Below are 57,671 nucleotides of genomic sequence, written 5' to 3'. Positions count from 1 at the left end.
ATGCTAACGGTGTAATTACCCGGCTGGATATTCAGTGCATCAATTAACACATCAATTGTTTTGGTTATTTGAAAATTACCATTACTCGTCACCCCAATCATATATGAACCCTGATAAGAGCGTATGGTTTCAATGATTCTCACTGCACCGGGATCGGTTTCATTCACAATCCTCATCTCTTGTGTTCCGCTGCCGCCGCCTTCCGGAGATAAATAGGTTTTCAGGGTCCCACCACCGACGCTCACATCCTGTGTACGCCCTTCAACAATATGCCCTTCCATACAATTTGATTGATAATCGGGAAGGACACCGGGCGGAAGACTATTTGGTGCCCAGTTAAAATTATTCAGCGAGTTATCATAATATTTAGCACCTTGGTCCATACTAATATTTAATGTTACCCGATATTTTCCCTGGCCGGCTGTGTTACCCATCCATTCTTGTCTTTCTATATTCACATACACCCCAAAATCATCAGAGGTTCCCTTCCACCAGGTGCCTGTCGCATCAACCAGATTGCATTCGCCCGCTGTCGCTTGAACCGCACTGCCCATTCCAATAATGAGGAGCATTAAACGCCATAACTTCATACATTTATAGGGGCTGGAGGACGATTTTCTACCTGCGATGATCACGCTTTTATCTCCTGAAATACAAACTCCGTGAATGCGCGATTCTGGCAAACAACAGACTGTTAAGTGAATAGATGAAAATAACTAAATGATATTTACAATAGCTACAGCTGAACCCGTATAGGAACCAGGGAGGAGATCAGAACCGGCCTGTAAATTAGATTGCAAATAAAAAGTGGAGGCACCATTTATTAATACCGCACCCGCCAATGTCCTGGACCAGGTTGTTTGATCTAACGACACAGACAGTTGACTGGTTAAACCTGGACCAGGTCCCATGTTGACCTCTGTATAGGAACCCTGAGTGTTATTGTTACCTTGAAGGATAATGTCTACAGTGGTTTCACCATCACAGGTAATAGCGAATGACTCTTTTTTGATATTCCCTTGTGCATTACTGTATAAAACATTTCCGTGAGAGAGTGTAATATCCGTTGCAGACAAGGAGCAAATAACGTCTGGATTACCCGGTTCACCGGTGTCGTCAATACGAATATCCAGCGGCAGGTAAAACGTTTGAGTATAATCAGGCTCTCCTGCCGGATTGATCTCCCACCAATTATTGGTACCTGACATAAACCATGAACTTGCCCCAGCAGTTTGCAATGGAATACCAACCGTGTAATTTCCCGGTGATATATTTAGAGCATCCACTATGACATCGATAGATTTTGTTATTTGAAAATCACCATTATTCGATACTCCGACCATGTAAATACCCGGCGGAGTCATTATTTCTGCGATTGGCCTAAGGGCTCCTGGATCGTTTTCATCCACGATCCTCATTTCTTGTGTTCCGCTATACTCCCCCACAGCAGCCAGATACGTTTTCAATGTCCCGCCACCAATGCTCACATCCTGGCTTCGCGCATCAAGAACAAATCCTTCCATACAATTTGACTGATCCATCGCGAGAATACCGTCTGGTAGAAGATTCGAATTCCAGATGGAGTTATTAAATGAGGAGTAATAATTTTTACCCCCTTGGTTCATCAAAATATTCAAAGTGATACGGTATCTTCCTTGACCCACTGTATTGCCAATCCATTCCTGCCGTTCGACGTTTACATTAACACCGTGGGTGGACGTTCCTTTCCACCACATCCCTCCCGCCCCCCTCAAATCGCACTCCACTGCGAAGACCTGAACCGAGCCACTCATCCCAATAATCAAAACCAGTAAACGCCAAAACATTAATCGGTTATTTATGAACTTTCGCACCCTGCTGCTTACATTTTTCACGGGCTTTTCTCCTACAGATAACTGATGCTCATCGTCGCCGTGGCACTGAAGGCACCCGCTTCCAGACTGCCTCCTTGCTTGTACGGCACCGCGGTCAGAGTGAATTGGCTGCTGGCGGTGCCATTGCCCGTCCAGCCTTGGGTGAGTGGATAACCATAGCCGTTACTGCCACCACCCAGTGTTAAAGGGAAACTGCTGTTCACTCCGTTCCCCTGGTACAATGCCACGCCGAGGATGTCGGCATTGCCTCCGGTCGCATCCGTTTTCAGCACATTAGTAGGCGCGCCAGTTAGCTGCGAACCGGTTACCCTGACATACGCGGCTCCGCTGTAATAGGTACAGCTGACGGGCACGGTGATGGATTTGGCGTAGGCCTGGCCATCCACCTTTTGGGCGTCCATATCGCCAAAATCCACGGTAATCAGACTGTCGCCGTTAACCACGCAAGGCGGGATGTAGATTTCGCTGGTGATGGTGATATTAATGTTTGCTCTTGCCGTCGTTGCGCTGAATAGTATTCCTGTCAACAGCAGCGCAGATGCGATTTGCCTGGTTTTCATCACCATCACCTCACTCATAATTCAGCACAAAATTGGCCTGCGCACTGTAATCGCCAGCGACGACACTCTGGTCAGCCAGAGCGTCCGGTGTGGCTTGTACCACCGCTTTAAAGTTCAGCACGATGGTGCTGCTGTCTAACTGAGTACCCGCCCCCTGGTTATGCGGCTCACCGAGCTTCAGTGGTGAAGTCCCGTCAACGTCCAGTATTCCCACCGCCAGTTTTCCGACATTCGGCCCGGTTCCCATGCGTAACCAGTAATCTGACTGGCTTCCCATGTTGGTTTCCCGGACGCCATCAAACGTCAGTTTGACCACGCTATAAAGCGTGGTAGTGGTGCAGTTATTCAGCTGAATGGAAAAATTCTCATCCGGGCTGCGTCCTGGTGGATATTGAAAATCCTTGAGCGGCCGGTCGCCAAATAGCACGGTTTGCCCCTGGCTTTCTGGTGCTAGTTCACACGGGGATTCCCACAATACCCCTTTGAATTCCATAGGCGTTTCAGCCAGGATTGGCGTCGAAAATATAAAACCCAGCCCGAACAGCACCGACAACTTATTGATATTGATCATTCATACTCCAGACTCAGGCGCAGCAGCGCACCCTGCAACAGCATGTGCTGGCTCAATTTATAGGTCAGTTGGTTATCTCCGGATCGCAATGCCACCGCTTCTTCTGGCAGTTGAAGTTCTGGATACATCGGCTCTTCGCCATCAACCGAATCCTTCAACAATGCACTGCGGATAACATGGATGGGTGCCGCATTGTCTTCACTGGTCACGCCACCTTCACCACAACCTGTCAGTGTCAAATTCACCGGGACGACCCCGCCGACAACCGGAGTCCATGAGGTTTCCTGGGTTTTCAGAGTACAGGGAGAGGTGACTAGTGTTCCGCTGACAGCCAGAAAACCCACCTGACCATTACGCTCATTCACTTGCTGATGATTAGATTCATCAGGGATGAAAATTATTTTTTGGGACTGAACTTCGGCTGCCCGCGCCGCACTGCTTATCGACACCGCAGATATCAGTGTCAGCCCCATAATTATCAGCGTGTTTGGCTTCATTCCCCGCTCTCCTGGTTGATAATTACTTATCCGTTTCCACCGCAGTACAGCGGTTGCTGCTGCACTGGAACGTCAAGGACGGGCGGCCACCGTAATCGTTGATATAAGTCAGAACCGGCGCGTTGTAGTTACCCGCTTTCACACTTTGCGATGACTTAGGTGCCAGCATGACCGCTTCGAACTTTCCGACCTGTGTTTGTTTGGCCCCTTCACCAATGCCAATCACCGTGATGAAATATGGCGTCGGGTTTTCTATGCGGTAGCCACCGCTTTCTTTGGTGAGCACCAGTTTGTCCTGCCACACCGCATTAGGTTTAGTTTTGATTGATACCGGGCGGTAGAACAACTTCACACGTGTCTGTAGGGCGATTTGTAGCGAGTTAGCTTTTTCACTACGTGGCGGAATTTCCCGCAAATTGAAGTAAAACAGCGATTCACGATCCTGTGGCAGCTTAGCGATATCCGGAGTGGTGGATAAACGCAGCAGGCTTTTTACCCCAGGCTCAAGGCGCTGGACTGGTGGCGTAACGACTATCGGCCCGGTGGTAATTTTGGTTTGTTTGGCATCTTCTAACCACGCCTGCGCCAGGTATGGTAATTGTTTGTTGTCATTAGCAATATTCAATGTCATCGACTTATCGCCGCCATTAAAAATGACCCGCGTTCGGTCCAGCGAGATGGCAGCGTGAGCGCCAGACAAGGTACTCAAACATAAACCCACTACCGCTGTTGTTTTCATCATCGTGTTCACAATCTGATCTTCCTTACTGTGTTAATTCGGGTTACCGCCACCGCGGGTAAAGCGGTGTGTTATTGATAGATTTGTCAGGCCTTTTCGTTCTGACATGGCAATAAAAGTTGCTGTTCAGGTGGCACAGTTTCTGGCAATGCGATACTGCACTGCTGCTGACCGTCCCAACCGACTTGCAGTGTTTCGCCTAACGCCACACCGCTGAGCCAAACCAGACCTTCGTCACTGACCATTCCAACTTCGGTCCCTTTGGTATTGGTGACGCTTGCGCCAAATGGCGGCACCGTGCCGTCTTTTCTTTTCACCACCGCAAACAGTTTCGCCCCCTTCAACACCCCGAATTCCCGGTACCCAATAGCCCCTTCAGTCAGCACGGATTCCACCACGGAGCGTGTTGCTTCCATGTCTTCCGGGAGTTTGTTCAAATCAATGCTGGTGGTATTGCGGTAATAGCTACTCATCCCAGTGACGACCCCGGTTCCCCAACGGTTGGTGGTTACCCTTCCGCCATTGACTGGCACACCGGCAACCCCTTCGGTGTCAACCAACAGACGCGTTCCGCCGTTCGTCCCACCCGCATGCAGAGCGGCACCTTTCGCGGTAAGCGTCGCCCCGCCTGAAAGGTTCAGACCGAGCGAGGTGTAATCGTTGCTCACCCACGCAAGGTTGGTTGAAAGGTTGGCCCGCGTTCCCGTATGGCTGTAGTAGCCATTGAACTGTCCGTCCGTCGATTCGCCGCCCCCGGTGTTCACACCCGCATTAATGCTGTAGTTATCCAGGCCCTTATTGAGCGAGTTGCTGTACCCGGCAGTCTGGCTCACGCGCCCTTCCGTGGTGTTGAGGTTATAACTGGCTGTTCCGCCGCCGCCCGTCGGGATCGAGATGCGGAAATAGAGTGAGTCATTGTCCTCATCGTAATAACGCGATCGGGAGGCCGACAGGCTCATCGATATGCCACGAAAATCGCCGATGTCCATGTAGTGGTTGATACTTAGCGTGTAATAGTTGGACTGTTTAGTGTCATCCCAATAAGTCTGGTGGCTAAGTTGTAACCCCACAGAGGTTCGGCCATTTTCCCCGAGGCTTTTGTTCAGCGTGGCGGTATAGAGTTGCTTTTCACGGCCAGTGAAGTCATCACGATATCGGGCATCCAGATATTGCTGCATGCTCATGTAATCGTTTTCGGAGAAACGGTAACCGGCAAAGTTAATGTCTGCGTTAGCCTCATCAAAGCGTTTGGAATAACTCATCCGCCAGGATTTCCCTTTCATGGTGCCGTGCTCGTCATCAAAATTGGCAATCGACTGCGTAAGGTCGGTTGATAATGTGCCTAAGGCGTTCATATCACGACCCAAACCGATAGCTAAGGCGTTATAATCATTACCACTTATGATGCCGCCACCATATAAAGACCAACTGTTGTTGATACCCCATGAGGCTTCGCCACTGACAAAGAACGGCCCTTCCAAATCATGCCCGTTGGTGCGTGACTTCCCGCTAATCAGTTTGTATCGCACTTGTCCTGGACGGGTCAGATACGGAACGTAGGCGGTATCCACCTGGAAGGTTTTCTTCTGGCCGTTTTGTTCGATGACTTCGACATCCAGTCGCCCACGAATCGAGCTATCCAGATCCTGAATCGTAAATGGCCCGGCAGGCACCGTGGCGTCATATAAAATGCGCCCCTGCTGCGATATGACTACGCGCGCATTGGTTTCTGCCACCCCTGAAACCTGCGGAGCATAGCCACGTAATTTAGGTGGCAACATGCGATCATCACTTTCCAGACTCACGCCGGTGTAGTTCCAGGCGCTGAAAATATCGGAGCTTATGTAATTTTCGCCTAACGTCAGGTTCGCTTGTAGCTTCGGGATGGCGCGATACAGGTACACGCGATTCCAGTCAAACTGATTGTCATCGCTCTCACCATCAACCTGGGTAATGTTTCCCTGGTAGTCCGCGCGAAGACGCCAGGGGCCAAAGTTGGCTCCTGTTGTACCGTTGAAGCTAAAATTTCGCGACTCTTCCCGTTCCTGTGGTTGCGTGACCGTGGCGTTAAGGTTGTAATCCAGCATCAAGCCTGGAATACCATTGTCCCAACGTGAAGGTGGCAACCAGGTTGCATCGGAATATTCAAGCCAGGCTTGTGGCATATTGATGAGTAGCGTTCCATCGGACAGATCTGCCTGTATTTCAACCCCTGGTAGCTGGCTAAAATCCGCGCATTCGGTTTCGCCAAAGGGTATCCAGAGCAACTTACCTTGTGAGGTCTCCGTTAATCCCATTTGTGCCACTATCTCGCGCGTCAGGCAGGCCTGAGGCAAACTTTTCTTATCCCCTTCCTCGACGGTTTTTTTCAGCTCAGCAAACGTCACCGGAAGAGTGGACGAACTCATTGATTGTCCGTTGATGACCACCTGTAATTGGTACTGGCCGGGCATGACATAGCCTGCCTGAGAGAAGCGGCTAACATTGATATTCTGACGGTCGGAGGCATCCAGGACGTCCGTGTTAAATTCGACAGCCTCGGCATCGCGAATGGTTAACATCAACAGCACCGGCGCAATCGGGCAACAGGATAAATAGGCTGTGAGTTTTCGATTAGTTAACATGTTGTCATCGCAAATAATCTATTGATGAGCCAAAACCCCGTGAACCTCTTCCTCCTTATTGAGATAAGGAAAATGTATCGGCGAAACGAACTCGGCCACAGAAAGTCATTACTCGTAATCCACCTTCAGACGTACCACTGCGTAGTAATCACCACCGCGCAGGGGCTCGCCATTGCGTATCAACCGCAGAGCGTACTGAAGCCGCTGTTCACTGCCTTTTAATAATTGAGGCGGCATCGCCTTACCGGCAAACGCCCGGTTTCCCTGGCTATCGAGGATTTGTAATTCCACACCTCGAGCTTGCCCCAACACGCCAAATCTATCCGGGGAATGTCCACGCAAGCCGTCAAAGGTGACACGCACTTGGGAGTCCGGCAGTACGGCATCCGGTTTTACATCGTCCTCACTGGTCAGCTCACAATTCTCTAGCCCGAGGTAAAAAATTTTCTCAGGTCCGGGAATACTCGCCTGCATGTCTTTCATGCGCGTGGTTCCCATCTCAATGACTTGCCAAACATCTTCCATACCAAGCGTGCAAGCTGGAGCGATAATCTGACCGCCAAAATTAGCGCTTCCATGCCACCAGACACCTTCTGGCCCCTGGTATTCTGGCGCGTTCTGACTGGATGACTGGGTCGAAGTTGATGTTGCCAATGCCCCTTCCGACAGCACTATCAGCAGTGTCAGCCCGCAGAGATATTCCCTGAGCATTCCGCCTCCTTCGCGTGGCTAACAAAAACGGGACAACCCCGAAGGGCTGCCCCGAAAAATTTTACTGATAAGCGAGGGTAAAGTTGGTCACCGCGGTGAAGTCACCTTCAGCAACGGCGCCACCAGTCGCCATTTTTACCCAGCTGGCGTAACGGAGGGTGTTATTGCCATCACCGATAATCTGTGGGTTACCCGGCTGGCCAAATACCACATCGCCACTCGCTGGGGAGTTAATGATGATTGCAGTGCCGGTATTACCGGTTGTGCCCAATTCTGTTGGTGCGGCAGGAATTGCTGCACCGTTGAATGTGACGGTTACGGTTTTGTCGACCAGGCTTGTTGGGTCACAATTTGTCAACAGGATGTCAATATCACGCAGTTCCGAGATGCCGCCGGACGCAAGATGCGTTTTGGAAATCTGACCAAAGTCTATGGTCTGGTCTGCTGATTCAGGCGCAATGCTACAAGCTGCATTGATTACGGACCCGGTGAAGTTCACAACACCTTCGCCACCATTGGCAGCCTGAGCACTGAAAGCCACCAGGGACAAAGCTACTGCACTCGTTAATGTTGTGAAGGTTGTTTTAAAGCTCATTTCTCAATTCCTTGATTAATAATGAATAACATTCGTTATCGCTCACCCGAACACCGACTCGTTAAAAACGGAACGAGTGAAGTCAACTTGCCGGTGTTCATAGCAAGGCAGAGCGATGTGGATTCTTTTGTTATTTTTTGCCTTCCAGGCGGGGTAATTCTTACCTTCAGGCCGAGTTGGGATTGACAATTAGTTCCAATTTGACAAGTCCAGCCCAAGAGTCCAGAAATGTACGAAAAAGCAGTCAAATAAACTGATTTTAATTTTATTTGTGATTTTTAATTCTTCATGTGGTGACAAATAAGACACGGAAAATTGAGGGTGAGAAATGCCTGGAGTAATATCATGAAGAGGTCTTGTGACTTATCGTTATAGTCAAAAAATTTCCAATACATTGTTATTTAAAAATAAATAAAAACCTCCATTGTTATTTTAATGTAAATGCTAGATTCTAGTTTCGTTATTGAGCGGACTTGTCAAATTGGAACTAATTGTCTACTTTTCAGTTTTCAATCAACAGGTAAATGCACAAGAAACCACCCTCAACCCACCGTATATTATTCACACAGAGAATATCGCGGAAATTAATCACGCCTGAATGAAACCAATAAAACCACATTATTTTATTTGCCCAGCCCAATCACTCAGATAATTTTCTAAGCTTATAATCATGATTAAAATAATTAGCTATAAATTGCACTTTTTAATTGCATGGTTTTTTCTTCAGCCGCACTAATCACTATCATTAATTAATATAAAAATGGGCCTTTGTTAGAATAGTCACTAAGTATAAATTAAAGTCAGGAGATGTACTTTTCGAAAAAAGAGGTTATTACTGGTTATTTCACACAGGCAAGAATGCGCCAGAAAGCATGGGGCACCGCTCCATTGATAGGCTACTGGCACATGGGTGATATTTATCAGGAAAGAACTAATAGCTTGTTTCTGCGCATATTTTTCTCTTTCCAAATCCCCTCAAAACGCGCCGCATTGCTGGCGGTATAACGTACCGTGTGGCGGATGTTACGATGCCCCAGATAGTCCTGTATTAAGCGTGTATCAATCCCGTTGTCTGCCATGGCGAACCCACAGGCATGGCGCAACATGTGAGGATGTGAACATAACGGCAGTCCTGCTCTTTTCCCCAGCGCATTGATAATGTTGTAACCCTGTTGACGTGAAAGAGGTTTACCATTTCGTGAAATAAACAGTGAATCATCATCCAGCGAGGCCCAGTTCTGGCGGGTGTTAAGCCATAACTCAAGCAGGCTCACCTCACAAGGAATCATAGGATGAATGGTTGAAAAACCATTCTTCAGACGGTGAATATTGAGCGTCCGTGTCGGTAAATCAATATCTGACAGCCGCAGTTTTAACAGTTCGCTGATGCGGAATCCGTGAAGATAACACATGGCTACCATGCAGCGATTACGTTCGGGATTCAAACCTTGTTTGGCCGAATCAAGCAGGCGTTGAACTTCATCGGTAGTAAGATAGTTGCGTTGGGACATAGCATGACCTTATTGTTGACAACCGAATGCTTTATAAAAAACGCGACATATTGACTCGCTTTTATGGTGAGGGATTAGCACAAACGATGGAGCCAATCCTATTATGTCGATACTTCGCTCATTGATTTTAAAATAAAAAAATCCGCAGCTTATTTTGGTAAACTCCAAAAGCTGTGATTATTTTAACAAGCCATTTTATTATAGTTGAAATCTTACAAAACCCGTCTGGCAAAATCCTTTTAGCCCGAGAAATTATCCATAAATCTAGCTATCGATATGTATTAATGAGTTACACAGTATAACCACAGGCTATGGATTATTTCACGCAATATAATCGACAAAGTTTTCCTGTGAACCGTTTCATGACAAAAGTTGTGAGGCTGGGAAATTAAGAGGTGACGAGTAAACGCTGCGGGAAGATTAGCTATCTTCCCGCAAGGGTGAGGATTTAAAGCGGGGATGTACCATTAAAGCGAGCCGAAACCTTGCGCAACAGACGAGCAAGCATCGGCTCAAGTGTTAGCACCAGCAGCATTTTCAACGGACGACGTGCTACGGATTTTATCGCCCATCCCGCGACGCCCGCAGGGCCATAACGCAGAGCGGCCAAAAACACGAGTTTACCGATAATTTTCAGGCCTGGTTTTGCCTTATTGGCAGTCGTCTGGAATTTGGACATGTGTCCTCCTGGGGGAAATAGTCAGCCATATGCCCTCACCCCGGCCCTCTCCCACAGGAGAGGGAGAAACCGAGTTAAAGCTGGCGGAAACGGCTACGTAACGTGAAGGTATCAGAGGTTATATAGCGTTCCATGGAACGCAAACGCTGCTCGCCCGCCGCCAGTTGGGCGTCGACTTCGTCGAGCAAATCTCGGTTGGTCGGTTGCGGCTTTTCTTGCGAAGCCCCCGCAGGCATTGGGTCAAGGATAAAGGTCAATGCGATGTAGGCCACCAAAACAAAGAAGAACAGGCCAAATACCATCGCCAAAACAGTAATCAGGCGTACCAGCTTCACAGGCACATCAAGGTATTGTGCGATACCCGCGCACACCCCTTTCACCATCCCTTTTTCTGGGATGCGCCACAGTTTGCGACCGGAAATTGATTTCACCATTATTTATCTCTCCAGTTCGGATGTTCAGCATCAAGGATCTGTTCCAGCGTCTGAATGCGCTCACCCATACGTCGTGCTTCATCAGTCAGTTGCGCCAACCGCTGTTGTTCGCCCTGAGAAAGTTGCCCGCCATTTTCGGCACGGTTGTTGTAGTGCAGCCACAGCCAAATGGGAGCGACGAACAACACAAAAATCGTTAATGGGATGGCAATAAAAAGCGCGCTCATGTGTACTCCTTACAAGTCAGCCTTGACTATGGCGCCGTTTCCCGACGCCGCAGTCAGTTAATTACCCACGATCCTGGTTGTTCATTTTAGCTTTCAGCGCCGCCAGTTGTTCGCTGATTTCGTCGTCAGCTTTCAGTTCAGCAAACTGTGAGTCGAGGTTTTTCTGTTTGCCAAAGCTGTGGCTTTCCGCTTCTGATTCCATTTGGTCGATTCGGCGCTCAAAGGATTCAAAACGGGCCATTGCTTCGTCGATCTTTCCACTGTCTAACTGGCGACGAACATCACGGGAAGAAGAAGCGGCCTGATGACGCAGTGTGAGTGCCTGCTGGCGCGCGCGGGTTTCGCTGAGTTTGTTCTCAAGCTCACCGATCTCTTTTTTCATACGCGCCAGTGTTTCATCAACATGTACTACTTCATCTTCCAGGGTAGCAATCATGTCGGTCATTTTTTGCTTTTCAATTAATGCCGCACGCGCCAGATCTTCTTTATCTTTACGCAGCGCCAGTTCCGCTTTTTCCTGCCATTCAGCTTGCTGTGCCGTCGCTTGTTCTACACGACGGGAGAGCTGTTTCTTTTCGGCCAGCGCACGCGCAGAAGTGGAACGCACTTCAACCAATGTATCTTCCATTTCCTGAATCATCAGGCGTACTAGCTTCTGCGGATCTTCTGCTTTCTCAAGCAGCGAGTTGATGTTGGCATTCACGATGTCGGCAAAACGAGAAAAAATACCCATAATTCAATCCTCTTTAGTCATTATTTCAGGTGCCTGGCACCCTGCACGAAATGAATATTGCAAGTGATGTGCCAACTTTTTATTTTATTGATTTTAATAGAAATGATTAAATTTGACTCGCTACCCACAACGTATATAGTGGTTAAATTCACTAACTATTGGTTAATTTAATCATGGCAGATAGCAAAGATAACCTGATCGGCGAGGCAAACAGTTTCCTTGAAGTGCTGGAGCAAGTCTCCCGTCTGGCTCCGCTGGAAAAACCGGTGTTAGTGATTGGCGAACGCGGCACCGGCAAAGAGCTAATTGCTAACCGTCTACACTTCCTGTCGCGTCGTTGGCAAGGGCCGTTTATTTCACTTAACTGCGCCGCGCTGAATGATAACTTGCTCGACTCTGAGCTTTTTGGACATGAAGCTGGCGCTTTTACCGGCGCGCAAAAACGCCATCCGGGACGTTTTGAACGAGCCGATGGCGGCACGTTGTTTCTGGATGAACTGGCGACCGCGCCGATGATGGTGCAGGAAAAATTGCTGCGCGTAGTCGAGTATGGCGAACTGGAGCGTGTCGGCGGTAGCCAACCGTTGCAAGTCAATGTACGGCTGGTTTGTGCCACTAATGCTGATCTGCCTAAACTTGCCGAAGAGGGTAAATTCCGCGCCGATTTACTTGATCGCCTTGCCTTTGATGTGGTCAAACTGCCCCCGCTGCGCGAGCGCCAGCCCGATATCATGTTAATGGCCGAGCATTTTGCCATTCAAATGTGCCGAGAGTTACAGCTTCCCCTATTCCCGGGGTTTACTGAGCAAGCACAGCTAACGCTGCTTAATTACGGCTGGCCTGGCAATATTCGGGAATTAAAAAATGTGGTAGAGCGTTCGATGTATCGCCACGGTACCAGCGATGAGCCCGTTGATGAAGTGATCCTCGATCCGTTTGCGCGGCAGTCGGTTGCTGTGCAGTATCACGATGAAACACTACCCACATTACCGATGGATTTGCGTGGTTGGCAAAATCAGCAGGAAAAGGAGTTACTGGAAAAAAGCTTACAACAGGCGAAATATAACCAGCGCAAGGCCGCCGATTTACTGGGGCTGACTTACCATCAATTACGTGCACTGCTTAAAAAGCACGACGTTGTTCAACCTTAATAAGGAGCAGCTTTGCCATCAAAACGCTGTAAAAAACAACATCGCCCGGCCTTTTTTACCGGCATTGATTATAAAAAAAGCAAAATAGCCTGACATATTTTGGGAAGCCCTCAAGAGTACGATACACTTTGGCTATCACCCGTGAAAACTCAAAAACTTATGCGCGCAATTGTATCTTCCCTGTTACTGGCAGTGAGCTGCCTGAGTGGCGTAGCTTTTGCTGCACCGCCAGCTGAAACACCTGTCCAAAAACCAGCAGATATCCGTAACAGCGGATTTGTTTATTGTGTCAGCGGTCAGGTCAATACCTTTAATCCGCAGATGGCGAGCGGTGGTTTGACTGTCGACACCCTTGCCGCACAGTTATATGACCGATTATTGGATGTCGATCCATATACTTACCGCCTGGTGTCCGAGTTAGCAGAAAGCTGGGAAGTGCTGGATAACGGTGCCACTTACCGCTTCCATTTACGCCCAAACGTGCAGTTCCAGACCACTCCGTGGTTTAAACCTACTCGCGCACTCAATGCCGATGATGTGGTATTCAGTTTCCAGCGTGTTTTTAATCGCGACCACCCATGGCACAACGTCAATGGGGGTAACTACCCTTATTTTGACAGCCTCCAGTTCCCAGACGCGGTAAAAAGCATCCGTAAACTGGATAACAATACCGTTGAGTTCCGCCTTGAGAAACCTGATGCGTCGTTCCTGTGGCACATGGCGACTCACTACGCATCCGTCATGTCTGCGGAATACGCAGCGCAACTGACCAAAGCCGATCGAAAAGAGATGATGGATCGCGAACCTGTTGGCACCGGGCCATTCCAGGTGAGCGAATTTCGTTCCGGACAATATATTCGCCTGGCTCGTCACCCTAAGTTCTGGCGCGGTGTACCATTAATGCCGCAGGTAGTGTTGGACTTGGGTTCTGGGGGCACAGGACGTTTATCTAAACTGATCACCGGGGAATGTGATGTTCTCGCCTATCCTGCCGCCAGTCAGTTGACCATATTGCGTGATGACCCGCGTTTGCGTCTGACTTTACGTCCAGGCATGAACATTGCCTATCTGGCTTTCAATACCAATAAAGCGCCATTGAATAATCCTGAAGTGCGCCATGCGCTGGCGCTGGCGATTAATAACCAGCGTCTGATGCAATCTATTTATTACGGCACTGCTGAAACTGCTGCGTCTATTTTGCCCCGTGCATCATGGGCTTATGACAGCGATTCCAAAATCACCGAATACAATCCCGCCAAAGCTCGTCAGCAGTTAAAAGCTCTGGGGCTTAACAATCTGGAATTGCGCTTGTGGGTGCCAACCAGTTCACAGGCATGGAACCCGAGTCCGTTGAAAACCGCAGAGCTTATTCAGGCAGATATGGCTCAAATTGGCGTGAAAGTCATTATCGTGCCAGTCGAAGGCCGCTTTCAGGAAGCGCGTTTGATGGACATGAACCACGATCTCACGCTGGCAGGTTGGGCGACTGACAGTAACGACCCGGATAGCTTCTTCCGCCCAATGCTAAGTTGCGCGGCGATTCGTTCACAGACCAACTATGCTCGCTGGTGTGATCCTAAATTTGATGAAGTCCTGCAAAAAGCGTTGTCTTCTCAAGAACTGGCATCACGTATTGAGGCTTATCGTGAAGCGCAGGATATTCTCGCCCAACAATTGCCGGTATTACCGCTGGCATCATCGCTGCGCCTGCAAGCCTATCGCTACGACATTAAAGGCCTGGTGCTAAGTCCGTTTGGTAACGCATCGTTTGCGGGCGTATCCCGTGAAAATGTTGAGGTGAAAAAACCATGATCATCTATACCCTGCGCCGCCTGCTGCTGTTGCTGGTGACGCTGTTTTTTCTGACACTTATTGGCTTTAGCCTCAACTACTTTACCCCGCACGCACCATTACAAGGCGCGTCGCTGTGGAACGCGTGGGTGTTCTGGTTTGAAAGTATTCTGGACTGGGACTTTGGCGTATCGAGCATTAATGGTCAGTCGATTAACGAACAGTTGAGCCTGGTCTTCCCGGCTACGATGGAGCTCTGTTTGCTCGCTTTCGGCCTGGCTTTGCTCATCGGTATTCCGGTGGGGATGCTGGCTGGTATCATGCACAACAAATGGCAGGACAGGCTGATCAGTGCGCTGGCTCTGGTTGGCTTTTCGATTCCCGTATTCTGGTTTGCACTATTACTGACGATGTTTTTCTCACTGACGTTAGGCTGGCTGCCAGTCTCAGGGCGTTTCGATTTACTCTATGAAGTGAAGTCTGTCACCGGTTTTGCATTAGTTGACGCCTGGTTGTCGGACTCGCCATATCGTGACGAGATGATTATGAGTGCCATCCGCCATATGATTTTGCCGGTCGTGACGCTTGCAGTCGCCCCCACCACCGAGGTGGTGCGTTTAATGCGCATCAGCACCATTGACGTATTCGACCAAAATTACATTAAAGCGGCCGCCACTCGCGGATTATCGCGCCTGACAATCCTGCATCGACACGTATTACATAATGCGCTGCCACCGGTTATCCCCCGTCTCGGCTTACAATTTTCAACCATGTTAACGCTGGCGATGATCACCGAAGTGGTGTTCAGCTGGCCGGGGCTTGGGCGTTGGCTGATAAATGCCATTCGTCAACAAGACTATACGGCCATCTCTGCTGGCGTGATGGTCATCGGTTCATTGGTTATCATCGTGAATGTTATCTCCGATATTTTGGGTGCTATGGCTAACCCACTGACACATAAGGAATGGTATGCCTTACGATAGCGTCTATCGCGAGAAACGCCCGCCGAGCACACTGCGACTGACCTGGCGAAAATTTTACGGCGACACCACAGCGATGATTGGCCTGTATGGCTGTGGGGCGCTGGTGCTGTTGTGTGTATTCGGTAGCGTTTTTGCACCTTATGGCATCGACCAGCAATTCCTGGGTTATCAGTTGTTACCGCCGTCCTGGTCACGCTATGGCGACGTGTCGTTCTTCCTGGGAACTGATGACCTTGGGCGCGATGTATTAAGCCGTTTATTAAGCGGTGCCGCGCCGACGGTCGGTGGCGCGTTTGTTGTGACGTTGGCTGCCGCTGTATTCGGCATTGTTTTGGGTGTTTTTGCTGGTTCGACTCATGGGCTGCGCTCTGCGGTGATGAACCACATTCTCGATACATTGCTGTCGATTCCTACCCTATTGCTGGCAATCATTGTGGTGGCGTTTGTCGGCCCACATCTGATTCACGCCATGTTTGCAGTCTGGCTGGCGCTGCTGCCGCGCATGGTACGTTCAGTCTATAGCGCCGTACATGACGAGCTGGAAAAAGATTACGTGGTTGCCGCTCGTCTGGATGGCGCATCAACGCTTAATATTCTGTGGTTCGCGGTGATGCCTAATACCGCCGCCATTCTGATTACAGAAATCACCCGTGCGTTGTCGATGGCCATTCTGGATATTGCTGCGCTAGGTTTTCTCGATTTGGGTGCACAGCTTCCGTCGCCGGAATGGGGCGCAATGCTGGGTGATGCACTGGAGCTGATTTATGTGGCTCCGTGGACCGTCATGTTGCCCGGAGGGGCTATCATGGTAAGTGTACTTCTGGTCAACCTGCTGGGCGACGGACTACGCCGCGCAATAAATGCGGGGGTGCAATAAATGCCATTACTTGATATCCGAAATCTGACCATCGAGTTTATGACCTCCGAAGGTTGGGTCAAAGCCGTCGACCGTGTCAGTATGACCCTCAACGAAGGGGAAATTCGCGGCCTGGTGGGTGAATCAGGCTCGGGCAAGAGCCTGATTGCAAAAGCCATTTGCGGTGTCACAAAGGACAACTGGCGCGTCACGGCAGACCGTATGCGTTTTGATGATATTGATTTGTTACGGCTGAGCGGACGAGAGCGCCGACGTCTGGTTGGCCATAACGTTTCGATGATCTTCCAGGAACCCCAATCTTGCCTTGATCCCTCAGAGCGCGTGGGTCGCCAGCTGATGCAAAATATCCCGGGCTGGACCTTTAAGGGTCGCTGGTGGAAACGTTTTGGCTGGCGTAAACGTCGCGCCATCGAACTGTTGCATCGCGTCGGGATTAAAGATCACAAAGATGCGATGCGCAGTTATCCCTACGAACTGACGGACGGTGAATGCCAGAAAGTCATGATTGCCATTGCGCTGGCAAACCAGCCGCGTTTGTTGATTGCCGATGAGCCGACAAATGCCATGGAACCCACCACGCAATTGCAGATTTTCAAATTACTGACACGTTTGAATCAGTACAACAACACGACGATTTTGCTGATAAGCCACGACTTGCAGATGTTGAGCCAGTGGGCGGATAAAATTAACGTGATGTACTGTGGGCAAACCGTGGAAAGCGCAACCAGTGAAGAGCTGATTGCCACGCCGCATCACCCTTATACTCAGGCGCTTATCCGGGCGATCCCTGACTTTGGCAGCTCAATGCCGCATAAAAGCCGCCTGAATACCATGCCCGGCGCTATCCCGTTACTGGAACACTTGCCGATGGGCTGCCGACTCGGGCCACGTTGCCCTTATGCACAACGTGAGTGTATCGAAACGCCACGCCTGACCGGGGCAAAAACACATCTTTATGCCTGCCACTTCCCGCTGAATATGGAGAGTCAGTAATGGTCGAAACGCTGCTCGAAGTCCGCAATTTAAGTAAAACGTTTCGTTACCGAACTGGCCTGTTCCGTCGTCAGCACGTTGACGCGGTAAAACCATTGAGTTTCACTTTGCGTGAAAAGCAAACGCTGGCAATCATTGGCGAAAATGGCTCAGGTAAATCCACGCTGGCAAAAATGCTCGCAGGAATGATTGAGCCAACGACAGGTGAAGTGTTGATTGACGACCATTTGCTGCATTACGGCGACTATACCTACCGTAGCCAGCATATTCGTATGATTTTCCAGGATCCCAGTACTTCGCTGAATCCTCGCCAACGCATTTCGCAGATTCTTGATTTCCCACTGCGCCTGAATACTAACCTTGAGCCGGAAGCGCGCCATAAGCAGATTATCGAGACTCTCAGAATGGTCGGGTTGCTACCCGACCACGCCAGTTATTACCCCCACATGCTCGCCCCAGGGCAAAAGCAGCGTTTGGGTTTGGCCCGCGCATTAATTTTGCGTCCGAAAGTCATTATTGCCGATGAAGCGCTGGCGTCACTTGATATGTCAATGCGTTCGCAGCTCATTAACCTGATGCTGGAATTGCAGGAAAAACAGGGAATTGCCTACATCTACGTGACTCAGCACATTGGCATGATGAAACATATCAGCGACCAGGTGATGGTGTTACACCAGGGTGAAGTTGTGGAACGCGGTAGTACAGCCGATGTTCTCGCCTCCCCGCTCCACGATTTGACTAAGCGCCTGATTGCCAGCCACTTTGGCGAAGCGCTGACGGCCGATGCGTGGCGCAAAGATCGGTAAAGTTATCCCAAACCAGGCTATTAATTGAAGTGTATTTATGAGCGTATGACGCGATATTGCGGGCAACTGCAGAATTTTCTACGTTGCCCGCGGTTCAAATATTCTTTTTACCAGAATACATTAGCCTGCAGACCAACCGCCCATGTGTCGCTGGAATGGCCGTTTTCAAAGGCGTTTCCAGTATCATCCCAGTTATCGGTGCTGCTATCAAAATAACTGGCGAACAGACGTAGTTCAGGCTTGTCTCGACCGAAGGATAACGCCTGAGCGACGGTGTACTTCGAACCACTACGTTCATAGTTTGTGCCATCCACCGTTTTCTCATCATCGAAGTAACCTAGCTCAACATAGGTGCGGGTATAGTCCGACCAGTGATAGGTAACTTTGGCACTGGCGGAAACTGTTGTACCATCCCCTTTTTTGCCATCCCACCGCTCAATATCGTTGGCAGCTGCATAATTGATGGCATGACTCAGATCCCAGTCTTCAGCCAGTGGAATTACGCCATAGTTACGCATTGCCCATCCGTTACCACTTTTCACTGTGCCATTCAATGTATCAGCGGCGCCGAAGGTGACCCCTTGCAGAGCTGAACCATCCGCATAATATTGCACCACGGTATTGTTGATACCCTTCTCAAAGACCTGCTGCTGCAACATAACCATAGCGGTCTGACCGTCAGAATAATCATGGTTGTTATGCTGAATTTGCTCATCACTGGCATCAGCATTGAGGTACTTATAGCCCACAGCCAGGCTAGCGCCACGCCACAATGGCTGACTGTCATACATCAATTCCAGTTGGTTGGAATCGACTAAATCATCAATATCTACACTGTCGAGATCACCATCAGCTCCCATTGAATTATCTTCTTCAATATCACGATGCAGCGCGGCTATTGACAATTTCCCTTGCCCTACCGACATTTTTTCAATACCGCCGCCAACATTTGTCTTATTCCAGAAGAAATAATCGTTAGCATCGATGCTGTATTTATTGTACTGGCGAATACCGACCCATGTTGTTTCATCAAACCCCATGAAGTTACGGAACTGCATATTCAGATTCTCCCAGCCAAATGGGTTATCCCCATTATTACTGTTAGAGTCGCCATCATACATATTAATCATGGTCTGTATGTAAACAGATTGGCTACCTGTATTATATAACTCTTTACCAAAGCCAATTTCGGCATAGGTATCAAATTCGTTACCAAGACGACCTAGTTTATTTTTCTGGAAACTACCACCGACAGCTTCGTTCATCGAACCACTTTCTCCACCGGCAATCCCTGAGCGAAAATAGCCAAAGAAATCAATACCTGAAAGTGGATCTGTGAAAGCTACGCTTTTAGATGCAGGCTCCGCAGCCTCACTTGCAAATACAACTGAGGGGAGTACTGAAAGTCCTACGGACACAGCAAGGGGTAAGAGTTTTATCTTCATTATATTTCTTCCTGAATTAAAATAATCAATGCAAAGTTAGAGCAACTCCAGAATAACAACAGGCATGGAAAATACATCACACAAGCCACAGAACGAGTGCCTGTTATTAAAATTAGCAATATCAAATTATTTTTACACTATATCCCTCAGCAGGATAAATAAGCCACAACAAAACCATTGAGATTTATTCAAAAATAAATTTCACTAGTTATAATAGTTTTGTGAGCAGCGTAACGAAAATAGGATTTTATTAGATGCAGGTCTCATAAAACGAATGGGGGAATACTGTCTATTTAGACAGCCAGGACAAATTTATTAAATCTGCGAATGTGAAGTATTTTAACCATCGTGTATTTACAATATATAAATCCATTTGCATCACTGCATTATAATTAGCGGGTTAACTTATTTTTGCAAAATGATTGAACACGGCTCAATTGATGTACTCCTATCCACCCTACAACCGCATTGTGCAAGGCGGATAAGTGAAGATGTCAGCCTTTTAAACGTTATGTTTTTGCTTCCACATAACGTGCAAAATTATCCAGAATAGCCTGCCAACCGCTCTTTTGATGCTCGACGGGATATTGCCCATCAGGATCGAATTCCAGACGAACGTCGACACCCTTATCTGCTGGAGTAAACTCCACCTTCGCTTCACGATCGCCAAACTTATATTCTATTAATTTATGCGGCACGATGCGGGTGTAGACACCTGCAAAATCAAATCCCATGCTGCCGTCTTTGGCTTCCATCCGAAATGAGAATGGCCCGCCTTCCCGAAAATCTACCGCTGCAGTCGGCGTATGCCAGTCCGGTGATGCCGTATTCCACTGTTTGATGGCTTCCGGGTCGATATAAGCCTGCCAAACCTTCTCAACAGGTGCATCTACCTGCGTTTCGACATTTATCTTCATCATTACGCTCTCAGTTAGTGACCAGTGAACAAAAAATATCCTCTAAAGCGTAGTACGTGAATCATGGTCTGGCTGTTCCGACCTCTGGTGACGTGATAGCCAGTCAGCCTGGGCGGTAAAAATAAGGTGACACAACTGCAGTGGAGTGGGATATAATTTCACTTTCGTGTTGAAAAATTGTGACTAACTAATCGTAATTTGATGATTTTAAAGTCATAAAATTAGCAGAAACTATAAGGATTCAAAGCTATGGGTTTTCTTACCGGTAAGCGCATTCTGATCACTGGCGTCGCCAGTAAACTCTCCATTGCCTACGGTATCGCACAGGCGATGCACCGCGAAGGTGCTGAACTGGCTTTCACTTACCAGAATGAAAAACTGAAAGGCCGTGTTGAAGGCTTTGCAGCCGATCTGGGTTCAAGCCTGGTCCTGCCGTGTGACGTGGCTGAAGATGCAAGCATCGATGCAATGTTTGTCGAGCTGGCTAAAACCTGGCCGAAGTTTGACGGTTTCGTTCACTCTATCGGTTTCGCACCAGGCGACCAGTTAGATGGCGACTACGTGAATGCAGTTACCCGTGAAGGCTTCAAAATCGCTCATGACATCAGCTCTTACAGCTTTGTCGCAATGGCAAAAGTATGTCGCGAAATGCTCAATCCAGGTTCTGCTCTGCTGACTCTGTCTTACCTGGGTGCTGAGCGTGCAATCCCTAACTACAACGTTATGGGTCTGGCTAAAGCATCTCTGGAAGCAAACGTGCGCTACATGGCAAACGCGATGGGTCCAGAAGGTGTACGTGTTAACGCCATTTCTGCAGGTCCAATCCGTACTCTGGCAGCATCTGGTATTAAAGATTTCCGTAAAATGCTGTCACATTGCGAAGCGGTTACTCCGATTCGTCGTACTGTGACCATTGAAGATGTGGGTAACTCCGCAGCGTTTCTGTGTTCAGACTTGTCTGCCGGTGTTTCCGGTGAAGTTCTGCACGTTGACGGCGGTTTCAGCATCGCTGCCATGAACGAACTGGAACTGAAAGACTAATTCGGTTCATATGGGGTGGGCTGCCGCCTGCCCCATAAACTCCCTCGCCTCGCCCCCACTTTACTTCCATATACCTTTCCGATATTTATTATCACCGATCATTCTTTTGTCGCCTCACGTGGTTAAGCCAGGATAAAGCAGCAAATCAGGCCTTCAGGTGTTTCACCCGGGCTTGTAAACTCTTTGACCAAGGAACGACCATGGAACAACGCCGAATCTCTGGCAAAGGCCACTGGTATCATGAAACACAGTCCAGCCGCAGCGACGCCGCCGTATTACCGTTAGTTCCCGAGGCCGCTTACCTCGAAAACCGTTTTTTACTCGATCTAGAATTGAGTACCGAGCAACATGCATCCGAAGCAGCCTGGCTTTCTGTCGCCCTCAAGGGCGCGACATGTTTACTGCCTGAAAACAGCCCTGTCACCCGTTTACACACGCTCAGTTGTTATGACAGGTTGAGCACCGCGCTGACTGTCGCGCAAGTGTATGGCGTACAACGGCTGTGCAATCATTACGCCGCACGCCTTGCACCACAACCCGGGCCAGACTCCTCCCGCGAGAGCAATCGCCGCTTGACACAAATTACTCAGTACGCCCGCCAGTTGGCCAGCCAGCCCACCTTGATTGATGATAATTCTCGCCAGCAACTCGATGAAGTCGCTCTATCAGTAAATGACATAGTGACATTTAACCAATTGATTGGGTTTATCGGTTTTCAGGCTCGTGTGATTGCCGTCTTTCAGGCGCTTCAGGGTCTACCTGTGCGTTGGCTTCCTGGGCTTGATACCCAACAAGATGCCAGCGCGAATTTGTTCCTTGATGGCGATAAATCCTGGCAACCTGATTTACCCCCTGTCGAGCAACGTTACGCGAACACGCAACAGCTCGATGTTTTGAACCTGAGCCAGTCACAAAGCGTTTTAAACCCGATTGGCTGGCTGCTGGCGCACGATGCTGAACCGCTTTCTGTGCTGAGTCAGCTTATCAGCCTGTTACTCCCGCCCGATGGAGAAATCGGTGACGATCTCGTGCTGGTGAACCTGCTGACGGCACGCATTAATGGAAGCGTCAGTTGCTTTAGTCATGCGACTGCTCATTGGCATGCAGAAAATGGTTTACCCGAAGCGATACGCAATGGAGAACGGGCGCTACAGGCCTGGAGCCACAATCATCCTCGGGAGCGCGCGATCATACAGGCTGTTCGCGTATTAACTCGAGCACCAGGCAGCTTCAGTGCCGCCCAGCTTCAACCCTTATTTGAACAAGGTTTTAGCAACGATGATGCGTTGCGATTACTGGTGATTTCAGGGCTGTATGGCTGGTTGAATCGACTGAAAATTGGGTTGGGAAATGCCAGCTAGACATTGTATATCCCACGTTTTTACGGCAATCATCGCTTGCCGCAATGAGTGGTTTCGCGTAAAACTGTCAGCCGCTCTTTTGGCCACGAAAACTAAAATACATGTTCCAGGATAACCCGCTGCTCGCGCAGCTTAAACAGCAACTGCATTCCCAAACTCCACGCGTTGAAGGCGTGGTTAAAGGCACGGAAAAAGGCTTTGGCTTCCTCGAAGTGGATTCCCAGAAAAGTTACTTTATTCCGCCTCCGCAGATGAAAAAAGTGATGCACGGTGACCGCGTGAGCGCGGTGATTCATACCGACAAGGACCGCGAAACCGCTGAGCCAGAAGAGCTTATCGAACCGTTCCTCAGCCGGTTTGTTGGCCGTATACAACGTAAAGACGACCGCCTGTCTATCGTGCCGGATCATCCGTTACTACGTGACGCGATTCAGTGTCGTGCGGATCGTAACGTGACGCATGATTTCCAGAATGGCGACTGGGCCGTAGCTGAAATGAAGCGCCACCCGCTGAAAGGCGATCGCGCTTTTTACGCTGAATTAACGCAGTTCATTACCTTCGGCGACGATCATCTTGCCCCGTGGTGGGTGACACTGTCGCGCCACAATCTGGAACGCGAAGCACCTAACGGTGTGTCGACTGAAATGTTAGATGAAGGCCTGGTGCGTGAAGATTTAACCGCCCTTGATTTCGTCACCATTGATAGCGCCAGCACGGAAGATATGGATGATGCGCTGTACGTTGAAGAACTGGCCGACGGCAAATTGCAACTGACGGTTGCCATTGCTGACCCTACCGCCTGGATTGCTGAAGGCAGCAAGCTTGACGGCATCGCCAAAGTTCGCGCATTCACCAACTACCTGCCGGGCTTTAACATCCCGATGCTGCCACGTGAATTATCTGATGACCTGTGTTCATTACGTGCCAACGTCACGCGCCCGGTTGTCGCTTGCCGCATGGTTATCGCGCAAGACGGCAGTATCGATGAAGGCATTAATTTCTTCGTCGCCACCATCGAATCTAAAGCCAAACTGGCCTATGAAGATGTATCCGACTGGCTGGAAGAAAAAGGCGACTGGCAGCCGCCAGGTGACGCCATTGCCAAACAAATCCGTTTGCTGGAACGCGTTTGTCTGAGCCGCGCTGAATGGCGTCGTACGCATGCACTGGTGTTCAAAGATCGCCCTGATTACCGCTTTGTATTAGGTGAAAAAGGCGAAGTATTGGATATCGTCGCTGAGTCGCGTCGTATTGCGAACCGCATCGTTGAAGAAGCCATGATTGCCGCCAACGTCTGTGCAGCCATTGTATTGCGTGAAAAGCTCGGTTTTGGCGTTTATAACGTCCATACCGGTTTTGACCCAGCTAACATTGATCAGCTCGCAAACATGTTGCAAGGCCACGGTCTGGAAGTTGACGCCCAGGAAGTGCTGACGTTGAACGGCTTCTGTAAACTGCGCCGTGAGCTTGATGCACAACCAACCAGTTTCCTTGATAGCCGTATTCGTCGTTACCAGTCATTTGCTGAAATCAGCACTGAACCTGGTCCGCATTACGGTCTTGGCCTCGAAGCTTACGCCACCTGGACTTCACCGATTCGTAAATACGGCGATATGATCAACCATCGTCTGTTAAAGGCGATCATCAAGGGTGAAACCGCAACGCGTCCGCAAGATGAGATCACGGTACAGATGGCGGAGCGCCGTCGCCTGAACCGTATGGCAGAACGCGATGTCGGCGACTGGTTATATGCGCGCTTCCTGCAAGATAAAGCGGGAACCGACACACGCTTTGCAGCTGAAATCATTGATGTCAGCCGTGGCGGGATGCGTGTACGCCTGATTGAAAACGGCGCGGTAGCCTTCATCCCTGCGCCATTCATTCACTCTGTTCGTGATGAAATGGTGTGCAGCCAGGAGCTTGGTACAGTGCAAATTAAAGGTGAAGTCGCCTTTAAAGTGACTGACGTTATCGATGTAACTATCGCCGAAGTGCGTATGGAAACGCGTAGCGTGATTGCCCGTCCAGCAATTTAAACGCAAGTTTAAAAATCTTCCTAAAAAGCTGAACCTTGTGTTCAGCTTTTTTATTGGAACTTTTCCACCGACAACTGGATTTCGGGAAATAGTAACAATGGGGAAATGATTAGAGTTGTAACACTTTTTTTACTTGCGTTGTCTCCCGAAAAACTGCCAATCTAGCGCCGAAGATTCAGATTTCTCACATCTTCTGCAAAAACAATGTCTTTTACAGACAGTTGTCGCTTTGAGATCGGTTTTATATTGCTAATATAAATATCAGACTGACACGATATGTCGGCCCGGTTCAGGAGAGAGCATGAAAGACGATTTGGAGCAGAATCTGCTCTACCGTTATTTAGGGACAACCAGCCCATATTGGCGTTTGCCAACCGACAGCAATGCGCTGCAATTAGCAGCCAGCGAAGATTCAGATGTGAGTCAGGTCATCGCTTTGGATCCCGAACAGGCAGAGCAAATCCGCCAAATGACGGTGATTACCTCAAGCGTAACCATGTCAATTTCTTTGTTTGGCAGCGAAGTTTCTGTCCATCTGGTAGGACGAAAAGTATCAAAAAAGGAGTGGGCCGGTACGGCCTCAGCATGGAATGATACCCCTTCTGTTGCGCGTGATTTAGTGCAAGGCCTCTCTTTTGCAGAACAGGTGGTTTCTGAGGCAAACTCGGTGATCGTCATTCTCGACCGATTAGGGAATATTCAGCGCTTCAATCGCCTGAGTGAAGAATATACCGGTCTTAAAGAACAAGATGTCATTGGCCAAAACGTCTTTAAATTATTCATGAGCCGTAGTGAAGCCGCCGCATCCAAACGCAATATTAGCGGTTTCTTTCTCAACGGAAACTCTTACGAAGTCGAACGCTGGATAAAAACCCGCAAAGGACAGCGGCTATTTTTGTTTCGCAATAAATTCGTCCACAGTGGCAGTGGCAAGAACGAAATCTATCTGATTTGTTCTGGTACCGACATTACCGAAGAACGCCGCGCACAAGAACGCCTGCGAGTGCTGGCAAATACCGATACGATTACCGGCCTCCCCAATCGCAATGCAATTAATGACCTCATCACTGCCGCTATCGATAATCGCGGTGAAACTCAGGCTGGCATCGTTTATCTGGACCTCGATAACTTTAAAAAAGTGAACGATGCTTATGGCCATATGTTTGGCGATCAGCTTTTGCAGGCGGTGTCGTTAGCGATTTTGAGTTGTCTTGATGATGGGCAAATTCTGGCGCGCCTTGGGGGGGATGAGTTTATTGTTCTGGCTACTGACACTTCGCAAGCCACTCTGGAAGCGATGTCGTCGCGAATTTTAACCCGCCTGAAGCAACCTTTCCGTATCGGGTTAATTGAAGTTTACACCGGTTGTTCGTTAGGTATTTCACTGGCTCCCCAGCATGGTGAAGACCGGGAAAGCGTTATTCGCAACGCAGATACCGCGATGTATACCGCAAAAGAGAGTGGGCGCGGCAAGTTCTGTGTCTTCTCACCGGAAATGAATCAGCGGGTCTTTGAATACTTGTGGCTCGATACCAACTTACGTAAAGCGCTGGAAAACGATCAGCTGGTTATTCACTACCAGCCGAAAATGACCTGGCGCGGCGAAGTCAGAAGCCTGGAGGCGTTGGTTCGCTGGCAATCGCCAGAGCGTGGTTTGATTCCACCACTGGACTTCATTTCCTATGCAGAAGAGTCCGGTTTGATTGTTCCGCTTGGCCGCTGGGTAATGTTGAGCGTGGTTCAACAGGTGGCGAAATGGCGCGATAAAGGTATCAACTTACGCGTCGCGGTGAACGTGTCTGCACGTCAGTTAGCAGACCAAACAATCTTTAGCGATTTGAAGCAAGCACTCAAAGATCTCAACTTTGAGTACTGCCCTATCGATGTCGAACTCACAGAAAGCTGCTTGATTGAAAACGAAGAGTTAGCCCTTTCGGTGATTCAGCAGTTCAGTCGTCTTGGTGCCCAGGTGCATTTGGATGACTTTGGAACGGGTTATTCCTCGCTTTCTCAACTCGCTCGTTTCCCGATTGATGCCATTAAACTCGACCAAAGTTTCGTGCGCGATATTCATAAGCAATCAGTTTCCCAGTCGCTAGTGCGTGCCATCGTTGCAGTGGCGCAGGCTTTGAATTTGCAGGTGATTGCTGAAGGGGTGGAAAACCAAAAAGAAGATGCCTTTCTGACTAAGAATGGTGTCAACGAACGGCAAGGTTATCTGTTTGCGAAACCCATGCCCGCAGCCGTATTCGAACGTTGGTTAAAACGTTATCAAGCCAGAACTGCACGTTAACTGATTTATCAAACAGATAAGTGCCATATCATCCACCTGATATGGCACTTAATAGTGCAGCATAGTTAGTGTTGGTTAGCCCTTTGAGCAAAAACCTCTTTTGCGGCAAACAGCCCGTTAAGTGCGCATGGGAAACCGGCATACACCGCCATTTGCATCATCACTTCAACAATTTCTTGCTCTGAATTGCCAACATTTAATGCCCCTTGAATATGCACTTTGAGCTGTGGTGTCGCATTGCCAAGCGCTGTCAGTGCTGCAACCACCGCAATCTCTCTGGATTTCAAATCGAGACCTGGGCGTGAGTAAATATCACCGAAGGGGAACTCAATCAGCAGTTTTGCGAAATCTGGTGCAATGTCGCTCAAGCTGTTAATGACATTTTCACCTGCATTTCCATCAACTTCTTTTAATTTTGCAAGACCACGTAAGTAGCGTTCGTTTTCCATTTTTTAATCCTTTCAGTTATGGGATGAACGCACTCTAAATTTTCCGCAGCACAGTATCCAATACCCTTTTTGTGATACCTTTTCGGTATGAATGATGCAATCGATCTGCGACAACTTCGTTATTTTCTGGCAGTGAGTGAAGAACTCAATTTCAGCCGTGCTGCGTTACGCCTGCATATTTCGCAACCGCCTTTAAGCCGACAGATCCGCCAACTGGAAGAGCAGCTTGGCGTACAATTATTTCTACGCAGTAAAACTGGGGTGACACTTACCGAGGCGGGTGCAGCATTTTTGCCGGAAGTAAAACTGACTTTGTTGCAGGCTGAAAAAGCGATTGCGGTTGCCCGTGCGTCGAAAGGTCAGGATGGTGGAAGGTTTGTTATCGGCTACACCACAGTGTTCGAACGCAGCATTATCCCTAATGTAACAAATGAATTGACCCAACGTTTTCCAGACTGGCACATCCTCTCAAAGGGAAACTATTCCGTTAATCTGATTCGTGAAGTGCAAAATGGCACGATGGATGCCGCGTTCGTTGGTTTGCACTCCGATACCCAAGATCTGGCTGTCGAAAAAATCATAAATGACCCGTTAGTCGTGGCTATACCCCAGCATCATCGACTTGCAGCGAAACGTAGCTTAAGTTTCGACGACCTTCGTGGCGAACCGATATTCTGGTTCGAAAGGCGTATGAATCCTGGTTTTTATGATCATTGTCAGGCGTTTTTCCAGCGCATCAATTTCAAACTTAATGTGATCCCTGAGCCAGCAGATCATCACATCATGCTGGGGCTAATTGCCGAGGGAAACGGGATCGCGCTAGTTCCTGCATCATTGCAATGTATCAAGCGGCAAGGCGTGGTTTTTCGTAAGTTGAGGGAAGAATCTCATCACCTGACGATGGGCATCGCTGTCGTCTGGTCCAGGGAAAATCAGTCGCCTGTTCTGAAAACGTTTCTTGAACAGGTTCATTGTTCCCCTGAACCGCGCAGCAAAAAGAAGACGCCATTCTGAAGAACAGCGCCAACCAACGGCAGAGCCGTATTACAATACTCTTAAACCTTAACTCGCTTTACGCAATACCGTTGCAGTATGGCGGTTTTGCAACTGCACCAGTCTTTCCATATAAGCAATATCCTTAGCTTCGAGGCAGAATGCGGCATCCACCCAGTCTTCAGTGATATCCATTAATTCCGAGCGAGGTAACTGGAGGACACGTTGACGGGCGCGCAACATTGCCCGAACACCATTTAGCTTAGGCTGCAAGGTATCGATAAAGGTTCGCGTCGCAAGGTAACCCTGGCCCGGTTCAAATAATTCATCCACCAGGCCAAATTGCTGATGCCACTCAGCGGTATGTGACTCCCCTTTATAAATCAGCTCCTCAGCCAGTTTCATACCAGAGCGACGGGCAACCAGCGAATACGCTCCCATTCCAGGGAACAGGTTAAAGGCGATTTCCGGGAACCCCATGCGCGCATCCCGTTGTGCCAGGACAAAATGGTGCGCAAGTGCGGCTTCAAACCCGCCTCCTAATGCACTCCCTTCGACCATTGCAAGGCTAATCGCTCCACTATCAAAACCGCGGGAAGCTGCATGGACGCAGTCCACACAAGCGCGAGCATAAGCACGAAGTGCTTCACGACGGCCTTGCTGAATTGATTCAACAAAGAAGCCCAAATCGCCCCCCGTGTTATACATGCCTTGCACCAATGAGCCGGTCACCCAAAAATCAACGACAAAACCCTCCTGCTGCACCAGATACCGCAGGTTCATGATTTCTTCGATTAATTTATGGTTGAAACAAGGGCGAGGTTGGGCTCGTAACATCATCCATACAGTGCGTCGTTCTACTTCATAATAGCCAGACAATTGAGTGAATCGAGTAGTGTCCGTGAACAATTTGCAAGTTGGCTGGTTAATGACTGTCATTATCTTATCCTCATGTTATGAAAGCGCGTTACACGCAGGATCAGACTAATCCACTACTGCATTGGTATGAATGTATTGGAGTATTTAATAATTATTACTTATGTATTATTCGATAATTGATTGATGGATAAGAGTAAAAAAGCGCCTTAGCACCTTCTCTTTTGAGGGCTTTTTTTGCATTATGACGGTAACTTTTTCCCGAAAAACAGGATGCACTATGCCGACAGTGGACCCTCTGCAACTCGCAAAGCGTATTGATACCGTGCTGGATATTTTAGTGGGAGGCGATCATACGTCAGCCATTAATAACCTGGAGATTTTGAAAGCTGAATTGCTACTCATCGCAAATGGTGATGAACAAAAAGAAAGCGACTTAAAAAAGTCGCCCTGGGAGATTTGATCTGCTGCCGGCGAAAACCGGCACAGTTTTACAAGCTCAGTGAACCAAACGCCCCTTGCCAGTCCTTTTCGAATGTTGCAATCGCTGCATTCACCGCAGGCGTTGTCAGCAATTGCTCAGTGACATCAACCGGTAACGTAATCGCTTCACAACCCGCCAACAGACAAGACATAGCCTGATGCGGCGTACGGAAACTGGCAGCCAGAACTTTCGATTGTGGTGCATGAAGCGTCAGCAATTGCTGTAAGTCCTGCACCATTTGAATACCATCGCCACCCTGTGCGTCCAGGCGGTTCACATACGGTGCGACATATTCTGCACCTGCCAGCGCTGCCAGTAAGCCTTGCGCGGCACCATAAACCGCTGTCCCGAGTGTTGGGATGCCCAGTGCTTTTAATTGCTTCATTGCCGCCAGGCCTTCGACTGTGGTTGGAACTTTTACCACCAGACCCGGAACGCGCTTCACCAACAACTCGGCTTCTTTCACCATGTCATCAGCTTGTGCGGCAATGACTTGAGCAAATAATTTGCCTTCGCCACCCAGCGCATCCTGCAACGCGGGCAACACTTCCCAAAGGGAAATGCCCGCTTTAGCTACAATTGATGGGTTGGTAGTCACGCCCTGCAAAGGCAAAACACGCGCTAAGCGTTTCACTGCGGCAACGTCAGCAGTATCTAAATACAGTTCCATAAACTCTCCAGATTTGTCGAATATCTCATTGCTTACATCATAACGTCACTGTCTGTTCCTTTGCTGATCGAAATCAATAAAACTTTCATTCGAAAGTAATCTAATTTACGAACAGAAGATAAAGGCGGGCTTATGCTATTTAATATCCAACGTTACTCAACACATGATGGTCCAGGTATCCGCACCGTGGTGTTCCTGAAAGGCTGCTCCTTAGGCTGCCGCTGGTGCCAGAATCCTGAAAGCCGTGCACGCAGTCAAGACGTTCTGTTTGATGAGCGCCTATGTCTTGCAGGCTGTGAGTTATGCTCACAAGCGGCTCCCCACGCTATCAGCCGTGTTGACGACTCGTTGGTTATCGCACGTGAGAAATTGTTGGATGACGATATGGGCGCTCTGGCCGACTGCTGCCCCACTCAAGCATTAAGCGTGTGCGGTGAGACACAGAGTGTTGATGCCATCATGCAGAAAGTCTTACGTGATAAACCGTTCTACGAACGCAGCGGTGGCGGCATTACGCTTTCCGGTGGCGAACCTTTTATGCAGCCTGATATTGCTGAGCAACTGCTGCGAAAAAGCAAAGAAGCGGGGATTCATACCGCTGTTGAATCTTGCTTGCATGTACCCTGGAAATATATCGAACCGACGCTCGAACATCTCGATTTGCTGCTGGCGGATCTCAAACATGTTGACGCGAAGCGTTTCAAACAATGGACCGATGGCAGCGCCGAACGCGTGCTGGATAACTTCCGCAAGCTGGCGGCACGCAATGTCGAAATGACGATACGGGTGCCATTAATCCCTGACTTTAATGCTGATGAGCAATCTATTCGTGCCATCTGCGATTTTGCCGCCGATGAAATTGGCGTCAAAGCGATTCACTTTTTGCCTTACCACACTTTAGGTATTAACAAATACAAGCTCCTGAATCTTCCTTATACGGCCGCGCACCAACCGCTTGATGCGCCAGAACTGCTGCAATTTGCTGAGCAGTACGCAAGCCAAAAAGGGATGACCGCCTGGATAAGAGGATAAACCGATGACCCAACTGAATCTGAACACCTTAAGCCAACGCATCAAAGATCATAAAGAAGCGTTGATTCATATCGTTAAGCCGCCGGTTTGTACTGAGCGCGCACAACACTATACGGCGATTTATCAGCAACATCAGGACAAGCCATTACCCGTGCGCCGCGCCCTCGCCCTCGCCCATCACCTTGCTGAACGTACTATCTGGATTAAGCATGATGAGCTGATTGTCGGGAACCAGGCAAGCCATGTGCGCGGTGCACCATTTTTTCCTGAATATACGGTAGGTTGGATCGAAACCGAGATCGATGAACTGGGCGACCGCCCTGGCGCTGGCTTCTCGATTTCAGATGCAGATAAAGCGGTAATGCACGAAATTTGCCCCTGGTGGCGCGGCCAGACGGTACAAGATCGCTGCTACGGAATGTTCACCGACGAGCAAAAAGAGTTGCTGGCAACCGGGATTATCAAAGCCGAAGGCAATATGACCTCTGGCGATGCGCACCTGGCGGTCAACTTCCCGCTGTTGCTGGAACTAGGTATTGATGGTTTACGTGCCAAAGTCGCTGAACGCCGCTCACGCCTGCATCTCACCGACTGGGAAGATTTGCATAAAGAACAGTTCCTGAAAGCTATCGATATTACGTTTGTCGCGTTAAGCGATCATATTCAGCGTTTTGCGGTGCTTACTAAAGAATTGGCGGCCAGCGAAAAACGTGTTGCACGCCGTGACGAGTTACTGGCCATGGCCGAAAACTGCGAGCTGATTGCCCACCAAAAACCGACCTCGTTCTGGCAGGCTTTGCAATTAAGTTACTTCGTGCAGTTAGTCTTGCAGATTGAATCTAACGGTCACTCCGTTTCGTTTGGTCGCCTGGACCAGTTTCTGTATCCGTGGTATCGCCGCGATGTTGAACTTGAGCAAACTTTGGGCCGTGACCAGGCTATCGAGTTGCTGCAAAGCTGCTGGCTGAAGTTGCTCGAAGTTAACAAGATTCGTTCAGGTTCCCACTCGAAAGCATCTGCTGGTAGCCCGCTATACCAAAACGTGACCATTGGTGGCCAAACGCTAGTAAATGGTGAGGCCGTAGACGCGGTAAACCCACTCTCTTACGCCATTCTTGAATCATGCGGCCAGTTACGTTCAACACAGCCAAACTTGAGTGTGCGCTACCACGCAGGGATGAGTAATGACTTCCTCGACGCTTGCGTGCAGGTGATTCGCTGTGGTTTCGGGATGCCAGCGTTTAACAACGATGAAATCGTCATTGAAGAATTTATCAAACTGGGCGTCAGCCGCGAAGATGCTTATGATTATGCCGCTATCGGCTGTATCGAAACGGCGGTTGGTGGCAAGTGGGGTTATCGTTGCACAGGCATGAGTTTCATTAACTTCGCGCGGGTGATGTTGGCGGCGCTGGAACATGGGCGCGATGCAACCAGCGGTAAAATCTTCCTGCCACAACAACATGCGCTCTCAGCAGGCAACTTCACCCAGTTTGATCAGGTGATGAACGCCTGGGATACACAGATTCGCTATTACACTCAGAAATCCATCGAAATCGAATGTGTTGTTGATACCGTTCTGGAAGAAAATGCCCACGATATTCTTTGCTCTGCACTGGTTGATGACTGTATCGAACGCGGTAAGAGCATTAAGCAAGGCGGCGCTAAGTATGACTGGGTTTCAGGTCTGCAAGTCGGTATCGCCAACCTTGGCAACAGCCTTGCTGCGGTGAAAAAACTGGTGTTCGAACAAGGTGTCATTGGCCAGCAACAATTAGCCGAAGCGCTGGCAAATGATTTTGACGGTTTGACGGGTGAGCAACTGCGCCAACGCCTGATTAACAATGCGCCAAAATATGGTAACGATGAAGACGATGTCGATTTACTGCTGGCGCGCGCTTATCAGACGTACATTGATGAGCTAAAGCAGTATCACAATACTCGTTTTGGCCGCGGGCCTATCGGCGGGACATATTACGCAGGGACCTCTTCAATTTCTGCAAACGTGCCGTTTGGTGCTGCAACCATGGCAACACCAGATGGACGCAAAGCGACAACACCGCTGGCTGAAGGAGCAAGCCCCGCTTCAGGAACCGACCGCCTTGGGCCAACAGCCGTAATCAGTTCAGTGGGCAAATTGCCAACCAGTGAAATTCTGGGCGGTGTGCTACTGAATCAGAAACTGAATCCGGCGACACTGGATAACCCACGTGACCGTGAAAAGTTGATGATTATGCTGCGGACTTTCTTCGAAGAGCATAAAGGCTGGCATGTACAATACAACATTGTTTCCCGTGAAACCCTGTTAGATGCCAAACAACATCCTGATAAGTATCGCGATCTGGTGGTTCGTGTAGCAGGTTATTCTGCTTTCTTTACCGCCTTATCTCCGGACGCTCAGGATGATATTATAGCCCGCACAGAACACACACTTTAATAATCCAGGCGGTGCTTTATGCACCGCCCAAAATTTGGCTGACATGAATTCCAGACAACAAATTATTTTACAGATGGTGATTGATCAAGGTCGCATGAGTGTGACCGATCTCGCTAAAAAAACCGGAGTCTCAGAAGTGACCATTCGCCAGGATCTCAATCTTCTGGAGAAAAAAAACTATCTGAAGCGTATCCATGGCTATGCCGTTCCGCTGGATAGCGAAGACGTTGAAACGCGAATGATGAACAATTATTCGCTTAAACGGCATCTCGCTGATTTTGCAGCGACTTTAGTTAACGATGGCGAAACGATTTTTATCGAGAATGGCAGTTGTAATGCGCTGCTGGCACGGGCACTGGCCGAGCAGAAAAAAATCACTCTGATTACTGTCAGCAGTTACATTGCTCATCTTCTGAAAGATACTGACTGTGAAGTTGTTTTGCTTGGCGGCATCTACCAGAAAAAAAGCGAAAGTATGGTTGGGCCTCTGACACGTCAATTTATCCAGCAGGTACACTTCAGCAAAGCGTTCATCGGCATTGACGGTTTCTTGCCTGAAACTGGATTCACCAGCCGCGATATGATGCGTGCCGACGTGGTGAATACCGTGTTGGAAAAAGGCAGTGAAATCATTGTTCTGACAGACAGCACCAAGTTTGGTGCGATGCACCCCTACACGCTGGGACCGATTTCATGTATCAATCGCGTGATCACTGATGACGGTATTAGCGAAATCACCGGTCAGCAACTGCAAGACACTGGTGTTCAAGTTAATATTGTTAAACAATTTCCCATTACGTAATCACGACGTTTAACTGCCTGCATCCCCCGCAGGCAGTCCTCATATCAGAATTATCCTGCACACCCTTTAAGATTATTTACCTGTTGTAATTCACCGTATAAATTAGAATATTTAACAGCGATATAACAGAACGTGATAATCACTGGCGTTATCTTTTAGGTCTATATCGACATGCAGTTTCACGGTAACTTTCTTTAAGTAGGTTAATTGCCTCTATACTTAAAGTGACTTATTTCCGTGAATCAATAATTCAGGAGAGAGTATTATGACCTTAAATAACAAAAAAATTGCTGCCGTTGCTTTGGCCTTGACCGTTGCGATGTCTTTGAGCGCCTGTTCTAACTGGTCTACACGTGACCGTAACACTGCGATTGGTGCCGGTGCAGGTGCTGTAGGTGGCGCGGTCTTAACCGATGGTAGTGCATTGGGTACCTTAGGTGGTGCGGCGGTTGGTGGTATTATTGGCCATCAGGTGAGTAAATAATTTTTGCTGCCAGCAAAAGCGTAAACGCTTTAATAATTATAAAAGCTATAATATTCAGGTCTGACTCCCGGCAGTCATAATAAAAGGCCACGGTAATTTTACCGTGGCCTAATTATTTTAGATTTCGATAGGTGAATCAACCGCCTGCTAATTTTACCTTCATACCTTTAGCTTCAAGCAGTGACTTAATCAGGTCGCGTTTGTCACCCTGAATTTCAATCACTCCATTCTTTAGCGAACCACCGCAACCACATTTCTTTTTAAGTTCTGCCGCTAAAGTCGCTAATTGCGCATCATCCATATCAATACCGGTTACCAGGCAAACACCTTTGCCTTTTCGCCCGCTGGTCTGACGTTGGATGCGCACCACACCATCCCCTTTTGGGCGGATGGTCGCGGCTTTAGGCTCATCAATACGTCCAGATTCTGTGGAATACACTAAACGGCTGTTATCGTCTTTCATCACGCCCCCTGCTGTAAAGAGGCCCGGATATCACGCAGAGTTTGAGCAGGATCTGTCGATTGGGTGATCGGGCGTCCAATAACCATGAAATCTACACCTGCAATCTGCGCTTGCTGTGGTGTCATAATGCGGCGTTGGTCGCTTGCATCACTACCAGCCGGACGAATTCCTGGGGTGACCAGTTTGAAGTCTTGACCCAGTTCACTTTTAAAACGCACAGCTTCTTGTGCGGAACAAACCACACCATCCAAACCACAATTCTGTGTCAATCGAGCCAGACGTTCTGCGTATTCAGCAGGCGTGGCCGTAATCCCGAGATCGGCCAAATCGTTGGCTTCCATGCTGGTCAACACGGTTACTGCAATCAGCAACGGAGCATCGTTACCAAATGGCAACAAAGCTTCACGAGCAGCACTCATCATGCGCGCCCCACCACTGGCATGAACGTTTACCATCCATACGCCAAGCTCGGCTGCGGCAGCAACTGCACGAGCTGTGGTATTTGGGATATCGTGGAATTTCAAATCGAGGAACACATCAAAGCCACGTTGCTGGATGTCTCGCACCAGTTGTGGCCCAAACAGAGTAAACATCTCCTTGCCCACTTTCAGGCGGCAATCGCGCGGGTCGATACGGTCAATGAAAGCTAAAGCTTTATCGCGATTATCGTAATCAAGTGCGACGACAATAGGAGAATCAGTGGCAACACGGGAGGAGGAGGATGCAGTTGAATTCATGGCTAAACCTTCTGATGTTGGGCAGCAATGCGGCGCAAGAGATAAACGGCAAGCATTCTACCCGCGGGAGACACAAAATTACAGTTGCCATTGCACCTTGCTAGGCACAAACGACACGGTGTTGATGTGAGGATACCAGGATTAACTATTAGTATGTTGTAACTAAAGTATGGTGTTTTTTTATAACTGGGCAATAACTAACCGTTATTGCCCATCTAACCCCCGAATAGGTTTAATCGTCGACCAGGCTCGGCAAGACGGACAATGCCAGTACAGCGTGAAAGCGGTAAAACCGCATTTTTGGCAGCGATAGCGTGGTTTGGTACGCACTTGTTCGCCAACCATATCACGTAGCACCATCAGGCTCTCTTTAGCACGCCCTTCTTCCGCTTCCTGCAAGTGATAATCCATCAACCGATGGAACAGACGCATGGTCGGATGACGCTGGAGTTGGCGGTTGATATAAACCTGCGCGACTTCAGAACCTTCTTTTTGCTCAAGGATCTCAGCAAGCATCAGTTCAGCACCTGCCCCGGTATTTTCTTCAACACAACGTTTTAAGAACGCTTCCCACTCTGGTCGTTTGTCTAACTGTTGATAGCAAGTTTGCAACATTTCGAGAGTTTCGCTGACTAACTCGCTGTCTTGATCGATAACACGTTGTAGCGATTCCACGGCTTTAGCGTATTCATTACGAGCCATGAAGATACGGCCCATCATGATTGAAATGCGCGCGCAGTTTTTATCGGCTGCGGCCCCTTTTTTTAGCAATGACATGGCACGTTCCAGGTCATCACTGGCAATCAACTGCAACGCTTGTTCACAATAGAAATGGGCAATTTCGGTGCGTTGCTTATCTTTACCAAGCTTAACCAGGCGCTCTGCTACATCAATGGCTTTTTGCCAGTCACTGGTAGCCTGGTGGATAAGCAGCAACTGCTGTAGTGCACCAATGCGGAAATCAGTTTCATCAATCAGTTGCGCGAACATATCTTCGGCACGGTCATACAGACCAGCGGCCATATAGTCACGGCCCAACTGTTGTACAGCCAGCAAGCGCTGATCGTAAGTTAACGAGGCACTTTCCATTAATGATTGGTGGATTCGAATGGCGCGGTCAACTTCACCACGAGAACGGAACAAGTTACCCAGCGTGAGGTGAGCTTCAACAGTGCTGGTATCCTCTTTAAGCATATCGAGAAATAAATCGACAGCTTTATCTTGCTGGTTCGACAGCAAGAAGTTAACCCCCGCCACATAGTCACGCGACAGGCGGTTAGCTTCTTGTTGCTTATCTTGATGCGCGCTTCTGCGCCCCATATACCAACCGTAAGCGGCGGCAATAGGCAAGAGCAGAAACAACAATTCCAGCATGGCAGGTTATTCCTTCACAGCCGGTACCGCCGCTGCTATGGCGTCAGAATCCGTCGTAATTTGCTGCTCAAGGCGTTTGATCTTGCGATCGGCACGTGTCAGCGAAACACGCAAACGCAGCCAAAACAGGCCACAAATAATCCAACCCAGTAAAAAACCCGCAGCAAAAAGGGTCGCCAGTAATGTGGAGACTCGATATTCGCCTTGTGCCAGCAGATAGTTAAAAGTAACAACCTGATCGTTTTGTGCGCCCAAAGTGACTGAAATCACAAAAATCGCTAGCACCAGTAAGAAAATGAATAAATATTTCACATTACTTCCCGTCATGTGGTCTTACGCGACTATCACCATTAACATTCGAGTGGCTGGCCGGCGGCAAGAAAACTTATCACGATGAGCTTACGTTCGTAAGTCATCCGGTAAGTGAGTGCAGCCAACATCCGCGCAGCTCGAAGGTTGTTGGAGATACATTAAGCGCTAATGTTTTTCCAACTATATAAACTACCATTTCCCGGTTCTTCGTGGAATCCATTGAGCGCGTTCAATTCATAAGAAATGGGGGTTAAATCAATAATCTCAAGGCTCGGCATCCCGTTCGGCTATTTCGTCAGCTTCTTGCGGCGGCGGCGATAATGGTCCGCACAATTTCTGAGCAAGCCAGGTTGCCAGTGTTATCAGCACCCAAGAGATAAGTGTGGCAACGACTAAGTCACGGGGCCAGTGCATTCCGAGCACTAATCGACTGCCCATCACCCCCGTCGCCCAAACCAACAGTAAAGCGATGGTCCAGGTTCTTCGGCGGGGCCACAGTAGCCCTACTCCCAATAATGCCCAACTTGCCGCAAACATGGTATGCCCTGACGGGAAAGCAAAACCGGTCTCTTTTTGCCAGTGTTGGCGTAACCATTCTGGTAATTCTTGCTGCGATTTAAGCTGATTTTTTACCAACTCGCTACGCTGTTTACGTTTTAAATTGTAGAACTCATCTGTCGGAATATGTTGTGTTTTTTCAAGCCATACCACGAAAGGACGAGGTTCCTGCACTTTGTCTTTGATGACAGATTTAACGCCCTGCCCAATAAGAATAGCGGCTCCGAGAATCGCAAACAGCATCAGCGCGGCTTTTAGGCGAAACCTTAGGCACCATAAAAACCAGCCACATAGCAAAACATGGGTAATGATGCCCCAGGGTTGGGTGACGGTCTCCGTGACCCAATACATCATTTTCAACCAACTACCCTGCCCGCCAGGAACCCACTGCCAACCAGAGATCCACACGGCTAAAGGCATCACCAACAGTAATCCAGCACCCATTGTTGTTCGTTTTGCTATCGCTCGCATTGCTTATCCTTATGCTATTTGAATCTCAAGGATACCCGATAAACAGCATCGAAGGGAAAGCGGGAAGTCTTACATAGGGTAAAACCAGGAGTCTGCCCAGTCTATTAGGCGAAGTGGTCGGCGTTGTGGCAAACTAAGCAGTAGTAATTAAACAAGCCAGTCAGTTGGCAGGCACCGTAAGTGCCACTATAAGTACCTGGAGAATCACATGCAGCTTAAACGTGTGGCAGAAGCCAAACTGCCAACCCCATGGGGCGATTTCCTGATGGTGGGCTTTGAAGAATTGGCAACCGGGCAAGATCATGTTGCTCTGGTTTTTGGTGATATAACCGGAAATGATTCTGTTCTGGCGCGTGTACATTCAGAGTGTCTGACGGGCGATGCCCTATTCAGCCTGCGCTGTGACTGTGGTTTTCAGCTTGAAGCTGCATTAACCCATATCGCCGAAGAAGGCCGTGGTGTGTTGTTGTATCACCGCCAGGAAGGTCGCAATATTGGTCTGCTTAATAAAATCCGCGCTTATGCTTTACAAGATAAAGGCTACGATACCGTGGAAGCTAACCATCAGCTTGGTTTTGCCGCTGATGAACGTGACTTCACGCTATGCGCCGATATGTTTAAGTTATTAGGTGTCGATGCAGTTCGTTTGCTGACCAATAACCCGCGCAAAGTAGAAATTCTCAGCGAAGCAGGGATTAATATTGTGGAACGTGTGCCGCTCATCGTGGGCCGTAACCCTAAGAACGCACATTATCTGGATACTAAAGCCGCTAAAATGGGCCACTTGCTGTCTGAAGATTAAGTTATTTTCTCCCCCATCGCTGGGGGAGAATTCTGGCTAGTTCAGCATGTTACGAATCACATAATGCAGGATGCCGTCATTTTTGAAGTACGTCAGTTCATTACCGGTATCAATTCGGCAGCGACATTCAACCACCTCTTTTCTTCCATCCGCAAACGTCAATGATACAGGAACCGAAACGCCCGGCGTAAGGTCGTTCAGGCCACTAATATCAACAAACTCCTCGCCAGTCAGCCCTAACGTTTTGCGCGTCACACCGTCTGGAAACTCCAGAGGAAGAATGCCCATACCAATCAGGTTGGAGCGGTGAATACGCTCGAATGACTCCGCTATCACCACTCTTACACCGAGCAACCGTGGCCCTTTAGCCGCCCAGTCGCGGCTGGATCCCGAACCATATTCTTTACCGGCAAACACGGCTAACGGAATACCTTTATCGCGATAACGCATCGCCGCATCATAAATCGAAATAACTTCATCACCTGGTAGCAAGCGAGTCATGCCGCCTTCTACTCCAGGCACCATTTCGTTGCGAATACGGATGTTGGCAAAAGTCCCGCGCATCATCACTTCATGGTTACCACGGCGTGAACCGTAGGAGTTAAATTCTTTACGTTCAACCCCATGATTCTGCAAATAACGCCCCGCTGGGCTATCAGGCTTAATGCTCCCTGCCGGCGAAATATGGTCAGTGGTAACAGAGTCGCCCAGCATGGCCAACACGCGCGCACCATGAATATCTTGCAGCGGTTTAGGTGTGGCTTCCATATCATCAAAGAATGGCGACAAGCGGATGTAGGTAGAATCACTCTGCCAGCCGTAAGTATCTGAGTGAGCGACTTCAATGTTGCGCCATTCCGGCGTACCCTCGAACACTTCCGCGTATTCTTTGTGGAACATTTCTGTCGAAACTTGCGCGACTGCACGGGCAATTTCCAGACTGCTCGGCCAAATATCTTTGAGATAAACCGGGTCGCCTTTTTTATCATGCCCCAGCGGATCGGTTGTCAGGTTCACATTCATGTTCCCGGCCAGAGCATAAGCCACCACCAGCGGCGGTGAAGCCAGCCAGTTGGTTTTCACCAAAGGATGAATGCGCCCTTCGAAATTACGGTTCCCCGAAAGCACGGCCCCAACGGTAAGATCGCCCTTCTTGATTGCTTGTTCAATCGGATCGGGTAACGGACCGGAGTTACCAATGCACGTGGTACAGCCATAACCCACCAAATTAAAGCCTAAGGCGTTGAGATACGGCGTTAGCCCAGCTTTGGCCAGATAGTCAGAAACGACTTTAGAACCCGGAGCCAAAGAAGCTTTCACCCACGGTTGGCGTTTCAACCCTAAGGTCACTGCTTTTTTAGCCAGTAGCCCCGCGGCCATTAATACACTTGGGTTGGAGGTGTTAGTACAGGAGGTAATGGCTGAAATCACGACCGCACCGTCGGGTAATTGGTACTCACGCCCGTCCATGGTGTAGTCAACTGGAGCACGATCTTTATGAGAGGTGTTCACTTCCAGTTCGTTGCTGGCATTAAACGCTTTAGGAACATCGCCTAACGGCACGCGATCCTGTGGCCGTTTCGGCCCAGCCAGACTTGCTTCAACCTCGTCCATATCCAGTGCCAGTGTGCTGGTAAATACCGGTTCATCGCCAGTATTTCGCCACATCCCCTGCACCTTCGCATAGGCTTCTACCAGCGCGATTTGCTCCTCGCTGCGTCCACTCAGGCGCATGTAATCCAGTGTCACCGCATCAATCGGGAAGAAACCACACGTCGCGCCATATTCTGGCGCCATATTGGCAATGGTCGCACGATCGGCCAGTGGTAAAGTGTCGAGGCCGTCGCCATAAAATTCGACAAACTTGCCAACCACTCCGTGCTTACGCAGCATTTGTGTGACGGTCAATACCAGGTCTGTTGCGGTGATACCTTCACGCAATTTGCCATCAAGTTTAAAGCCGACGACATCCGGGATAAGCATGGAAACCGGCTGGCCTAACATGGCGGCCTCAGCTTCAATACCACCGACACCCCAACCCAAAACGCCAAGGCCGTTAATCATCGTGGTGTGGGAATCGGTGCCGACCAGCGTGTCAGGATAGGCAACCAACTCATTGCCCTGCATTTCGCTCCACACCGCTTTACCCAGATATTCGAGATTAACCTGGTGGCAAATCCCGGTTCCCGGTGGCACCACGCTAAAGCGACTGAATGCCTGCTGCCCCCAACGCAGGAAAACGTAACGCTCGTGGTTACGCTCCATTTCGAGGCGCACGTTTTCCTCGAAAGCTTCGTCATTACCGAAATGGTCAACCGTTACCGAGTGGTCGATAACCAGATCAACTGGGGACAGAGGATTGACTTTGGCGACATCGCCACCAAGACGTTTTACCGCCTCGCGCATCGCGGCCAAATCCACAACGGCGGGAACACCGGTAAAATCTTGCATTAGTACACGTGCGGGACGATAAGCTATTTCACGATCGGCATGGGCATTTTTCAGCCAACCTGCCAGGGCATGAATATCGTCCTGAGTAACGGAGTTTTCATCCTGCCAGCGCAACAGGTTTTCAAGCAGAACTTTTAACGACTTGGGTAAACGGGTGATATCCCCAAGTTCCTTTGCAGCCAGTGGCAAACTGTAATAATGATAGGTTTTATTCAGCGCCTGTAGAGTGTCCTTACTGGCCTCGCGTAGGGTTAACGACATAGCTCCTCCTTAAATTTCTTAGGATAGCGGTATCCCGGATGAAGATCAGGGACAGTATTAAAGATAACACAAAGATGTCGTAACGATTTGATAACAACCCGAATTGATAAATCAGAAGGTGTAAAGGGAAAGGAAGAGTGAATCAGCGCCCCGGCAGAGAACCAGGGCACAAGCAAGAAAGTGTTACTGAGTCAGCATCCAGACCATTTGCGCCCAAAAGGCTAACGAAACGGTAAATGCGGTGAACCATGACCAGTACTTGACGCTACAGTGAGTATTCATAAGCCGCTCTCTTTATTTTAGTAAACACTGTGACTGAATAATTAATCAGTCGATTTGAATATTGCTGTGTGTAGTGATTACTTAAAGAGTGTGCTCTTAATCACGCTTAATTATAAAGTGTGACTGACAGCAAGTTAAATAAAGGTAAATGAGAATTATATTTATTGTTTAATATGTTCGTCTGTTGAAAACAGATCGATAAAGTCTTTTTGTTGTTGCGTCAGTTGCCACGATTCTGGCACCTGAGCTTTTCCAGGTTTCGCTTCTTGTTGTGGTTTGTCATCTTTCTGACGCACCGTTTTCTGCGCTTGTGTTTGAGCAAAGGAAGTCATTGTTACCCCCAAAAATGCCATGCAGCCACTGCAACGACTAGCCAAAACAAACCTGAGACCAGAAACACCGCCATCCAGGCTTTACGTTTCAGCCCTGATTCCCTTTGCGGTTCTTCACTTCCAGAAGGCATTGCTAACCTCATACAATCGGCACCACTTATCATATAAACTCAAACAATCGGTATAATTAATCGCTGACTGGGATTAATCCTAAAGAAACTCTAGTACAAAAGCCAGAGAAATTGCTCCCCGATTGCAGGAAAAGATTTAATCTTTTGACCTCAAATAAATAATTGAAACATTAAATTTGCATGGCGGTAAATTATTATCTACGGTTGTCTCTTAATTGAGACAGATTAACCACTTACATCTTATGGTTAATAAAAATCTGGCGGGATATTAATTATCAGGCGGGTTGAAACATATTCTTAAGTGCAACTGAGAAGAGGTATCTTTCCCTATGGAAAAGATACCTTGGGATATTATTTTGCGGGTAACTTAATATCTTTGAACATCGCCTCAATATCTTCGTTTGAACGTAATGCGACCGCAGTATCGACAACATCGCGAGTCAGATGTGGTGCGAAACGCTGAATAAAATCATACATGTAACTACGTAAGAACGTGCTGCGGCGGAAACCAATTTTGGTCGTGCTGTGGCTGAATACGCCCTGTGCTTCAATACGGACCAGATCCGGGTCAGAGACAGGATCAACCGCCATACTGGCTATCACGCCCACACCTAACCCCAACCTTACATAAGTTTTAATCACGTCAGCATCTGTTGCGGTAAACACAATACGCGGCGTCAAACCTGCACGATTAAATGCGGTATCCAACTCGGAGCGCCCAGTAAAACCAAAGGTGTAAGTGACCAACGGATATTGCGCCAGCTCTTCGATAGAGACAGACTCTTTCGATGCTAACGGATGATCTGGGGTGACAACGATCGAACGGTTCCAGTGATAGCACGGCAGCATCACCAAATCATCGTAAAGGTGTAATGCTTCGGTTGCTATCGCAAAATCAGCATTCCCCTTGGAAACCGCTTCCGCAATTTGCGTTGGCGAGCCCTGGTGCATGTGAAGCGATACTCGCGGATAGCGTTCAATAAAGCCTTTGATCACATTCGGCAGCGCGTAACGCGCTTGTGTATGCGTCGTGGCGACGTACAAAGAACCTTTATCAGGCCAGGTGTGCTCACCCGCAACCGATTTAATCGCATCGACTTTCGACAGCACTTCACGGGCGATACGGATAATCTCTTGTCCCGCAGGCGTCACCTGCGTCAGGTGCTTGCCGCTACGAGCAAAGATCTGAATCCCCAGTTCATCTTCCAACATCCGAACTTGTTTACTGATCCCCGGCTGAGAAGTATAAAGCCCTTCGGCCGTCGAAGAGACGTTGAGGTTGTGGTTGACCACCTCGACGATATAACGAAGTTGCTGTAGTTTCATGGTGTTCCATCCGCAGTAAAAGCAGCCCCGATATGAACAGCGACGGGGATTCAGACGTGGTGAAATTTTCTTAAGCCACTATATCAGTTATATCTTCTATGTATAGTTTGAAAGAAAAAATAATAATAAGGTTATATACGCAGATATAAAAAAGCCGGAGCACAGGCCCCGGCTTTCAATGTTAAAGAGAGTTACTTCTTCCCTTCAACCCACTTACCATCCACAAAGAACGCAGACCAACCGGTCGCTTTGCCTTCTTTCTCGGAGGAAACATATTGCTGCTTCGTCTTACGGCTAAAACGAACAACGGCTTTATTGCCATCAGCGTCTTGCTGTGGTGCATCAGCCAGATAACGCAGTTTTTCTGGCAGACGGTCACGGAAGCGATACAGTTCTTCAACCAGTGGCGCACGTGTTTCACGAGATTTCGGGAAAGTGTTTGCCGCAAGGAAAACACCGGCCGCGCCATCACGCAGTACAAAGTACGCGTCTGATTTCTCACAAGGCAACTCTGGTAATGGAACCGGATCTTCCTTCGGTGGAGCCACATCGCCATTACGCAGGATCTTACGGGTATTTTTACAATCGTCGTTAGTACAAGCCATGTACTTACCAAAACGCCCCATTTTCAGGTGCATTTCAGAACCACATTTCTCACACTCAACAATTGGACCGTCATAACCTTTGATGCGGAACTCACCCTCTTCGATTTCGTAGCCATCACAAGTTGGGTTGTTACCACAAACATGTAACTTACGTTTCGGATCGATGAGATAGCTGTCCATTGCGGTGCCGCATTTAGCACAACGACGTTTCGCACGCAGCGCATTGGTTTCCGCATCATCCCCTTCGAGGACGTTGAGGACTTCATTTTCCGGCACCAGGTTAATGGTGGTTTTGCAACGCTCTTTGACGGGCAACGCGTAACCTGAGCAACCTAAGAACACACCAGTACTGGCGGTACGGATACCCATTTGACGACTACACGTTGGGCAATCGATACTGGTCAGAACCATTTGGTTTGGACGCATGCCGCCTTCTTCCGGATCCAGTTCAGCTTTACCCAACTGTTCACTGAAATCACTGAAGAAGTTATCCAACACCCCTTTCCACTCGGCCTGATTGTTAGCGACCTGGTCGAGGCTGCTTTCCATTTGCGCGGTGAAATCGTAATTCATCAACTCGCGGAAGTTTTCTTCCAGGCGGTCGGTAACAATTTCACCCATTTTCTCCGCATAGAAACGGCGGTTTTCCACACGCACATAACCACGATCCTGGATGGTGGAAATGATCGATGCGTAGGTAGACGGACGGCCAATGCCACGTTTTTCCAGCTCTTTAACCAACGAGGCTTCACTAAAGCGCGCCGGTGGTTTGGTAAAGTGCTGTCCAGGGATGACTTCTACAAGCGCCAGTTCATCACCCTGCTCAACAGCAGGCAATGTGCGGTCTTCGTCGCCCTTGCGCAGCGCAGGCATTACTTTCGTCCAGCCATCAAAACGCAGCGTGCGACCACGCGTTTTAAGACGGAAATCACCCGCTTGCACCGTTAGGGTGGTGGAGTCGTATTGTGCAGGAGTCATCTGACACGCTACAAACTGACGCCAGATCAACTGGTAGAGTTTTTGCGCGTCAGCTTCCATATCTTTAAGCGACTCCGCAACCACACTCACGTCAGAAGGACGAATCGCTTCGTGCGCTTCCTGCGAGTTTTCTTTGCTGGAGTACTGGTTTGCAGCGGCTGGAAGATATTTCTTACCGAAACTCTCTTCGATATAGCCACGCACCATGCCCACGGCATCCTGGCTCAAGTTGGTTGAGTCGGTACGCATGTAAGTAATGTGACCCGCTTCATACAGACGCTGAGCCATCATCATGGTTTTCTTCACACCAAAACCAAGACGGGTACTTGCGGCTTGCTGCAACGTGGATGTGATAAACGGCGCACCAGGCTTGCTGCTGGTTGGTTTATCTTCACGCTCAAGCACTGAGTAACGTGCTTTTTCCAACTCGCTAACCGCAGACATGGTCTGCTCGCGGTTAACCGGGCGGAACGGTTTGTCTTTATGGTGGCTGACCTGAACCGGCAGACTGTCACCTTTCGGCGTCGTCAGATTCGCGTCAACTTCCCAATATTCTTCTGGCACAAACGCTTTAATTTCGCGTTCGCGGTCAACAACCAGACGTACAGCAACAGACTGTACGCGGCCGGCAGACAGGCCACGGGCAATTTTCTTCCACAGCAGTGGCGATACCATATAACCCACAACACGGTCCATAAAGCGACGCGCTTGCTGTGCGTTAACACGGTCGATATTCAGTTCGCCCGGCTTTTCAAACGCCTGTTGAATGGCATTTTTAGTAATTTCATTAAACACCACGCGGCTATAACGCGTGTCATCACCACCGATAACTTCCCGCAGGTGCCATGCAATGGCTTCCCCTTCGCGGTCAAGGTCGGTTGCGAGATAGATATGGTCTGCTTTTTCAGCCAGTGATTTCAGTTCTGAAACCACTTTTTCTTTACCAGGCAGCACTTCATATTGTGCTTCCCAGTTGTGCCAGGGATCGACACCCATACGATTTACGAGCGCGCCGCGTTCATCCTTTTTGACCTTTTTGGTCCCTTTGGTGGAGGCGGAGTCAGCGCTCTTCTTGGTGGTTGATCCACTGGTCGGCAAATCACGGATATGACCTACGCTGGACTTAACCACGTAGTCATTGCCGAGATATTTGTTGATCGTTTTGGCTTTTGCCGGGGACTCAACGATGACGAGAGCTTTACCCATATTCACCTTACCTAATGTAATTCTTCCAGGAACGTCGCACGTTACTTTCACCTTCCACTGGCGACTCGCTTTTCTATATTGCGACAGCGTCAATGGATATCAACTCTTTTTTCATCACCAGCCTGATTGAGCTAAATGCGCAGGTGATTGAGATAGCGAGTCTTTCGCATCGGTGACATAGCACGACGGAAGTTTGGTTGAATGTCAAGCAATTCCGTTGCCAGATTTGCGAAAGCGTCACACTCTACCTGATAAAATGAGTTAAGCAACTTTATTAGCATGCAGCAGCGATTCCTGCCAGAACAGTAAACGGATTAAATCACCCTGGGTTTACTCAGGAATATTGCCCTTTGCAGTATAGCGGAAGTACACTACTGCCAGTTTTTAAAGGAGGAAATAATGAAACCAACCACTCAACCTATCGATAAACAATCACTACTCGTTGAAGCCAACAAAGTCATCCGCGCACATGAAGACTTCATGCACGGAATGGAAGCAACGGACGTAGAGCAAAAAAACGGGGTGCTGGTGTTCAAAGGTGAATACTTCCTTGATGAGCAAGGCTTACCTACCGGGAAAAGCACCGCGATTTTTAATATGTTTAAGCATCTTGCGCATGTGTTTGCAGATAAATATCACCTGCAAGACTAATGAAAAAAACGAGGCCAAATGGCCTCGTTTTCATTTAATGTTGTTCAGCCATAACTGGCTTACAGCAATGGTTTTTCACCACGCTGCCACCAGCGCATCAGCAGGTTATCAACGCTATTTGCCGCACTGCCGGTAAATCTGTCCATCATTTTCTTACGGCGCGTATAGTGAACATTAATCACTTCATGATTTTTCATCAGATTGATCAGTAAATCGTCGCTGGTGCTTACTGCATCAATCAAGCCTTTTTCCAGTGCTTGCGTACCGTACCAGTGCTCACCTGTCGCCACCGAATCGATATCAAGTGTCGGGCGCATGTCATGAACAAACTGCTTAAATAGCAGGTGAGTTTCATTGAGGTCTTCGCGGAATTTCTCACGCCCCTGCTCGGTGTTTTCACCAAACAACGTCAAGGTGCGCTTGTATTGCCCTGCGGTATGCAGCTCAACATCTATATCATTACGTTTTAACAGGCGATGGAAGTTAGGCACCTGCGCGACTACACCAATCGAGCCAATAATAGAAAACGGTGCTGCGACAATTTTGTCTGCCACACAGGCCATCATATAGCCACCGCTGGCAGCGACTTTATCCACTGCGACCGTCAGACGGACTTTGTTGTCACGCAGGCGCTGCAATTGCGAAGCAGCCAGGCCATAACCATGCACGACTCCGCCTGGGCTCTCCAGGCGCAGCAGAACTTCATCCTCAGGTTTGACGACCGCTAATACCGCTGTTATCTCTTCACGAAGCGAAGTCACTTCGTGGGCATCCATACTTCCTTTAAAATCCAATACATAAAGTGTTGGTTTATCAGAAATAACCTTTTCACCCCGTTTAGCACGCGCTTTAGCTTGTTTTGCTTCCAGCTTATGTTTTTTCTTCTCTGCTTTATGCCAGATTTTTTGCTGGTGATGGTCAAGCCTTGCCACCTGCATTTCTTCCTGCATTTCCTGATATTGTTCACTTAAATTGGTGAGACGTAATTCCCCACGCTGATGTCTTTTACGCCCTGCCACATTCACGATAATGGTGACAAGAATGCCAATAGCCGCAACGACAGTGACGATTTTCGCCAAAAACAGCCCATAGTTTGCAATTAGATCCACACTTTCCGCCTTCCGTTCAGAGCATTAAATACCTGTCGCCCAGTGTAACCGAGCACTGATTCCACGTCTGCAACCAACTATAAATGCTGCGAGATGCATTCCTGAACGGCTTTAGTAAAAGGAAACTTTTGCAAAATGTTAATCAAAGGTATTGTCTCCTGTTGCCTGATTGAAATAACCGCCTCTTTCAGGCATAAAGCCTGAAGGCCAAATAAACCCAGGCATTTCTGAGAATTAAGACGCGAGCTTTGCATCGCGCGAGGAGTTGAAAGTGCACTATCAACCGAAAAATGATTTACTGCAAAACCGCATCATTTTAGTCACCGGTGCCAGCGATGGCATCGGGCGTGAAGCCGCCTTAACCTATGCGCGTTATGGGGCAAGCCTCGTGTTGTTGGGGCGTAATGAAGAAAAATTACGCACCACAGCCCAGGAGATTAACACCCGCTTCGGTGGCCAGCCACACTGGTTCGTGCTGGATTTTGCCACCGCTACACCTGCAGATTGCCAGCATCTGGCGCAAAAACTTTCCGGGCTCATTCCTCGTCTGGATGGGGTATTACACAATGCAGGGATTCTCGGCGATGTTCGGCCAATGGACGAACAAGATCCGCAAACGTGGCACAACGTCATGCAGGTGAATGTCAACGTCACCTTCTTTCTGACCCAGGCCCTGCTTCCTTTATTACTGAAGTCAGATTCAGGTTCGCTGGTGTTTACCAGCTCCAGTGTTGGCCGTCAGGGTCGTGCGGGTTGGGGGGCATACGCGGTGTCAAAATTCGCCACTGAGGGCATGATGCAGGTGTTGGCTGAGGAATATAAACAGCATAACCTACGCGTAAATTGCATTAATCCAGGCGGGACGCGCACCGCCATGCGCGCCAGTGCATTTCCAACTGAAGACCCCGAAAAGCTGAAAACACCGCGGGATTTAATGCCGCTTTATTTATGGCTGATGGGTGATGATAGTCGCCGTAAAACAGGCATGAGCTTTGACGCGCAACCCAACCGTAAACCAGGAATTTCCGAATGAGTGAAGATCGTTATCAACAACGCCAGCAGCGCCAGAAAGAAAAAGTGGATGCCCGTGTTGCAGCAGCGCAAGAAGAACGCGGTATTTTGATTGTCTTTACCGGAAACGGTAAAGGTAAAACTACCGCAGCATTTGGCACCGCCACCCGCGCAGTTGGGCACGGACAAAAAGTGGGCGTCATTCAGTTTATCAAAGGTCAATGGCCGAATGGGGAGCGTAATTTACTCGAACCTGCCGGTGTCGAATTTCAGGTAATGGCGACAGGTTTTACCTGGGACACGCAAAACCGCGAAACGGATACCGCCGCCTGCCTGGAAGTGTGGCAACACGCAAAGCGTATGCTCGCCGATAGCGCACTGGATATGGTTATCCTCGACGAAATAACCTATATGGTGGCATACGATTATTTACCGCTAGAAGAGGTGCTGGCCGCGCTGACACAGCGTCCTGAGAACCAGACCGTGATTATTACTGGCCGTGGGTGTCATCGGGATATTCTTGAAGTGGCGGATACGGTGAGTGAATTGAGGCCGGTGAAACATGCTTTTGATGCGGGTGTTAAAGCACAGATAGGTATCGACTATTAGTAAAAAACCCCTCAGTTGAGGGGTTTGATATTTTAGCTGCTGCGTCCACCACGGCGGCCGCCGCCAGTGGTTTGCGTGTGGCGTTTCACCGCACGACGAATCTGGTTCGCCTTCATGCGACGACGGTCTTTTTCAACCGCCACTTTGCTTTCTGTCTCTTCCGGCAACTCTACCAGCTTACGCAGGTAGTTGGTTGGGCCCAGGTCGAGTTCAGTATAGCCGCCACGTGGCAAGCCTTTCGGCAACTGAATGTCACCGTAACGCACACGGATCAAGCGGCTAACCTGCACACCTACCGCTTCCCACAGGCGACGCACTTCACGGTTGCGGCCTTCGGTCAGGGTCACGTTGTACCATTGGTTAATGCCTTCGCCACCGGTAAACTTGATGGTTTTAAATGCGGCAGGGCCATCTTCAAGCTGCACACCACGACCCAGTTGCTTCACTTTGTCGTCGTCAATTTCGCCGAAGACACGCACTGCATACTCACGCTCTACTTCACGGCTTGGGTGCATCAGGCGGTTTGCCAGCTCACCATCCGTCGTGAAAAGCAGCAGACCGCAGGTATTCACATCCAGACGACCGACCGCAATCCAGCGCGCACCGCGCAGTTTTGGTAAACGGTCAAATACAGTTGGACGCCCTTCCGGATCGTTACGCGTACACAATTCGCCTTCCGGCTTATAGTAAGCCAGCACGCGACAAATCTGTTCTGCGGATTCTTTAATCGAGATCAGGTGACCATCAATACGGATTTTCAGGGCCTGAGTCACTTCAACACGGTCGCCCAGCTTGGCAATTTTGCCATCAACGCTAACGCGGCCTGCGGAGATAATGGTTTCAATTTCACGGCGTGAACCGTGGCCGGCGCGAGCCAGGACTTTTTGTAACTTTTCGCTCTTATCGCTCATTGAGCTTCCTCGGGTGTCGCCTTCACAGGCGTCGAATTGGGATAATGGGGCACATCAGCCCCATTTTAGGCCGGACAGTATAGCTGTAGATGCACTTATAAGAAAGGTTTTGCGTCGCCCACGCCTTCACGAATAACCACTGGTGCATCATCCGTTAAATCAACCACGGTTGTCGGTTGCTGGCCAAGATAACCACCGTGGATAACCAGATCGACAACCTTCTCCAGGCGGTCTTTGATTTCTTCCGGATCTGACTCCGTAAACTCACTGCCCGGCAGCATCAGCGATGTTGATAACATCGGTTGGTCCAGGACTTCCAGCAAGGCTAAGGCAATCGGATTAGACGGCACACGCAAACCGATGGTTTTGCGTTTTTCCTGCAACAAACGACGCGGAACTTCTTTGGTGCCTTTGAGAATAAAAGTGTAATTACCTGGCGTGTTATTTTTGATTAAGCGAAACGCCACGTTATCAACAAATGCGTAAGTTGAAAGCTCCGACAAATCACGGCACATCAAGGTAAAATTGTGCCCGTCGGGTAATTGGCGAATGCGGCAAATACGCTCCATTGCCGTTTTATCTTCAAGTTTACAGCCCAGTGCATAACCCGAGTCGGTTGGGTAAACAATCACGCCGCCCTTGCGAACAATTTCAACCGCCTGGTTGATCAGGCGCTGCTGTGGGTTATCCGGGTGAATATAGAAAAATTGACTCATAAAACCCTCTCTTTTGCGATGTGGCCGCCCCCCCAATTCTGCCAGACAGGCACCACACCTGCCGGGAGCCAAAGCTTGCGTCCTAGCTCAATCCACGCACACGGCATATGGAAATCTGAGCCCTGTGATGCCAACAAATTAAACTGCTGGGCATAACTGGCAAGCAGGGTGCGCTCATTGGGGGCTTGCTGACACTGCGCGACTTCCATGGCATCGCCACCACTTTCGGCAAACTGCGCCAGCAATCTTTTCAGCCATTTAGCCGTCAGGTCATAACGGCCTGGATGTGCCAGAACCGCCTGCCCGCCAGAATGATGAATCACATCAATAGCTTGTTCTATTGTACACCACTGTGGCGGAACGTAACCGGTTTTCCCTTTTGCGAGATATTTCTTAAACACGTCCGCCATGGTCTTGGCTTTACCGCACTCCACCAGGTAACGTGCAAAATGCCCACGCGTGACTTCCCCGCCGTTGGCATGGCGCATCGCGCCTTCTAACGCACCGGGGATATGTGCTTTTTCAAGCCGTTCGGCGATCAACGCCGCACGTTGTACACGGCGCTCACTTTGTTGCGCCAAAAATTCCGCCAGTGCCGGGTGATGTTCATCAACACCTAACCCAACGATATGGATTTCATGATTTTCCCAGAGGGTGGAAATCTCAACACCACTGATTAAACGCAATGGCAATTGCAGACGTGATACTGCTTCCCTTGCCGCGGCAATTCCGGCTACTGTGTCATGGTCGGTGATTGCCAGAATACCAACACGCATATCGACAGCACGTTGCACCAACGCCTCGGGCGTTAACAGGCCATCTGACGCGGTGGTATGGCTATGTAAGTCGTAAATCACCGCAAGTGTGGGTTCGCTCAAAATGGCTCCGGGTGTGTTAGTAAACTTAAAAAACGCCGCTCATCATAGCGATTTTATCGATAACTAAAAATCGCTATTGACTTTGAATCATCGAACTAGTTAACTAGTACGCAAGTTCACACGATAAAGGTATCTGAAAATGAAAGCGATAATCCGCATGCACAGCTGGTGGCGTACTTCCTGATAACGGGCAGTGTAATCGCTATGGCTGTAATTCAGCCCAGATACCAGGCCCGCCAACGAAGCGGGCTTTTTTTTGAACAAAATATGAGAGCAGAACATGCAAACACAAAAACCAGCGCTCGAACTCCTGATTAATGAAGCGCCCTATCGCGATAACCCTGGCGCAGTTTTCCATCAGCTGTGCGGAGCGCGTCCGGCAACGTTGTTGCTGGAATCGGCAGATATCGATAGTAAAGACGATTTGAAAAGCCTGCTGTTAGTTGACAGCGCGCTGCGCATTACTGCATTAGGTGACACTGTAACCATTCATGCGCTTTCAGATAACGGTGCCTCACTGCTACCCCTGCTTGATGCCGCGCTGCCTGCGGGTGTTGAAAACACACACTCTCCGCAGGGCCGAGTTCTGCGCTTCCCGGTTGTTAGTTCCCTGCTGGATGAAGATGCGCGTCTGTGTTCGCTGTCAGTGTTCGATGCTTTCCGTTTAATGCAGCAACTGGTTACTGTGCCGGTCAATGAGCGCGAAGCGATGTTCTTCGGCGGCCTGTTTGCCTATGACCTGGTCGCGGGTTTTGAAGATTTGCCTGAACTGGTGCAAGACAACCGTTGCCCTGACTACTGTTTTTATCTGGCGGAAACTCTGCTGGTTATTGACCATCAGAAAAAACACACCCGCATCCAGGCGAGCTTGTTTACCCCATCAGCCGCAGAAAAACAGCGTTTGCTTCAGCGCACTGCGCAGCTGATTAAACAAATGGAGCAAGAACCAGCTGCATTGCCGGTACAAAAAGTGGAAAGCATGACCTGCGAATGCAGCCAGAGCGATGAAGAATTTGGCGACGTGGTTCGTAAGATGCAGAAAGCAATTCGCATCGGTGAGATATTCCAGGTCGTGCCATCGCGCCGTTTTTCACTGCCTTGCCCGTCTCCGCTCACCGCTTATCAGACACTGAAAAAGAGCAATCCAAGCCCGTACATGTTCTTCATGCAGGATAACGACTTCACCCTGTTTGGTGCCTCACCGGAAAGCTCGCTCAAATATGATGCCACTTCGCGCCAGATTGAAATCTACCCGATTGCCGGGACTCGCCCGCGTGGTCGCCGTGCAGACGGAACGCTTGACCGCGATCTCGATAGCCGCATTGAACTGGAAATGCGTACCGACCATAAAGAGATGTCCGAGCACCTGATGCTGGTTGATTTAGCGCGTAACGACCTGGCGCGTATTTGCACACCTGGCAGCCGTTATGTTGCAGACTTAACTAAAGTCGACCGTTATTCCTTTGTGATGCACCTGGTTTCGCGCGTGGTTGGCGAACTGCATAAAGATCTTGATGTGCTGCACGCCTACCGCGCCTGCATGAATATGGGCACCCTGAGCGGCGCACCGAAAGTTCGCGCTATGCAGCTGATTGCCAAAGCCGAAGGCGTACGTCGTGGCAGTTATGGTGGTGCAGTGGGTTACTTCACCGCCCATGGTGATTTGGATACCTGCATCGTCATTCGCTCCGCCTACGTTGAAAATGGCATCGCCACCGTTCAGGCCGGGGCTGGCGTGGTTCTGGACTCTGTGCCGCAATCTGAAGCCGATGAAACCCGCAACAAAGCCCGCGCTGTATTGCGCGCCATTGCTACCGCGCATCACGCACAGGAGATTTTCTGATGGCTGACATTCTGCTGCTCGATAACATCGACTCGTTCACCTATAACCTTGCCGATCAGCTGCGTGCCAATGGTCACAATGTGGTTATTTACCGCAATCACGTTCCTGCACAGACTTTAATTGAACGTCTGGCGACCATGGACAACCCGGTGCTGATGCTTTCGCCAGGCCCTGGTGCGCCAAGCGAAGCAGGTTGTATGCCTGAACTGTTAACGCGTCTGCGTGGCAAATTACCGATTATTGGTATTTGCCTGGGCCACCAGGCGATTGTTGAAGCTTACGGCGGTTATGTCGGTCAGGCAGGTGAAATTCTGCATGGCAAAGCGTCGATTATTTCTCACGATGGCGAGGCGATGTTTGCCGGTTTGCCTAACCCGCTTCCTGTAGCCCGTTATCACTCACTAGTTGGCAGCAATATTCCGGCGGGTTTAACCATTAACGCCCATTTTGAGGGCATGGTGATGGCGGTTCGCCACGATGCAGATCGGGTGTGTGGTTTCCAGTTCCATCCGGAATCCATTCTGACCACCCATGGTGCACGTTTGCTTGAACAAACTCTCGACTGGGCGCTGCTGAAATTAAAACAAGCCAACACGCTGCAACCTATTCTCGACAAACTTTATCAGGCGCAAACCCTGAGCCGCGAAGAGAGCCACCAGCTGTTTGCCGCGATTGTGCGTGGCGAGTTGAAACCTGAACAACTGGCGGCGGCGCTGGTCAGTATGAAAGTACGTGGTGAACATCCGAATGAAATCGCTGGTGCAGCCACCGCGTTGCTGGAAGCCGCAGCACCGTTCCCAAGCCCGGACTATCCGTTTGCTGACATCGTCGGTACCGGTGGCGATGGCAGTAACAGCATCAATATTTCCACCGCCAGCGCCTTTGTTGCCGCCGCGGTTGGGCTGAAAGTAGCCAAACACGGTAACCGTAGCGTTTCCAGCAAATCTGGCTCGTCGGATTTACTGGCCGCCTTCGGTATTAACCTGGAAATGAGTGCTGAATCGTCGCGTAAAGCCCTTGACGATTTGGGCGTCTGCTTCCTGTTTGCACCGAAATACCACACCGGTTTTCGCCACGCGATGCCTGTGCGCCAGCAGCTAAAAACGCGCACCTTGTTCAATGTGCTTGGGCCGTTGATTAACCCCGCACATCCACAGATGGCGCTGATTGGTGTCTACAGTGCGGAGCTGGTGTTGCCGATTGCAGAAACGTTGCGTGTGCTGGGATACAAACGTGCGGCAGTGGTACACAGCGGCGGTATGGATGAAGTTTCTCTGCATGCCACCACTCAGGTTGCCGAACTTCACGATGGCGAGATCAAAAGCTACCAACTGGAAGCCACCGACTTTGGCCTGCCAGCTTATCATCAGGATCAGCTGGCAGGCGGTACGCCAGAAGAAAATCGTGACATTCTCACCCGCCTGTTACAAGGTAAAGGAGAGACTGCTCATGAGTCTGCAGTAGCCGCGAACGTCGCTATGTTAATGCGTCTGCATGGGCAAGAAGATCTAAAAGCGAACGCACAACGAGTGCTGGAAGTGTTGCGCAGCGGCGCGGCATATGACCGGGTTACAGCACTGGCCGGAAGAGGATAAGTCATGCAGGAAACCGTATTAAAGAAAATCGTCGATGATAAGGCGATCTGGGTTGAAGCACGCAAGCAACAACAACCCCTGGCAAGTTTCCAGAACAACATTGTGCCGGCGACACGCAACTTTTATCACGCACTGCAAGGTGCCCGAACTGCCTTTATTCTGGAGTGCAAAAAAGCGTCTCCGTCCAAAGGCGTGATCCGTGATGATTTTGACCCGGCACGCATTGCCAACGTTTATAAGCACTACGCGTCTGCTATCTCGGTATTGACAGACGAGAAATACTTCCAGGGCAGTTTTGATTTCCTGCCCATTGTCAGCAACATCGTCACGCAACCGGTGTTGTGCAAAGACTTTATTATCGACGCCTATCAGATTCTGCTGGC

The 57,671-nt window shown here is 49.3% G+C and carries 57 protein-coding genes and 1 other annotated feature (2 of these 58 only partly in view); of the genes, 23 read left to right on the top strand and 34 right to left on the bottom strand.

Translation table 11 applies throughout. From position 1 onward, the window contains the following. The 14 genes from MNO13_RS11980 to pspA form a co-directional block, all read right to left on the bottom strand. On the bottom strand, nt 1-635 hold the 5' portion of the coding sequence (locus tag MNO13_RS11980; protein ID WP_162302976.1) for an MrpH family fimbial adhesin. Its footprint begins 526 nt before the window's first position; 635 of the gene's 1,161 nt are visible here — the first part of the coding sequence; its start codon is at nt 633-635; the stop codon falls past the left edge of the window. 81 nt (nt 636-716) lie between these two features. Next, nucleotides 717-1,874 (bottom strand): MrpH family fimbial adhesin, encoded by a 1,158-nt coding sequence (locus tag MNO13_RS11975; protein WP_241940034.1) that lies wholly within the window; start codon nt 1,872-1,874, stop codon nt 717-719. Nucleotides 1,875-1,885: 11 nt separating this feature from the next. Continuing rightward, on the bottom strand, nt 1,886-2,434 hold the full coding sequence (locus MNO13_RS11970) for a fimbrial protein (protein WP_133521532.1): 549 nt from the start codon (nt 2,432-2,434) through the stop codon (nt 1,886-1,888). A 10-nt stretch (nt 2,435-2,444) separates the two neighbouring features. Beyond that, the gene (locus MNO13_RS11965) at nt 2,445-3,005 is read right to left on the bottom strand and encodes a fimbrial protein (RefSeq protein ID WP_241940033.1); all 561 of its coding nucleotides are present in this window, start codon (nt 3,003-3,005) and stop codon (nt 2,445-2,447) included. Beyond that, nucleotides 3,002-3,502, bottom strand: coding sequence for a pilus-assembly fibrillin subunit (locus tag MNO13_RS11960; RefSeq protein WP_064546434.1), 501 nt, complete (start codon nt 3,500-3,502; stop codon nt 3,002-3,004). Before MNO13_RS11960 ends, MNO13_RS11965 begins: the two co-directional genes overlap by 4 nt. 22 nt (nt 3,503-3,524) lie before the next feature. Further along, complete coding sequence (locus tag MNO13_RS11955; RefSeq protein ID WP_241940032.1) at nt 3,525-4,244, bottom strand: fimbrial biogenesis chaperone; 720 nt, start codon at nt 4,242-4,244, stop codon at nt 3,525-3,527. Between the two features lie 83 nt (nt 4,245-4,327). Next, complete coding sequence (locus MNO13_RS11950) at nt 4,328-6,802, bottom strand: fimbria/pilus outer membrane usher protein (protein WP_121813549.1); 2,475 nt, start codon at nt 6,800-6,802, stop codon at nt 4,328-4,330. A gap of 171 nt (nt 6,803-6,973) precedes the next feature. Next, nucleotides 6,974-7,576: a fimbrial protein gene (locus tag MNO13_RS11945; protein WP_157092949.1), complete on the bottom strand. Its 603-nt coding sequence runs from the start codon at nt 7,574-7,576 to the stop codon at nt 6,974-6,976. 61 nt (nt 7,577-7,637) lie between these two features. Further along, nucleotides 7,638-8,171 (bottom strand): fimbrial protein, encoded by a 534-nt coding sequence (locus MNO13_RS11940; protein WP_241940031.1) that lies wholly within the window; start codon nt 8,169-8,171, stop codon nt 7,638-7,640. A gap of 920 nt (nt 8,172-9,091) precedes the next feature. Beyond that, on the bottom strand, nt 9,092-9,682 hold the full coding sequence (locus MNO13_RS11935; RefSeq protein ID WP_064546426.1) for a tyrosine-type DNA invertase: 591 nt from the start codon (nt 9,680-9,682) through the stop codon (nt 9,092-9,094). A gap of 448 nt (nt 9,683-10,130) precedes the next feature. Next, a complete protein-coding gene (gene pspD, locus MNO13_RS11930) occupies nt 10,131-10,361 on the bottom strand; it encodes a phage shock protein PspD (RefSeq protein ID WP_237932609.1) in 231 nt (76 codons plus the stop codon). 74 nt (nt 10,362-10,435) lie between these two features. Continuing rightward, nucleotides 10,436-10,795, bottom strand: coding sequence for an envelope stress response membrane protein PspC (pspC, locus tag MNO13_RS11925; RefSeq protein ID WP_064546422.1), 360 nt, complete (start codon nt 10,793-10,795; stop codon nt 10,436-10,438). Further along, complete coding sequence (gene pspB, locus MNO13_RS11920) at nt 10,795-11,022, bottom strand: envelope stress response membrane protein PspB (RefSeq protein ID WP_064546420.1); 228 nt, start codon at nt 11,020-11,022, stop codon at nt 10,795-10,797. The genes pspC and pspB overlap by 1 nt, the downstream gene beginning before the upstream one ends. Before the next feature lie 61 nt (nt 11,023-11,083). Then, nucleotides 11,084-11,755 carry a phage shock protein PspA gene (gene pspA, locus MNO13_RS11915; protein ID WP_064546418.1) on the bottom strand — a complete coding sequence of 224 codons (672 nt, stop codon included), beginning with the start codon at nt 11,753-11,755 and terminating at the stop codon, nt 11,084-11,086. A 173-nt stretch (nt 11,756-11,928) separates the two neighbouring features. On the opposite strand from pspA, the gene pspF reads away from it, so the two are divergent. From pspF to sapF, 6 genes are all read left to right on the top strand, one after another. Next, entirely contained in the window at nt 11,929-12,906 is a 978-nt protein-coding gene (pspF, locus tag MNO13_RS11910) for a phage shock protein operon transcriptional activator (RefSeq protein ID WP_232885818.1), read from the top strand. A gap of 159 nt (nt 12,907-13,065) precedes the next feature. Beyond that, nucleotides 13,066-14,718, top strand: coding sequence for an ABC transporter substrate-binding protein SapA (gene sapA / locus MNO13_RS11905; RefSeq protein ID WP_064546414.1), 1,653 nt, complete (start codon nt 13,066-13,068; stop codon nt 14,716-14,718). Then, the gene (gene sapB, locus MNO13_RS11900; RefSeq protein ID WP_064546413.1) at nt 14,715-15,680 is read left to right on the top strand and encodes a putrescine export ABC transporter permease SapB; all 966 of its coding nucleotides are present in this window, start codon (nt 14,715-14,717) and stop codon (nt 15,678-15,680) included. Before sapA ends, sapB begins: the two co-directional genes overlap by 4 nt. Continuing rightward, complete coding sequence (gene sapC, locus MNO13_RS11895; protein WP_232885817.1) at nt 15,667-16,557, top strand: putrescine export ABC transporter permease SapC; 891 nt, start codon at nt 15,667-15,669, stop codon at nt 16,555-16,557. Before sapB ends, sapC begins: the two co-directional genes overlap by 14 nt. Next, on the top strand, nt 16,558-17,550 hold the full coding sequence (gene sapD, locus MNO13_RS11890) for a putrescine export ABC transporter ATP-binding protein SapD (RefSeq protein ID WP_064546409.1): 993 nt from the start codon (nt 16,558-16,560) through the stop codon (nt 17,548-17,550). Then, nucleotides 17,550-18,356: a putrescine export ABC transporter ATP-binding protein SapF gene (gene sapF, locus MNO13_RS11885; protein ID WP_064546407.1), complete on the top strand. Its 807-nt coding sequence runs from the start codon at nt 17,550-17,552 to the stop codon at nt 18,354-18,356. Before sapD ends, sapF begins: the two co-directional genes overlap by 1 nt. 107 nt (nt 18,357-18,463) lie before the next feature. Here the strand turns inward: sapF and MNO13_RS11880 are convergent, their stop codons facing one another. After that, the gene (locus MNO13_RS11880) at nt 18,464-19,801 is read right to left on the bottom strand and encodes a carbohydrate porin (protein ID WP_241940030.1); all 1,338 of its coding nucleotides are present in this window, start codon (nt 19,799-19,801) and stop codon (nt 18,464-18,466) included. A gap of 509 nt (nt 19,802-20,310) precedes the next feature. Then, nucleotides 20,311-20,721, bottom strand: coding sequence for an SRPBCC family protein (locus MNO13_RS11875; protein ID WP_208856726.1), 411 nt, complete (start codon nt 20,719-20,721; stop codon nt 20,311-20,313). A gap of 246 nt (nt 20,722-20,967) precedes the next feature. Here MNO13_RS11875 and fabI point away from each other — a divergent pair, with 246 nt between their 5' ends. The 4 genes from fabI (at nt 20,968) to pdeR (ending at nt 27,449) form a co-directional block, all read left to right on the top strand. Next, complete coding sequence (fabI, locus tag MNO13_RS11870) at nt 20,968-21,759, top strand: enoyl-ACP reductase FabI (protein ID WP_241940029.1); 792 nt, start codon at nt 20,968-20,970, stop codon at nt 21,757-21,759. Between the two features lie 200 nt (nt 21,760-21,959). After that, complete coding sequence (locus tag MNO13_RS11865) at nt 21,960-23,120, top strand: CMD domain-containing protein (protein WP_133521536.1); 1,161 nt, start codon at nt 21,960-21,962, stop codon at nt 23,118-23,120. A gap of 101 nt (nt 23,121-23,221) precedes the next feature. After that, nucleotides 23,222-25,156, top strand: a complete 1,935-nt coding sequence (locus MNO13_RS11860) for an exoribonuclease II (RefSeq protein ID WP_232885815.1) — start codon at nt 23,222-23,224, stop codon at nt 25,154-25,156. Nucleotides 25,157-25,457: 301 nt separating this feature from the next. Then, nucleotides 25,458-27,449, top strand: coding sequence for a cyclic di-GMP phosphodiesterase (gene pdeR / locus MNO13_RS11855; protein WP_064546397.1), 1,992 nt, complete (start codon nt 25,458-25,460; stop codon nt 27,447-27,449). 65 nt (nt 27,450-27,514) lie between these two features. Here pdeR and MNO13_RS11850 read toward each other — a convergent pair whose 3' ends face one another. Further along, complete coding sequence (locus tag MNO13_RS11850; RefSeq protein WP_241940028.1) at nt 27,515-27,898, bottom strand: carboxymuconolactone decarboxylase family protein; 384 nt, start codon at nt 27,896-27,898, stop codon at nt 27,515-27,517. A gap of 87 nt (nt 27,899-27,985) precedes the next feature. On the opposite strand from MNO13_RS11850, the gene MNO13_RS11845 reads away from it, so the two are divergent. Next, the gene (locus MNO13_RS11845; protein WP_241940027.1) at nt 27,986-28,912 is read left to right on the top strand and encodes a LysR family transcriptional regulator; all 927 of its coding nucleotides are present in this window, start codon (nt 27,986-27,988) and stop codon (nt 28,910-28,912) included. Between the two features lie 48 nt (nt 28,913-28,960). Here MNO13_RS11845 and MNO13_RS11840 read toward each other — a convergent pair whose 3' ends face one another. Then, nucleotides 28,961-29,830: a crotonase/enoyl-CoA hydratase family protein gene (locus tag MNO13_RS11840; RefSeq protein WP_064546391.1), complete on the bottom strand. Its 870-nt coding sequence runs from the start codon at nt 29,828-29,830 to the stop codon at nt 28,961-28,963. A gap of 217 nt (nt 29,831-30,047) precedes the next feature. Between MNO13_RS11840 and yciZ the strand changes: the two genes are divergently transcribed. Then, on the top strand, nt 30,048-30,230 hold the full coding sequence (gene yciZ, locus MNO13_RS11835; protein ID WP_064546389.1) for a protein YciZ/DeoL: 183 nt from the start codon (nt 30,048-30,050) through the stop codon (nt 30,228-30,230). Between the two features lie 28 nt (nt 30,231-30,258). Here the strand turns inward: yciZ and fsa are convergent, their stop codons facing one another. Then, nucleotides 30,259-30,921 carry a fructose-6-phosphate aldolase gene (gene fsa, locus MNO13_RS11830; RefSeq protein WP_064546384.1) on the bottom strand — a complete coding sequence of 221 codons (663 nt, stop codon included), beginning with the start codon at nt 30,919-30,921 and terminating at the stop codon, nt 30,259-30,261. Nucleotides 30,922-31,053: 132 nt separating this feature from the next. Here fsa and MNO13_RS11825 point away from each other — a divergent pair, with 132 nt between their 5' ends. From MNO13_RS11825 to osmB, 4 genes are all read left to right on the top strand, one after another. After that, complete coding sequence (locus tag MNO13_RS11825; RefSeq protein WP_241940026.1) at nt 31,054-31,953, top strand: glycyl-radical enzyme activating protein; 900 nt, start codon at nt 31,054-31,056, stop codon at nt 31,951-31,953. Nucleotides 31,954-31,957: 4 nt separating this feature from the next. Beyond that, nucleotides 31,958-34,390, top strand: coding sequence for a formate C-acetyltransferase/glycerol dehydratase family glycyl radical enzyme (locus MNO13_RS11820; protein ID WP_241940025.1), 2,433 nt, complete (start codon nt 31,958-31,960; stop codon nt 34,388-34,390). 43 nt (nt 34,391-34,433) lie between these two features. Next, nucleotides 34,434-35,192 (top strand): DNA-binding transcriptional regulator YciT, encoded by a 759-nt coding sequence (gene yciT / locus MNO13_RS11815; protein WP_064546378.1) that lies wholly within the window; start codon nt 34,434-34,436, stop codon nt 35,190-35,192. Nucleotides 35,193-35,457: 265 nt separating this feature from the next. Further along, complete coding sequence (gene osmB / locus MNO13_RS11810) at nt 35,458-35,676, top strand: osmotically-inducible lipoprotein OsmB (protein WP_064546376.1); 219 nt, start codon at nt 35,458-35,460, stop codon at nt 35,674-35,676. 136 nt (nt 35,677-35,812) lie between these two features. Here osmB and yciH read toward each other — a convergent pair whose 3' ends face one another. The 5 genes from yciH to pgpB all read right to left on the bottom strand — a co-directional run bounded on the left by yciH (nt 35,813) and on the right by pgpB (nt 39,591). Then, nucleotides 35,813-36,139, bottom strand: a complete 327-nt coding sequence (gene yciH / locus MNO13_RS11805) for a stress response translation initiation inhibitor YciH (RefSeq protein WP_241940024.1) — start codon at nt 36,137-36,139, stop codon at nt 35,813-35,815. Next, entirely contained in the window at nt 36,139-36,876 is a 738-nt protein-coding gene (pyrF, locus tag MNO13_RS11800) for an orotidine-5'-phosphate decarboxylase (RefSeq protein ID WP_241940023.1), read from the bottom strand. The genes yciH and pyrF overlap by 1 nt, the downstream gene beginning before the upstream one ends. A 204-nt stretch (nt 36,877-37,080) precedes the next feature. Next, complete coding sequence (gene lapB, locus MNO13_RS11795) at nt 37,081-38,250, bottom strand: lipopolysaccharide assembly protein LapB (RefSeq protein ID WP_121813560.1); 1,170 nt, start codon at nt 38,248-38,250, stop codon at nt 37,081-37,083. 6 nt (nt 38,251-38,256) lie between these two features. After that, nucleotides 38,257-38,562 carry a LapA family protein gene (locus tag MNO13_RS11790; protein WP_064546369.1) on the bottom strand — a complete coding sequence of 102 codons (306 nt, stop codon included), beginning with the start codon at nt 38,560-38,562 and terminating at the stop codon, nt 38,257-38,259. Between the two features lie 264 nt (nt 38,563-38,826). Beyond that, on the bottom strand, nt 38,827-39,591 hold the full coding sequence (gene pgpB / locus MNO13_RS11785) for a phosphatidylglycerophosphatase B (protein ID WP_064546366.1): 765 nt from the start codon (nt 39,589-39,591) through the stop codon (nt 38,827-38,829). Nucleotides 39,592-39,799: 208 nt separating this feature from the next. Between pgpB and ribA the strand changes: the two genes are divergently transcribed. Further along, on the top strand, nt 39,800-40,393 hold the full coding sequence (gene ribA, locus MNO13_RS11780; RefSeq protein ID WP_064546364.1) for a GTP cyclohydrolase II: 594 nt from the start codon (nt 39,800-39,802) through the stop codon (nt 40,391-40,393). 36 nt (nt 40,394-40,429) lie between these two features. On the opposite strand, the gene acnA is transcribed toward ribA, so the two are convergent. The 6 genes from acnA to topA all read right to left on the bottom strand — a co-directional run bounded on the left by acnA (nt 40,430) and on the right by topA (nt 47,965). Further along, nucleotides 40,430-43,105, bottom strand: coding sequence for an aconitate hydratase AcnA (gene acnA, locus MNO13_RS11775; protein WP_064546362.1), 2,676 nt, complete (start codon nt 43,103-43,105; stop codon nt 40,430-40,432). A gap of 183 nt (nt 43,106-43,288) precedes the next feature. Continuing rightward, on the bottom strand, nt 43,289-43,387 hold the full coding sequence (ymiC, locus tag MNO13_RS24350; RefSeq protein WP_273693565.1) for a small membrane protein YmiC: 99 nt from the start codon (nt 43,385-43,387) through the stop codon (nt 43,289-43,291). 161 nt (nt 43,388-43,548) lie between these two features. Next, nucleotides 43,549-43,719, bottom strand: a complete 171-nt coding sequence (locus tag MNO13_RS11770; RefSeq protein ID WP_162302978.1) for a hypothetical protein — start codon at nt 43,717-43,719, stop codon at nt 43,549-43,551. 2 nt (nt 43,720-43,721) lie between these two features. Beyond that, the gene (locus MNO13_RS24535; RefSeq protein WP_074388564.1) at nt 43,722-43,850 is read right to left on the bottom strand and encodes a YmiA family putative membrane protein; all 129 of its coding nucleotides are present in this window, start codon (nt 43,848-43,850) and stop codon (nt 43,722-43,724) included. A gap of 351 nt (nt 43,851-44,201) precedes the next feature. Then, nucleotides 44,202-45,176: an HTH-type transcriptional regulator CysB gene (cysB, locus tag MNO13_RS11760; RefSeq protein ID WP_064546360.1), complete on the bottom strand. Its 975-nt coding sequence runs from the start codon at nt 45,174-45,176 to the stop codon at nt 44,202-44,204. Nucleotides 45,177-45,367: 191 nt separating this feature from the next. Next, on the bottom strand, nt 45,368-47,965 hold the full coding sequence (gene topA, locus MNO13_RS11755) for a type I DNA topoisomerase (protein ID WP_064546357.1): 2,598 nt from the start codon (nt 47,963-47,965) through the stop codon (nt 45,368-45,370). Nucleotides 47,966-48,364: 399 nt separating this feature from the next. Here topA and MNO13_RS11750 point away from each other — a divergent pair, with 399 nt between their 5' ends. Continuing rightward, entirely contained in the window at nt 48,365-48,616 is a 252-nt protein-coding gene (locus tag MNO13_RS11750; protein ID WP_064546355.1) for a YciN family protein, read from the top strand. A 59-nt stretch (nt 48,617-48,675) separates the two neighbouring features. On the opposite strand, the gene sohB is transcribed toward MNO13_RS11750, so the two are convergent. Next, nucleotides 48,676-49,725 carry a protease SohB gene (sohB, locus tag MNO13_RS11745; RefSeq protein ID WP_064546354.1) on the bottom strand — a complete coding sequence of 350 codons (1,050 nt, stop codon included), beginning with the start codon at nt 49,723-49,725 and terminating at the stop codon, nt 48,676-48,678. A 271-nt stretch (nt 49,726-49,996) separates the two neighbouring features. Between sohB and MNO13_RS11740 the strand changes: the two genes are divergently transcribed. Further along, nucleotides 49,997-50,758, top strand: coding sequence for a YciK family oxidoreductase (locus MNO13_RS11740; RefSeq protein WP_241940022.1), 762 nt, complete (start codon nt 49,997-49,999; stop codon nt 50,756-50,758). Next, nucleotides 50,755-51,345, top strand: a complete 591-nt coding sequence (cobO, locus tag MNO13_RS11735) for a cob(I)yrinic acid a,c-diamide adenosyltransferase (protein ID WP_241940021.1) — start codon at nt 50,755-50,757, stop codon at nt 51,343-51,345. The genes MNO13_RS11740 and cobO overlap by 4 nt, the downstream gene beginning before the upstream one ends. Before the next feature lie 32 nt (nt 51,346-51,377). Here cobO and rluB read toward each other — a convergent pair whose 3' ends face one another. The 3 genes from rluB to rnm form a co-directional block, all read right to left on the bottom strand. After that, nucleotides 51,378-52,256, bottom strand: a complete 879-nt coding sequence (gene rluB, locus MNO13_RS11730) for a 23S rRNA pseudouridine(2605) synthase RluB (protein WP_064546347.1) — start codon at nt 52,254-52,256, stop codon at nt 51,378-51,380. A 95-nt stretch (nt 52,257-52,351) separates the two neighbouring features. Continuing rightward, nucleotides 52,352-52,972: an L-threonylcarbamoyladenylate synthase gene (locus tag MNO13_RS11725; protein ID WP_121813564.1), complete on the bottom strand. Its 621-nt coding sequence runs from the start codon at nt 52,970-52,972 to the stop codon at nt 52,352-52,354. Continuing rightward, on the bottom strand, nt 52,969-53,850 hold the full coding sequence (gene rnm, locus MNO13_RS11720; RefSeq protein WP_064546343.1) for an RNase RNM: 882 nt from the start codon (nt 53,848-53,850) through the stop codon (nt 52,969-52,971). Before rnm ends, MNO13_RS11725 begins: the two co-directional genes overlap by 4 nt. 160 nt (nt 53,851-54,010) lie before the next feature. Then, nucleotides 54,011-54,108, top strand: a sequence feature (Trp leader region). 22 nt (nt 54,109-54,130) lie between these two features. Between rnm and MNO13_RS11715 the strand changes: the two genes are divergently transcribed. The 3 genes in view from MNO13_RS11715 to trpCF are tightly spaced (at most 3 nt apart) and all read left to right on the top strand, a layout consistent with a single transcriptional unit that may run on beyond the window. Continuing rightward, nucleotides 54,131-55,693 carry an anthranilate synthase component 1 gene (locus MNO13_RS11715; protein WP_121813565.1) on the top strand — a complete coding sequence of 521 codons (1,563 nt, stop codon included), beginning with the start codon at nt 54,131-54,133 and terminating at the stop codon, nt 55,691-55,693. Beyond that, a complete protein-coding gene (gene trpD / locus MNO13_RS11710; protein WP_121813566.1) occupies nt 55,693-57,288 on the top strand; it encodes a bifunctional anthranilate synthase glutamate amidotransferase component TrpG/anthranilate phosphoribosyltransferase TrpD in 1,596 nt (531 codons plus the stop codon). Before MNO13_RS11715 ends, trpD begins: the two co-directional genes overlap by 1 nt. Nucleotides 57,289-57,291: 3 nt before the next feature. Continuing rightward, nucleotides 57,292-57,671: the 5' end (the start) of a bifunctional indole-3-glycerol-phosphate synthase TrpC/phosphoribosylanthranilate isomerase TrpF gene (trpCF, locus tag MNO13_RS11705; RefSeq protein WP_064546335.1), read on the top strand. 982 nt of this gene lie beyond the right edge of the window; the window shows 380 of its 1,362 coding nt (coding positions 1-380); its start codon is at nt 57,292-57,294; its stop codon lies off the right edge, out of view.

It is taken from the genome of Buttiauxella ferragutiae, from assembly GCF_022637515.1.
Classification (GTDB): Bacteria; Pseudomonadota; Gammaproteobacteria; order Enterobacterales; family Enterobacteriaceae; genus Buttiauxella; species Buttiauxella ferragutiae.
The sequence above is the reverse complement of the archived record's forward strand: the minus strand, read 5'-3'. Positions and strand labels throughout refer to the sequence as shown.

Excerpts from the sequence above, each read along its gene's own strand:
- MNO13_RS11970 (WP_133521532.1), bottom strand. The coding sequence starts at position 2,434 with ATGAAAACCAGGCAAATCGCATCTGCGCTGCTGTTGACAGGAATACTA.
- MNO13_RS11965 (WP_241940033.1), bottom strand. The coding sequence starts at position 3,005 with ATGATCAATATCAATAAGTTGTCGGTGCTGTTCGGGCTGGGTTTTATA.
- MNO13_RS11960 (WP_064546434.1), bottom strand. The coding sequence starts at position 3,502 with ATGAAGCCAAACACGCTGATAATTATGGGGCTGACACTGATATCTGCG.
- MNO13_RS11955 (WP_241940032.1), bottom strand. The coding sequence starts at position 4,244 with ATGATGAAAACAACAGCGGTAGTGGGTTTATGTTTGAGTACCTTGTCT.
- MNO13_RS11950 (WP_121813549.1), bottom strand. The coding sequence starts at position 6,802 with ATGTTAACCATTCGCGATGCCGAGGCTGTCGAATTTAACACGGACGTC.
- MNO13_RS11945 (WP_157092949.1), bottom strand. The coding sequence starts at position 7,576 with ATGCTCAGGGAATATCTCTGCGGGCTGACACTGCTGATAGTGCTGTCG.
- MNO13_RS11940 (WP_241940031.1), bottom strand. The coding sequence starts at position 8,171 with ATGAGCTTTAAAACAACCTTCACAACATTAACGAGTGCAGTAGCTTTG.
- MNO13_RS11935 (WP_064546426.1), bottom strand. The coding sequence starts at position 9,682 with ATGTCCCAACGCAACTATCTTACTACCGATGAAGTTCAACGCCTGCTT.
- pspD (WP_237932609.1), bottom strand. The coding sequence starts at position 10,361 with ATGTCCAAATTCCAGACGACTGCCAATAAGGCAAAACCAGGCCTGAAA.
- pspC (WP_064546422.1), bottom strand. The coding sequence starts at position 10,795 with ATGGTGAAATCAATTTCCGGTCGCAAACTGTGGCGCATCCCAGAAAAA.
- pspB (WP_064546420.1), bottom strand. The coding sequence starts at position 11,022 with ATGAGCGCGCTTTTTATTGCCATCCCATTAACGATTTTTGTGTTGTTC.
- pspA (WP_064546418.1), bottom strand. The coding sequence starts at position 11,755 with ATGGGTATTTTTTCTCGTTTTGCCGACATCGTGAATGCCAACATCAAC.
- pspF (WP_232885818.1), top strand. The coding sequence starts at position 11,929 with ATGGCAGATAGCAAAGATAACCTGATCGGCGAGGCAAACAGTTTCCTT.
- sapA (WP_064546414.1), top strand. The coding sequence starts at position 13,066 with ATGCGCGCAATTGTATCTTCCCTGTTACTGGCAGTGAGCTGCCTGAGT.
- sapB (WP_064546413.1), top strand. The coding sequence starts at position 14,715 with ATGATCATCTATACCCTGCGCCGCCTGCTGCTGTTGCTGGTGACGCTG.
- sapC (WP_232885817.1), top strand. The coding sequence starts at position 15,667 with ATGCCTTACGATAGCGTCTATCGCGAGAAACGCCCGCCGAGCACACTG.
- sapD (WP_064546409.1), top strand. The coding sequence starts at position 16,558 with ATGCCATTACTTGATATCCGAAATCTGACCATCGAGTTTATGACCTCC.
- sapF (WP_064546407.1), top strand. The coding sequence starts at position 17,550 with ATGGTCGAAACGCTGCTCGAAGTCCGCAATTTAAGTAAAACGTTTCGT.
- MNO13_RS11880 (WP_241940030.1), bottom strand. The coding sequence starts at position 19,801 with ATGAAGATAAAACTCTTACCCCTTGCTGTGTCCGTAGGACTTTCAGTA.
- MNO13_RS11875 (WP_208856726.1), bottom strand. The coding sequence starts at position 20,721 with ATGATGAAGATAAATGTCGAAACGCAGGTAGATGCACCTGTTGAGAAG.
- fabI (WP_241940029.1), top strand. The coding sequence starts at position 20,968 with ATGGGTTTTCTTACCGGTAAGCGCATTCTGATCACTGGCGTCGCCAGT.
- MNO13_RS11865 (WP_133521536.1), top strand. The coding sequence starts at position 21,960 with ATGGAACAACGCCGAATCTCTGGCAAAGGCCACTGGTATCATGAAACA.
- MNO13_RS11860 (WP_232885815.1), top strand. The coding sequence starts at position 23,222 with ATGTTCCAGGATAACCCGCTGCTCGCGCAGCTTAAACAGCAACTGCAT.
- pdeR (WP_064546397.1), top strand. The coding sequence starts at position 25,458 with ATGAAAGACGATTTGGAGCAGAATCTGCTCTACCGTTATTTAGGGACA.
- MNO13_RS11850 (WP_241940028.1), bottom strand. The coding sequence starts at position 27,898 with ATGGAAAACGAACGCTACTTACGTGGTCTTGCAAAATTAAAAGAAGTT.
- MNO13_RS11845 (WP_241940027.1), top strand. The coding sequence starts at position 27,986 with ATGAATGATGCAATCGATCTGCGACAACTTCGTTATTTTCTGGCAGTG.
- MNO13_RS11840 (WP_064546391.1), bottom strand. The coding sequence starts at position 29,830 with ATGACAGTCATTAACCAGCCAACTTGCAAATTGTTCACGGACACTACT.
- yciZ (WP_064546389.1), top strand. The coding sequence starts at position 30,048 with ATGCCGACAGTGGACCCTCTGCAACTCGCAAAGCGTATTGATACCGTG.
- fsa (WP_064546384.1), bottom strand. The coding sequence starts at position 30,921 with ATGGAACTGTATTTAGATACTGCTGACGTTGCCGCAGTGAAACGCTTA.
- MNO13_RS11825 (WP_241940026.1), top strand. The coding sequence starts at position 31,054 with ATGCTATTTAATATCCAACGTTACTCAACACATGATGGTCCAGGTATC.
- MNO13_RS11820 (WP_241940025.1), top strand. The coding sequence starts at position 31,958 with ATGACCCAACTGAATCTGAACACCTTAAGCCAACGCATCAAAGATCAT.
- yciT (WP_064546378.1), top strand. The coding sequence starts at position 34,434 with ATGAATTCCAGACAACAAATTATTTTACAGATGGTGATTGATCAAGGT.
- osmB (WP_064546376.1), top strand. The coding sequence starts at position 35,458 with ATGACCTTAAATAACAAAAAAATTGCTGCCGTTGCTTTGGCCTTGACC.
- yciH (WP_241940024.1), bottom strand. The coding sequence starts at position 36,139 with ATGAAAGACGATAACAGCCGTTTAGTGTATTCCACAGAATCTGGACGT.
- pyrF (WP_241940023.1), bottom strand. The coding sequence starts at position 36,876 with ATGAATTCAACTGCATCCTCCTCCTCCCGTGTTGCCACTGATTCTCCT.
- lapB (WP_121813560.1), bottom strand. The coding sequence starts at position 38,250 with ATGCTGGAATTGTTGTTTCTGCTCTTGCCTATTGCCGCCGCTTACGGT.
- pgpB (WP_064546366.1), bottom strand. The coding sequence starts at position 39,591 with ATGCGAGCGATAGCAAAACGAACAACAATGGGTGCTGGATTACTGTTG.
- ribA (WP_064546364.1), top strand. The coding sequence starts at position 39,800 with ATGCAGCTTAAACGTGTGGCAGAAGCCAAACTGCCAACCCCATGGGGC.
- acnA (WP_064546362.1), bottom strand. The coding sequence starts at position 43,105 with ATGTCGTTAACCCTACGCGAGGCCAGTAAGGACACTCTACAGGCGCTG.
- ymiC (WP_273693565.1), bottom strand. The coding sequence starts at position 43,387 with ATGAATACTCACTGTAGCGTCAAGTACTGGTCATGGTTCACCGCATTT.
- MNO13_RS11770 (WP_162302978.1), bottom strand. The coding sequence starts at position 43,719 with ATGACTTCCTTTGCTCAAACACAAGCGCAGAAAACGGTGCGTCAGAAA.
- MNO13_RS24535 (WP_074388564.1), bottom strand. The coding sequence starts at position 43,850 with ATGCCTTCTGGAAGTGAAGAACCGCAAAGGGAATCAGGGCTGAAACGT.
- cysB (WP_064546360.1), bottom strand. The coding sequence starts at position 45,176 with ATGAAACTACAGCAACTTCGTTATATCGTCGAGGTGGTCAACCACAAC.
- topA (WP_064546357.1), bottom strand. The coding sequence starts at position 47,965 with ATGGGTAAAGCTCTCGTCATCGTTGAGTCCCCGGCAAAAGCCAAAACG.
- MNO13_RS11750 (WP_064546355.1), top strand. The coding sequence starts at position 48,365 with ATGAAACCAACCACTCAACCTATCGATAAACAATCACTACTCGTTGAA.
- cobO (WP_241940021.1), top strand. The coding sequence starts at position 50,755 with ATGAGTGAAGATCGTTATCAACAACGCCAGCAGCGCCAGAAAGAAAAA.
- rluB (WP_064546347.1), bottom strand. The coding sequence starts at position 52,256 with ATGAGCGATAAGAGCGAAAAGTTACAAAAAGTCCTGGCTCGCGCCGGC.
- MNO13_RS11725 (WP_121813564.1), bottom strand. The coding sequence starts at position 52,972 with ATGAGTCAATTTTTCTATATTCACCCGGATAACCCACAGCAGCGCCTG.
- MNO13_RS11715 (WP_121813565.1), top strand. The coding sequence starts at position 54,131 with ATGCAAACACAAAAACCAGCGCTCGAACTCCTGATTAATGAAGCGCCC.
- trpD (WP_121813566.1), top strand. The coding sequence starts at position 55,693 with ATGGCTGACATTCTGCTGCTCGATAACATCGACTCGTTCACCTATAAC.